We start from the raw sequence: 57,671 nt of genomic DNA, 5'->3' as shown, positions 1-57,671 counted from the left end.
AAGGCTGATATTGTCGTCAGCGTTGAAGCAATGACAGGTAAAGCAACTTCAGAGGTGCCGAAAATAACGGCTTGATCAAGGTCTCTGCCTTCTTGAATGTGACGATAAATATTTTCAGTGACGACAATAGCATCATCGACAATAATGCCGGTTACCAGTACAAATGCAAACAGTGTCATTTCATTGAGACTATTGCCTGTTAAGTACATAAGTAACATGGTAATCATAAAAGAAAAAGGGATACCAATAGTGATAAGCCCTGCATTCCTAATACCCATGAAATACCAGATAATGATTGAAACCAGCGTCATTCCTACCAGCATATTAAGCCCTAGGGTAGTGATTCCATCATTAATTTTTATTGTCGAGTCTTGTGTAAACGCAATACTTAATTGCTCTTGCTTTATTAGGGGCTTTAATTGCTCGAGTGTAGCAAGAATATCTTTTTTTATTGATAAAGCATCACCTGTATCGCTTTTAACTATTTTAAGTGCGATAACATTTTTCCCATTTACCGATGAAATAACAATAGGGTCACGATAGTCTAGTTGCGCGTTTGTTATTAGGTCCTTTAGTCTGAGAAAATTTGAGTCGCCATCTTTACGGATAATTGATCTGATGATTTGTTCGCGATTATTGAATGTTTCATCAACTTTGATCAGGTAGTTACCATAAGGGGTGTTGACACTACCAGCAGGAATCGAGATGTTGATTTCTTTGAGAGCTTGGGCAACTTCATTATAAGTAACGCCATACCGGCGTAATTTTTTTGGATCAAGGTTTATATGAAATTCCCTAATATACTCACCATCTATAGTAATTTTATTGATGCCTGGTAATTTTTCTAGGTGTGTTTTTATTTCTTTGGCAATAAGGGTTAAAGCACGATTATCTTGTGAGCCACTAATATTGACAGTGACGACAGGGTAAAAGTCATTAACAGTATAATTATCAATCAGTGGTGGATCTGTTTCTGCAGGAAGCTCATTTATAATATTGAGGATGTTTAGGCGTACTTCGTTAAAAAGAGATTTATAATCTGTATCATCAATAAATTTAAGATGGACATATGAGCGCTCAGGATAGGAGGTAGCTTTTAACCATTCTATATTTTCTATACTCTCGAGACTGTCTTCAATCTTTTGCGTAACTAATGCTTCTACATCACTTGGCGATGCTCCAGGGTAAACCGTGGTAATCACGACTTCGCCAAAATTCACATTAGGATAGCGTTCAATAGGCAGTTCATTGATAGCAAAAAAACCAGCAACAAACATCAAAACAAACAATAAGTTATAAAAGACCTTTTGTTTTAGTGAAAAACGTACTATTGAATCCATAACTTAAGGGTTTTGTCGTTTAAATTGGTCGCCGATTTTAATTTCAGCTGAAGAGATTTTTGCAGTATTACTATCTGCATAGCCTTGGAGCATGACGCGTATTCTTTCGCCATTTTTACGGGTTAACCAGACTTCTTCAAAGCGTGCATCGAGTGCGTCTTTAGGAATGAGGAAATTATTGAGTTTATCAGAAACATTTAAAGTGAGTTCTGCCCTGATACCGCCACGTTGATATTTAGAGGTATCTTTAATAACTAAATTGACGAGAATTTTGTGTGATTGTGGATCAAATTCTGGGGAAATATGTTCAATGCTAACCGGTATTTTCTGTTGGTATTCGGGTAAGTAAACGGATAGTTTAACTTGGGCTTGTAGCGCTGCGAGTTCTTCTGTTGTTAAGGTAATAGGGATTAATAGTTGGCTATAGTCGCTGGCTTGGGCAATGGTATTTCCTGCAGTAATCCATTGACCTGGCTCTATATTTCTTTGGGTAATTTTCCAGTTTTTAGGGGCTTTGATGCAGTGCCTGTTTTTTGTTTCTTGCTGTTTTTGTTTGCGTATTTTTTCGTTTTGTATGGCGCGGTAGGCGTTGCCTTTTTGGCGAGTTAGGTCATCAAGTAAGCTAATCGCAGCACTATTAGATTTAACTAATTTTTTATGTCTCCCAACTTGTTTACTTAGGAATTTTAAGTCGATGCCATGTTGGGCAATACTGTTTTCTGTCGAGGCGATATCAAGCTTAATAAAGGTATCATCTAAGCATGCAAAAATACCATTTTCAGGGATAGGCTGGCCAATATCAGCATAAATATGTGTAACTTTACCTGATATTTCACTGGCAATAGGCATACTACGTCTTGCTCTGGTAAATCCAGAGATGGTAATAGTTTGAAATGAAGGCTGTACTGTGACTAATAAATCTTCATTTGCATAACTGAGGCTTGTAGTTAGATAAAATAATAGGGAGAATAGAACATTGATAATAATTTGTTTAGTATGCATATTCTTCAATTTTTTAAAGTAATTATAAAATATAACGTTGCTTGAATGTATTATGGTAGAACATCATTTATAGTCAACTGAAATTGTGGATTTTTGTATACTCGAAGCGAAAGTGAGAGAAAAAACAAAAATTGGTGAAATTAGTAGAGCTGATTTATTAAATTTTTTCATTAAGTTAGGCAATAAGCATTTGTCCCCTTATCTTTTTAACGCTCCCCTTCTAAGCCAGAGCGAGAAGGGGACTTTAATAAGGGGGTAAACGGTTACGTTAGGAGTGATATGCAAAATTTTGCTTTTTATAGTTATCTAACAGGGATAATAGTTTTTATTATAGTATTACTGTTGGCTTGTTTGCGGATAAAGAAAAATCCCTTTGTGCCGCAATTTGTATTAGCGATAAGCGCCACTGTGCTTTGGATGGGAGATGTACTTTTTGTCTTACAGAATGATACTTTATATATTGCTGATACCTTTGCCTTTGAGACTTTACGTAATGCGGCGTGGTTTTTATTCTTAGGCGTTTTGCTTGCTAAACAATTATTTAATGATAAATATGCTTTTTTCAAAAAATCAAAGCTTTCTATTGTATTAATTATTTGGCTAGCTACAGTTTTTACCGCTGAATTATCACCCGATATATTAGACGGTTTGAAGCTAATTTTTGGGCAGGATATTCGTTTATTTGCTCATATTAGTTTTGCCATTATCGGTCTAATGTTAGTTGAGCAGCTGTATCGAAGCGTTGCAGTAGATCAGCGTTGGGCGATTAAATATTTGTGCTTAGGTCTATCGGCCATCTTTATTTTTGATTTTATTATTTATAGTAAATCTTTGTTATTTGGGCAGCTTGACTTCTTGCTTTGGGATGCGCGAGGGTTAATTAATGCTTTATGTGCTCCATTACTGGCTATTTCATTTAGCCGACTACAAGACACTGATGATAGAGTCACTATATCGCGTACCACAGTGGTGCATACTACAGTACTGTTTGGTGCTGGCTTGTATATGGTTTTAATGTCTTTAGCAGGCTATTATATTAAAAATTTTGGCGGGACTTGGGGGGCTGTATTTCAGACATTTTTTATATTTTTAGCCGCTCTTTTTTTGATTATTGTCTTTGCGTCGGGAACTATCCGGGCGTATTTTAAGGTTTATTTTAATAAGCATTTCTTCCAACATCAGTATGATTATAGACAGGAGTGGATTAACTTAAGTCGTGAAATTGCTGCATTACATAAATTAGAAGATTTATCACCGTTTGTTATTAAAACATTAGCAGATTTAGTTGGTAGTGGCGGCGGCGGGTTATGGTTGTCTAATGATCAAGGTGTATTTTATTTGGCTGAGGAGCAGTCTTTAGGTTGTGAAGCTACTGCTGCTATTGCTTTGGAATCCGATGATCAGTTTATTCAGTTTTTGAGTGTTAAGCAGTGGGTGATTGATTTTTGTGAATTTAATAATACTCCAGAAATGTATGATGATGTAAATTTGTCAGCGTGGCTGAAATGCGACAATATGTGGCTAATTGTTCCTTTATTACAGCAAAATAAGCTGGTTGCATTCGTGGCCTTAACTCAGCCATTAGTGATGCGTCAGTTAAATTATGAAGATCATGATTTATTAAAAACGGTAGGCATGCAATTGGCTAATGCTTTAACATTAGGTAATGTGACTGATGATTTGTCTCGCGCTAGACAGTTTGAAGCTTATAGTCGTTTTTCTGCTTTTTTAGTACATGATTTAAAAAACTTGGTTGCCCAAGTGTCAATGATTGTACGTAATGCAGAGCAGCATAAGCGTAATCCTGAGTTTATTGATGATGCTATTGATACTTTGGAAAATGTTGTTAATAAAATTGAGCGTTTGTTAACGCAATTAAAGAAAGGGGAGGTTAAAAGCACATCAAAAACAGCTATTAAAGTCGTTGATGTGCTTTCCGATATAGTGTTGCAACAGGCTGGCAATAAACCTGTAGTGAAAATTGATTATGTCATGCCGGAATGTCAGGTTTTGGCAGATAAAGAGCAATTAGTCGCAATATTAGGCCATTTAGTACAAAATTCTCAAGATGCAACGCCTGATGACGGAGAAGTTAGAATTCGCTTAGACTGTGACCAAGATAATGTTTTAATTGATGTTATTGATACGGGGTGTGGTATGGAACAAAAATTTATTGCCGAGCGTTTGTTCAGGCCATTTGATACCACGAAAGGTAATGCTGGCATGGGTATCGGCGTGTATGAGGCGCGTGAATATATTCTTAGTCAGGGCGGAGATATTTCAGTCCTCAGTGAAGTAGGCGTAGGTACGGTATTCAGTATTAAATTACCGCGTGTTATTCAACAAGATCAGGAGGAAATGTAATGGACGATAAAAAAGTATTATTAGTAGTAGAAGATGACCTTGGTTTGCAGAAGCAATTTAAGTGGAGTTTTCCTGCTTATCAAGTCGTCATTGCTGGTGATAGAGAGTCTGCGATTGATGCTTTAAGGCGTTATACACCAAGTGTTGTGACTTTAGATTTAGGGTTGCCTCCAGACCCAGCTAATGCTAGTGAAGGATTGGCAACATTAAAAGAAATTTTAGAACTAGCCCCAAAAACAAAAGTAATTGTCGTGACGGGTAATGATGATCGTGAAAATGCTATTAAAGCAGTAGCGATGGGCGCTTATGATTTTTATCAAAAACCCGCTGATATTGATGTTTTGAATTTAATTGTCTCGCGAGCCTTTCAATTAAACAGTTTAGAGCAGGAAAATATTAAATTACAACAGCAAACGAGTGAACCCTTATCGGGCATTATTGCTGTGAGTGAAAAAATGCAAAAACTTTCTCGTATGATTGAGAAAATTGCTCCTAGTTCAATTACTACCTTATTATTGGGTGAAAGCGGCACAGGAAAAGAAGTGCTTGCGCATGCTATCCATGAATTAAGCCCTAGAGCAGGAAAGCCATTTGTTGCTGTGAATTGTGCAGCTATCCCTGAAACTTTATTAGAAAGTGAATTATTTGGTTATGAAAAAGGCGCTTTTACAGGCGCAGCAAAGCAAACTATCGGCAAGATTGAATATGCGCAAGGTGGAACATTTTTTCTCGATGAGATAGGTGATTTACCTTTTTCTTTACAAGCTAAATTATTGCGTTTTATTCAGGAGCGTGTGATTGAGCGTTTGGGAGGGCGTGGTGAAATACCGGTTGATGTGCGTATCATTTGTGCAACTCATAAAAACATACAAGATTTAATCGATGCCGGCAGTTTTAGAGAAGATTTGTACTATCGAGTAAGTGAAATGGTGGTTAATATTCCGGCATTAAGAGAGCGTGATGGTGATGCTATTGTGATTGCAAAAGCTTTCTTAAATCGCTATAGCGAGCAAGAGAAACGAGATATTAAGGGTTTTACTGCCGAAGCAAAGCATGCGATAGAAGCATATTCTTGGCCTGGAAATATTCGTCAATTAGAGAATAAAATCAAGCGTGCTGTGGTTATGACGGATGATGTTTATATTAGTTTAGAAGATTTGGCAATGCAAACGCCAACAGACCTAGGGCTATCATCTTTGCCTTTGAATTTAAAGCAAGTGCGTGAGCATGCAGAAACAGTTGCGATTAAAAGGGCTTTAGCGCATGCTGATAACAATATTTCAAATGCAGCTAAGCTTTTGGGAATCACACGACCGACACTGTATACTCTGTTTAGTAAGTATGGCATTGAAGGGCATTAATAAACTGTCCTTACTAATAGATTTTTATAAACTATAACCTAAAAAAGGAATAGCATGATACCTGTAATACTCTCGGGTGGTTCTGGCACTCGATTATGGCCTTTATCACGAGGAATTTACCCTAAGCAGTTTTTGCCACTGGTTTCAGATAAAACGATGGTGCAAGAAACCGTGCTTAGATTAAAAGGTATAGAAGGCCTGCAGGCTCCTATTGCTATTTGTAATGAAGATCATCGTTTTATGATGGCTGAGCAGTTATGCAGGATTGATATTCATCCCGAATGCATCATATTAGAGCCTATAGGTAAGAACACTGCACCCGCAGTTACTATGGCAGCATTAGCTGCAAAAGATCCTGAAGATATTTTATTGGTGCTCCCTGCGGATCATGTTATAGGCAATGTAGCGGCTTTTCAAGCAGCAGTTATTAAAGCAGGGGAATTAGCGCAACAGGGGTTTCTTGTTACTTTTGGTATTGTGCCAACGGCGGCAGAAACCGGATATGGATATATCAAGCGATCTCACGAAAATATAGCAGAGGCTTTTAAAGTGGCTGAATTCGTCGAAAAACCGAATACAGAAATTGCTCAAGCTTATGTTGATAGTGGAGAGTATTATTGGAATAGCGGTATGTTTGCATTTAAAGCAGGGTGTTACTTGCAGGAATTAGAAAAATTTGCCCCAGAGATGCTGTCAGCTTGCCGATCATCTTTTGCGGCTGCTAAGGTTGATGCTGATTTTGTGCGTTTAGATAAAGAATTATTTGCACAATGTCCAGCGGATTCTATTGATTATGCCGTCATGGAAAAAACTGACAAAGCCGTGGTTATTCCTTTGGATGCTCATTGGAATGATGTTGGCTCATGGTCGGCACTTTGGGATGTAAGAGCTAAGGATTCGCGTGGCAATGCCTTATCTGGGGATGTTTTAGCCTTAGACACAGAAAATTCCTTTATCCATTCGGAAAATAAACTCGTTGCAGTTATTGGGGTTAAAGATCTTGTTATTGTAGAAACAGATGATGCTGTAATGGTTGCACCTAAAGATAGAGTACAAGAGGTTAAGGCAATTGTTAATACCTTAAAGCAACAACAGCGTTGTGAAGCAGATTTACACCGTAAAGTTTATCGTCCGTGGGGGCATTACGATTCGGTCGATCATGGTGAGCGCCATAAAACCAAGCGTATTGTTGTTAAGCCAGGTGCTAAATTGTCAGTACAAAAGCACCATCATCGCGCTGAGCACTGGGTTGTCGTGAAAGGTACGGCTTTAGTGACAAAAGGTGATGAAACTATGCTGTTATCAGAAAATGAATCTACTTATATTCCTTTGGGTGTTATTCACTGTTTAGAAAATCCCGGTGTCATTCCGTTAGAAATGGTGGAAGTGCAGTCTGGTAGTTATTTGGGCGAAGATGATATCGTGCGCTTTGAAGACAAATATGGCAGAACCTAACTGAAAGGCTGCATTCCGCTATCGGTCGTCCCTGTAAATCAATGCAGGCTAGTGTTGTAGAATATGTGTTGAGGAGCAAAGCGCACGCGTAAATGATGCGCTTTGCCCCTCAGCTCACCCTACATCTTTTAAAAATAAAAAGTGGTAACTTTAGTTGTAAGCTGTTGAAATGTATTTATACCTTTCGGTCTTATTACGCAGATTATCAGGTTTAATTACTATTTTTTAAGGCCGAGTTAAACATAAAAAAGCCCACATTTCAGCACGCTGAAATGTGGGCTTCTTGGGGGGGACTTTTAAAGAGCTAAATTTAGAATGTAACAATCATATCCATAGCAATAGCGATTTGATCTTGATCTCTATTATTGTTAAAGACATGTTTCGAGGCCCAGTCATAACGGATTTCTGGGCGAAATTTAAACCAGCTAACGGGTGAATAGTTTATGCCAATGGATGCTGCAAGATAGTCAGCTCCTTGACTGTTAACTCGTACACCATCGCCATCGTTAAACCATTCTCCACGTACGCCAATGGCTACTTTATCATTAATATCATAGGTGACATATTGGTTAATGCCATACCAGTTAACATTATTGCCAGGTGCAATTTCCTGGTTCGCATAATCATGCTGGAGTAAATAATGTAAGTTTTCAGTGAAATCATGGGTTGCAACAATGCTATACATGGTGGTGTTGCCTGATGTTGTATCGCTTTGATCTCCGCTAATGAGCTGTATGGTGACTGAAGAGGCTGCGTCATCACTAGTCCAACTACCACCTCCTAAAAAGCTCCATGCGCCTGCATTCTCGGTCATATTATCCCAGCCCATAACAGCTCCCCCATTAATAGAGAAGTTATCATCAATATCATAGCTAAATAAAGCACCTGTATGGGTGAACGGTTCACCGTATAGCATGGTATAGGCATGTGAATAGAAAAAGTTGTCGGGAGAGGTGACGACTTCATTACCGATAGTTGTGTAAAAATGTCCTAATTTTGCAGTAATACCATTGCCGATAGGCGCAAAAATTTCAACATATAACTGCGGCATGGCTATATCATAGTAGCCGCTAGAGCCAGCATTCCATTTATCATCCCAGCCTGATGCTTGAGTAAACCGCGCATCTGTACCGTACATAAAGTCCATACGTCCACCAATATCCCAGCTATCGCCTTCAGTGTTGACAGCTCGTTCAATGTAGAAGTTTAGTTGATTAAGAGTGAATTCATTAACGCGGTCGTTGAATGAAACGGGAGCATTGGTATTGCCATTAGAATTACCTGTCACACCACCTGAAGCCCACAGTCCTACTTCAATGCCTGCATCTTTTAAAAAAGAGGTTTCATTAATATTAAAATCGGTTAAAGATTCAACCATGCCGGCATCGGCAGAGGCTTGAAAACTGGCAGCAAGGATTGCAGCACTGAGTAGAGATCGTTTAAATAACATTTTTTTATGCATGATAGCCCTATATATTATTAGATTGTAAGGTCGTTGGTAAAGTGTACTTTTTTAGTTTATATGCGGGATATGTGCCAATTAATAAATTTTTCTTTTTATTTAATGGGTTATGCTTATTTTTTATTTTAATTATTGTTATTTTTAAACGTATTGCACCAATGTGGGGCGATTTTAGCGTGTCTTGTATTACCTTGAGTTAACCTGAAGCGTTTTTTCTTGATAAATAAGGAGAGAAAAAATTTATCGATAAGTCCTTAGTCTTTCCTTGTCTCTATAGGGTCGATGCTATCAGGCTACAGGGGGAATACTGATTCCGTTACGATTTAATATATAAAAGTGCATAATGCACCATACGCACCATTTTTGTGCGATTATAAGGGGCGTTTTCTTTTAACCCATAAAAATAAAGGTAAAAATTACTATAAAACAATATCTTATTGTTTTTGGCATGGCCTGTGCTTTATGCTGTGTGAACTTGTAAATTAATGGAGACTTAAATGAAACTAATTACTGCAATAGTAAAGCCATTTAAATTGGATGATGTGCGTGAAGCTTTATCTGATACTGGTATTTCAGGCGTTACGGTAACTGAGGTAAAGGGCTTTGGTCGTCAAAAAGGTCATACAGAGCTTTATCGTGGCGCAGAGTATGTTGTAGATTTTTTACCTAAAGCAAAAATTGAAGCAGCTGTCACTGATGAGTTAGTCGATCAAGCATTGGAAGCAATCACTAAAGCTGCGAATACAGGAAAAATTGGTGATGGTAAGATTTTTGTCACTAATTTAGAGCAAGTTATCCGTATTCGTACCGGCGAAACTGGAAATGAAGCTATATAATAACAACATTACAAAGAGGTATTAAGGTGGATAAATTAACAGAATTAAGTTATGCGTTAGATACGTTTTACTTTCTAATTAGTGGTGCGCTGGTTATGTGGATGGCAGCTGGTTTCGCCATGTTAGAAGCGGGCCTGGTGCGCTCAAAAAATACCGCAGAAATTTTAACTAAGAATGTCGCATTATTTGCTATTGCTTGTGTTATGTACCAGTTATGTGGTTATAACATTATGTACCCAGCAGAAGCAGTCAATAGTATTTGGCCTGGTATCAGTTTTTTATTAGGTGAAGACCATACGGCTACCGATGTATTGGCGAGTAACGGTGAAACGTATTACTCAGTAATGGCGGATTTTTTCTTTCAGGTTGTTTTCGTTGCAACTGCAATGTCAATTGTTTCAGGTGCGGTTGCTGAGCGTATGAAATTGTGGGCGTTTTTAGTTTTCTCAGTGGTTATGACAGGATTTATTTACCCTATTCAAGGTTTCTGGAAATGGGGTGGAGGTTTTCTTGATCAAATGGGCTTCTTGGATTTTGCTGGTTCAGGTGTTGTGCACCTATGTGGTGCAACAGCTGCATTAGCAGCCGTTTTATTATTAGGCGCTCGTAAAGGTAAATACGGTTCTAATGGTGAAATTCATCCCATTCCAGGCTGTAATATGCCGCTAGCAACTTTAGGTATGTTTATTTTATGGATGGGCTGGTTTGGTTTTAATGGTGGCTCTGAGTTGAAAATATCAGATATAGGCGAAGCTAATGCGGTGGCCATGGTATTTGTGAATACTAATGCTGCTGCTGCTGCAGGTGTTATTTCAGCTTTATTAACGGCACATCTTCTATTCGGTAAAGCAGATCTATCAATGACCTTAAATGGTGCGTTAGCAGGGTTAGTTGCGATTACGGCTGAACCATTAACACCAACACCCTTATTGGCCTCTGTGATTGGTGCAATAGCAGGCGTTATCGTAGTCTTTTCAGTCATTGGTTTGGATAAAATGAAAATTGATGATCCAGTAGGAGCTATTTCGGTGCATGGCGTTGTTGGTATCTGGGGATTATTAGCAGTTTGTATCTCTAACCCTGAAGCTACTTTAGTGGCGCAGCTTGCTGGAATTGGTTCAATTTTTGGTTTCGTATTTGTTGCAAGTTTTGCTACATGGTATGTTATTAAAATAGTGATGGGTATACGAGTCACAGAAGAAGAAGAGTATCAAGGTGTGGATTATTCAGAGTGTGGTATGGAGGCGTACCCTGAATTTACAGGTACTGGAAAGTAATAGAGGTTAGTTTTTTTAAGTTTAGGGCTTGATGTTTTAAACTATAATAATTTAAAAAATAACAAAGGGCGCAATTGAGTTAATCATTGCGCCCTTTTTTTTGTGTAGAATAGAGCTTTCTATTTCCTATTAAATTTTGGATGAGTGTTATGAAATTAATTACTGCGATTATTAAGCCGTTTAAACAAGATGATGTACGTGAAGCTTTATCTGATATCGGTATTGCTGGAGTTACCGCAACTGAAGTTAAAGGCTTTGGTAGGCAAAAAGGACATACTGAATTGTATCGCGGCGCTGAATATGTCGTAGATTTTTTGCCAAAAGTAAAATTAGAAATTGCTGTGCCAGCTACTTTAGTAGATCAAGCGATTGAGGCAATTGTTAAAGCAGCAAATACTGGCAAAATCGGTGATGGTAAGATTTTTGTGACAGCGCTTGAGCAAGTGATTCGTATTCGTACAGGAGAAACCGGCGAAGAGGCAATTTAATTGAGTTCTTATGATAAATTTTTTACAAAATAAAAAAATTGTTTTATTTGTTGGTTTGGCTTTATTGCCTAGTATTGCAATGGCTACAGAGCTTAATCAAGCCAATACGGCATGGATTTTGACATCTACAGCCTTAGTTTTGTTTATGACTTTGCCGGGGTTGTCGCTATTTTATGCAGGGTTAGTGCGTAGTAAAAACGTATTATCCGTATTGATGCAATGCTTTGCTATTACTTGCTTGATTTCTATTATGTGGTTAGCAGGCATGTATAGTCTTATTTTTACTGACGGTGGCGTAGCGCAGTCCTTTATTGGCGGCTTAGAAAAAGTTTTTATGCCTAATATCGGGGCAGGCAGTTTAACTGGAGATATTCCCGAGTCTGTCTTTTTTATGTTTCAGATGACTTTTGCTATTATTACCCCTGCTTTAATTGTGGGTGGTTTTGCTGAGCGAATGAAATTCTCGTCTATGTTGACCTTTAGTGGTTTTTGGGCATTATTGGTGTATGTACCGGTTTGTCATTGGGTTTGGGGGGATGGTTGGTTAGCTGAGTTAGGTGTTAAAGATTTTGCTGGTGGGATTGTGATCCATGTTACAGCAGGTATTTCTGCTTTAGTGACTGCGCTAGTCTTAGGTAGTAGAAAAGGTTTTCCTACTACCGCAATGCCGCCACATAATATGCCTATGGTTGTCACGGGTGCTGGAATGCTTTGGGTGGGTTGGTTTGGTTTTAATGCAGGTAGCGCCTTGGCTGCTGACGGCTCGGCAGGCATGGCTATGCTGGCAACTCATATTAGTGCATCTGCAGGGGCGTTAACCTGGATGGTTATTGAATGGTTACGTTTTGGTAAGCCAAGCGTATTAGGTATTGTCACTGGCATGGTTGCCGGTTTGGGTACGATTACGCCTGCATCAGGGTTTGTTGGTCCTGCAGGGGCTCTTGTTATTGGCGTAACATCAGGTATTGTATGTTTTTATGCAGTACAAATTATTAAGCGCCGTTTTAAAATAGATGATTCTTTAGATGTATTTCCTGTACATGGTGTTGGTGGTGTTGTAGGCTCAATTTTAACGGGTGTGTTTGCGGCAAAAAGTATGGGGGGAGTCGGTTTAGGTGAAGCAACGATGCTTTATCAAGTTGGCGTACAAACTTTAGCGGTTGTGGTTGTTGCTGTTTGGAGTGCTTTGTTTAGTTATGTTATTTTAAAGGTGCTGGATAAAGTTATGGGCTTACGTGTTTCTGAAGATGAAGAGGTGCAAGGTCTTGATATTATCTTGCATGAGGAAACGGGGTACCATAATTTATAAGTTAAGAAAATTGCAAGTAGTAGGGCGGGCTTCAGCCCACTATTGTTAAGAAATGCTTATGAAATAAGAATGACATAATGGAGCGCAGGCCTTTAGGCAGCTGGTAAAGTTAGGCTAAAGGTCTCTCGTGCACTCAGAGATATAGTTAAACCTGGTTTTAAGCCTAGACTGCTATCCCGTATTCATTATCTGCCTTTGCTAAATTCTTAAAATATTCGTATCACTTATAATACTAGTGCTTTTGGTGTAAGAAGCTTATATCTAAAAAGTAATTTGATGTGTTTTGGAGGGGGGGAACATTTAAGTTGCACCTAAATAAATCAAAAGGAATGTGTACTATGAAAATCAAGAAACATTTTTTATTTGATAATCAAAACAATCAAATACGTTATGCGCCAAGCCCGAATTGTGCAGGAAAAATAGTCATACCTGAATACCTTGTTATTCACTTTACTGCTGGGAGAAGTATGCAATCCAGTGAAAAATGGTTGACGGATCCAACTGCAAAAGCTTCAGCTCATTTGATTATTGGTAGAGATGGAAGTATTGTTCAGCTTGTTTCATTTAATAAAAAAGCATGGCATGCCGGATTAAGTCAATGGAATGGAAGAGCTGGACTTAATAGTTATTCGCTTGGGATTGAATTGGATAATGCGGGGAAGCTGAAACGTCAAGGTAATAAGTGGGTGACTTGGTTTGGCGAAGAAATTCCTGATGAAGATGTGATCGTTGCTCAGCATAAACATGAAATATCAGAATCAGGGTGGCATGCGTATACAAAGGAACAACTGGAAACAGCCTTAATGGTGTCGGCTACACTTGTGCAAAAATACAACCTTCTCGATATTGTTGGTCATGATGATATTGCACCTAAAAGAAAGACAGATCCTGGCCCCGCTTTCCCTATGGAGAATTTTCGGGCCCATATTTTAGGTCGTAGCGAAAATGAAGATGATATGAGTTTTATTACAACTGAAACGTTAAATATCAGATCTGGACCTAGCGCTCGTTATGAGAAACTTATACCCAATGGTTTACCTAAAGGCACAAAGGTAGTTATTTTAGAGGCTCAGGAAAGCTGGCGCTTTGTAGATGTTTTTGATTCGGTTGGTGAAGAAATGGACCTACAAGGATGGGTACATATGCGCTACTTAAAAAGAGCGTAATGCTTTTAGTTGTTAGCGCAGTAGCCAGTCATTTGACCAGAAAACATCAAGCTTTCATTCTGCACCTTTTAATCTCGGTCACTTTGATTTCCTGTTCACCCGTTTCTTTAGAAGTAACTAATCTGAGGTCAACTAGGGCGGAAATAGTAGGATTTGCCAATAAGCTTATCCTTTTGATTAGAGACCGAAAGCTTGATAAATTGGCTAAATATGTGCACCCTACAAAAGGACTGAGCTTTTCACCTTATGGGCATGTTTCGGTCAATCGCGTTATAGTGAAAGAAGGGGAGCTTGCCAAAATATGGCGCTCCAATCCTGTGATAATCTGGGGTAACTATGATGGTAGTGGACAACCAATCAAAATGAGTATTGTGGATTACTTTAAAACGTTTGTATATGCTGCCGACTATACTTCTGCACCACTGATCGCCATTAATAAGAGGTTAGGGCAAGGTAATAGCTATAGTAATATTCAAGAAGTGTTTCCTAACTCAATTTTTGTCGAATATCACTTTAAGGGGTTTGAACCTAAATTTCAGGGGATGGATTGGCGTAACCTGATTCTGGTGTTTGAAAAACGACAAGACAAGGGCTGGTGGCTTATTGCCATTATTAATGATCAATGGACAATTTGATAGAGTTAAGGAGCCGTTATAAGTTATGAATAGCAGTTCCAGAACTATGATTCTTCTAGCTCAGCTTGTTAAAGAACAGCCACAAAAAACATAAAAATTTTCTCTGTTGAAATTTTTTCTCTTTCTTGTGGCTAAAACTTTTATTTACTTATTTTTGAACACCTTGACTACTTAAATAGTCATCATAAGTACCGTGGAAATCAACAATACCATTTGGTGTTAATTCAATAATGCGCGTGGCTAATGAGGATACGAACTCACGGTCATGACTAACAAAAATTAAAGTGCCAGGGTAGTTTTCTAAGGCTAGGTTTAATGACTCAATTGATTCCATATCAAGATGGTTGGTAGGTTCGTCTAATAGCATGATATTGGTGCGTTGCAACATTAATTTACCAAAAATCATACGGCCTTTTTCTCCACCGGAAAGAACACTGACTTTTTTGCCTATATCGTCTTGTGTGAATAATAAACGCCCCAGAGTGCCACGAATCACTTGATCGTCATCGCTAGGTTGGCGCCATTGCTCCATCCAATCAAATAATAGTTTGTCATCTTTAAAGTCGGCTGCATGGTCCTGTGCGCAATAGCCTATTTCAGCATTTTCTGACCATTTTACAGTGCCTTGGGTCGGTTGAATATCACCTACTAAGCATTTTAATAAGGTGGTTTTACCAATACCATTTGGGCCGATAATGGCAATGCGTTCGCCTACTTCAACCATTAAATTGAAATTGTTAAATAACTCATTGTCATCATAGCTTTTGCATAAACCTTCTAATTCTAGTGCTAGGCGATGCAATTTTTTAGATTGATCAAAGCGAATAAATGGATTTTGACGACTAGAAGGTTTTATTTCCGCTAGGCTTATTTTATCTAACTGTTTTGCGCGTGATGTTGCTTGTTTAGATTTTGATGCATTAGCTGAGAAACGACTGACGAAGGCTTTAAGCTCAGAAATTTGTGCTTTCTTTTTAGCGTTTTCAGACTGAAGTTGTTCGGTTACTAAGGTTGCCGCTGTCATATAGTCGTCATAGTTACCAGGGTAAAGGCGAATTTCACCGTAGTCTAGGTCAGCCATGTGGGTGCATACGCTATTTAGAAAATGACGGTCATGAGAGATGATGACCATTGTGCATTTACGTGCATTTAATATCTCTTCTAACCAGCGAATAGCATTGATGTCGAGGTTATTGGTTGGTTCATCAAGTAGTAAAATATCAGGCTCAGAAAAGAGTGCTTGTGCTAGCAATACACGTAATTTCCATCCAGGAGCAACTTCACTCATAAGGCCGTAATGTTGTTCAGTTGGAATACCTACACCTTCTAATAATTCACCGGCACGAGCTTCGGCTGTATAACCATCCATTTCTGCAAATTCAGATTCCAGATCAGCAGCACGCATGCCATCAGCCTCAGTCATTTCAGGATTAGCGTAAATGGCATCACGTTCTGATTTTACTGACCATAATGCTTCGTGCCCCATAATGACCGTGTCTAATACTGTAAACTCTTCGTAGGCAAATTGATCTTGTTTTAATTTACCGAGGCGTTCATGTGGATCTTTAGAGACATTACCTGCAGACGGCTCTAAGTCTCCCCCTAAGATTTTCATAAAAGTTGATTTTCCGCAGCCATTAGCGCCAATGAGTCCATATCGGTTGCCGTTATTAAATTTAACAGAAACGTCTTCGAAAAGTGGTTTAGCACCAAATTGCATAGTGATGTTTGCGGTTGCGAGCATGTTTTATTCCAGATAGAAGCTGACCAATAGTTGCCTGCTCAAGAGAGCGAATGCATTGTCCTATTAGTTATATATTAAAGACTTTAGAGGGAGCGTATTCTACGCGATTTCTATGACAAAGGTTGTGAAAAATAAGAAAAATTACAGATTTGCAGGGAATTTGTATTGCAAGCTATCAGTTTACAATAGGTGGCAGAGAGGGGCGTTGAGTTAGCTTGGAGGTAATGACTTGTGTGCGCAGTTGAATAGCCTCTATTATGATGGCAAATGAACTAGCGTGATGCAGGCTAGTTCATTTGCCATATAAAATTGCATAGTTGTGGTGAATTTTTTATAAAACCTCTGAAATACTAGAGGCAGCACGTTTTACATCAAGAAAAATTAAGCCTAATTTAGCATTAGGTTTGGCCAAAACAGTCAGTACCGCTTCATCGCCAGCGTGAGTCATCAAAACATAGCCTCTATCGCCTTTAATCAACACTTGCTCCAATGTTCCGCGTGCTAGTTCTTGTGCTGTCCTATCACCTAAAGATAGCATAGCGGCACTCATTGCACCTACTCGATCTTCGTCTAAATTGGCAGGTAAAGCAGATGCCATCATTAAACCATCAGTAGAAATAATGCCTGTTGCTTCAATATCAGCAGAGGTTCCATTTAAGTCATTTAGAATTGAAGTTAGCATATCTGAACGCATAATTTTTCCTTTTATTAGTTGTTATAAGCTTTAGCAAGATTGGAGAATAACACTCGACTCATGCCTGATATTTTCAAAAATTTTTCTAATTCTTCCGCGATGCTCGCTTCTTGGTAAGACTGTTGCATTGTTAAGAGAGAAAAGCCTGTTGCAGAATTAATGGCGGATAAAATTTTTGCGCACTTATCTGTATCTTCACCAAATAGATTAATGATTAAAGGGATCAATTGGTCATTAATTAAGGTCATACCGCCTGACATAAATTCAACAGGTAGCTGTACTTGTACATGAACACTGCCCACTTTATACATATGCTCTGTATAACTGGCATTAAATTCTGTGGTAAATAAACTTTCTAACCACTGTGTATGCATTGCTTTTAGTGAATCCACTCGGCCCTCTAGGAAAGGTTGGGTTTCCGGAATAAGGCCTAGCTGTATATAAAAGCTTTCAGTAATTGATTTTAAATGGGGGGTGATGGTTGCCCCCACCTCCTTTAATAATGCCTCGTCTTCTGAGGTTAGGTGCGTGAACGACCTAGCATACTGTGTCAGTTGTTCAAAATCATGCGCCATAAATGAGACTCCTTGTTACTTTATTTATAGGGATAAGGGGTTAGATTTGTCTTCTTTTACCAAACATAGAGTTTACTGTAAGAGAAGCGTATAGATTATAAACCTACTAAAACACTAGGTATTTTAAAGTTATTAATTATGTGATGTAAGGCACATTATATTGTTTGGTTAAATAATGAGTGCACGAACGGAATTAGGATAGATAAGGTTGGTTTTCAATGCTACCTAGCTATTGCTGAAAATTTATATTGCATTATTAACTGTATTTCACATAGCGCTAAAAAGGTTTATGATAAATATGACAAAGCCCAAATTTTTACAGCCTTATATTATTAGGTCGGGCTTGTGTGACGCTGCTCCTATGCTAAGAGGTGAAAGTGTATAATACCCAAAAGATCGGTCAGGCTCTGCTCATTGAGAACCTATCCTTAATGAGTGGTCAGATAAGTAATAAAATAACCCATATAAGAAAAAATATGACACTCGATGTATATTTATCCATTTTTACCCTGATATTATTTTCTCTGGGAATCAACATACTTTCGCTGAAAACGCGTATTCCTTATACTGTCCTGCTTGTTATTGGCGGCTCTTTGCTGGTGCCGCTTGCTAATATAGAGGCATTTTCTTTTGTTACCAGTTTTCAACTAACACCGGAACTGTTGTTTTTCGTTTTTCTACCGATTCTAATTTTCGAGTCGGCCTACAATATGAAAATTCGTAATATCCAAGAAAATAAATTTGCTATCAGTATGTTAGCTATTGTTGGCTTGCTGATTTCAACTTTTTTTATTGGCTATGTTGGTCGTTGGGCATTTGGGCTACTGGGTTTTGATATTCCGCTGCTAGTTACCTTGCTCTTTGGTGCCATTATTTCTGCAACGGATCCCGTGGCCGTTTTGTCCTTATTTAAAGAGTATGGTGCTCCGCGTCGTTTAACTTTGATATTTGAAGGCGAAAGTCTATTTAACGACGGAACTGCCTTTGCTATCTTTCTGGTCTTCCTAGAAGTTATGCTACATGGTTTTCACGGTACAACGACTGTTTTACAAGGGATTTTTGCATTCTTTACCATGATTGTGGGAGGTGGGCTCTTTGGCTTATTGATGGGGTTTTTATTTTCTAAGCTTATTGAATGGGTGAAAGGCCATGAGCATCTTGAAATTACCTTGACTTTACTGGTCGCCCATTTTACCTTTCTTTTAGCGGAGCTTATTTCTGAGGAATTAGTCATAAATAGCTATCATATTCAGATTTCTTCTATTATTGCCACACTCGTTTCTTCCATTGTTATGGGGAATTTTGGGCGTTATAAAATGTCTGCTGGCGTTGAAGAGTACATGGAAAAATTCTGGTCTTATTTTGCTTTTCTCGCTAACTCTCTCGTTTTTATTCTAATGGGCTTGTTGTTTACCAGCCTTTCCATTGCTCTACATGTTGCGATCCTGCCAATTTTGATCACAATTATAGTTGTTGTCGTTGCTCGTGCAGTTTCTGTTTATTGTTCAATAGGCATGGCGAATCTCAATCAATCGGAAGAAGATATTCCTGTAAACTGGCAACATCTACTCTCTTGGGGCAGTTTACGGGGTGCTATTGCCGTTATTATGGTTATGCTTATCCCTGATGATTTGAGCCTCCCTAACTGGAATTACGAATTTACAATCAAAGAGTTTATTACTGCTATCACTATCGGTAGCATTTATTTTACTTTGATTATTAAAGCGACAACGATTGGCAAGGTAATACACTGGCTAAATATTGATACTTTGTTACCTCATGAAAGAATGAGCTACTTTAAAAGTAAGGCGCTCATTTATCAAAGTTTAAATGCTCGCACTAAAGAGCTTTTTGAGCATCAATATATTAATGAAGCACAGTACAAGTCTTTGACAGAAGAGCATCAAGCTTTATACCAAAATATTTGTCGGCAATGTAATGAAAAAAATAAAGACTCTAGCCATGTGGTTGAAAATATGTTGCGTATTTATACCTTGGCACTACAGAAAAGAGAACTGAAAGAAATTTTTAGGCGTGCCGAAATCAATGAGAATATATACAAAAAGAATTTGTTGATTTTAGAAACACAAACAGAGCGGATTGAACAGGATCGCCCTCAATTAGAATCACTCAATACATATTTAGATTCATGGGTAGGTAAAATAAATCTTATTATCAAGCGTTTTTTCTCGTCATCTAGTAATTTAAGTGAAACACAAGAGCTTTATCTTTATTATCGGACACAATACAAACTGGTTAGCAAAGTAATTGATGATCTGGCTTTAATAAAAAAATCGCCCTTAATCGAAATCTTCGATGACCCCAAAGCTTTTCAGAATGTCGAAAATATTTATCAATATCTGCAAAGTAAAACCGTGCAGCAAATGGCCGATGAAATCAAATCAAACAAAGACCTAGTGGATGAGATGAATGCACAATCCGCAAAAGCTTTGCTAAGTATTACTCAGGCAGATACCCTCAAAGATTTACATAAACATGAAATTATTTCCAGTAAATTATATGTTTTGCTTAAGAAGGAATTTAATGATGCGTAATTTTCAGGGTGTTAGCTAGATATTTGATGATAAGGAAGGTACATGAAGCAAACTCCCGATTTCTAACTTGTCTTTTTACTCCCGCTGAAATGATCTCATTCGTTAGGTAGCATAACAGTTGTTCAATGTTGCTTGTGCGGATAAAGGAATTACCAGCCTGGAATTCAAGTCAACCAAAAGATTGCTTTGCACATTAATAAAAAAAATATGGGTAGGCTTTTTTTGAGTTTTTATTTTTGTAATAAGTAAATTGTGGCATCATAATTCCCTAAATAAATCAGAAAATAGTCCATTATTTTCAACAAGCTCATTTAGGGGGATTATTGTTTTATTAAAATTTATAGCTAATATCTGCTTGTATATTGTGCGTAAATAAATTACTGCCTGAAATAGTGTCTACATACTGCCCCATATAGCCTAATTTCAATCCTACCTTCTGATTTGCTTGATAGCTTAAACCTGTAAAAATACGATTTTCAGAAAAACCTTGTTTACCAAAATGGTTTTTATTTAGGTAAAACAACACCTCATCCCCAATGTAAGCACTCAAGCCATCGGCAAAGGGTAAGGCATGACTGATTTTTAACAATTGTCGTGGTCGGTAAGCGTTAGGTCCCCCCGTACGTAAATGCATGCGCTCATCCATACGGGTGCGACTAGTGAAATTAAATTCCCCGAAACTCTGTTTCCAGACAAAATCCTGATAGATACGGTTTTCATTAAGCGTTGTTTTATTTAAAGGTGCAATCCAGTCATGTACATAACCCAGCCAAATCGAAGCATGTTTATTTAGTTGATAACCGATTTGAGTGAATAATAAATTTTCTGTAAATCGTGTACCTTGGTCTGAATCATCTCGGGTACGCGTTTGATTCATAATTTGCCAATGAAATTTGTCTAGGGAAGGGGATACCGCTTTGAAATCACCTTTTAATGTGACAGAGCCCCATACACCAAAGACATTATTTGTGCTCGCAGGCGCATTCGATCCGGGGGGTATGATGACTTCAGCAGAAAAGCCTGAGATTGGTAAGCTTAATAAGCCGCTTAATAGGATTGTATGTCTGATTTTATTCATGTATTTACCTTAATCATGTTAATTAATAAGCCCATCAATGATTGGTTTCTTCCGTTAAATTTTGGGCCCTACTATTATTACGTAGGGCATACAACGCATATTTAATGCGCATTCTACTGTCATACTTCGCTTTTCAAATGGGGTGTGAGCTGGGTGCTTTGGTGTAAGTTATGGTTATCATCAGCTAACTAACAGGACGATATAAGCAGTATTAATGCCAAGTACGTTTTAGCTGAAATTAATTTTGATAACGCTGTGTTTTTACAACAAACTTGTATTGATCAAGGGGTTTTTAAAGACGGTTGATAGAGAGAGCTATGATCTTTTTATGGTTCATATAAACCATCTAGCCTGGTTTATATGAACCACTTTATTTTATTTTTGGGCCCTTAAAGGAAGGGTTTAATTAACTTATCTATATAATCAATAAGTTAAAGTCGTCAATGTGTGTGGCACAAGGATTGCTTTAGGTATTCTAATCTTTCTTCTTTAATATTGGAGGTCTCTCTTGAATGATTCTACTTTACAGGGCGTACCGGAAACGGGGATTGCTGGTTTAAAAAAATACTGGCATCAAGATTTAATTTCTGGTTTTCTTGTTTTTTTGATTGCCTTACCTCTCAGCTTAGGTATTGCAATGGCTTCAGGTTTACCGCCTATGGCAGGTATTCTCAGTGCTATTGTGGGTGGGATGTTTGTTTCGCGTATAAATGGCTCTTTTGTTACGATTGCAGGGCCTGCTGCGGGGCTAATAGTCGTGATATTAGATGCTGTCCAAACGATGGGGGCCGGTGACCCAATGGCGGGTTATCGATACACTCTAGCTGCTATTGTCGTTGCCGGTATATTACAGATTGTTATCGGCTTTTTAAAATTAGGTAGCCTAAGTTCATTTTTTCCTACTTCGGTCGTTCACGGTATGTTGGCGGCAATTGGTATTATTATCATTACCAAACAAATTCATGTCATGTTAGGAGCTACGCCAGAACCCGGCAGCCTGTTTTCCTCTATGGCACAAGTACCGCATAGTATTATGAACATGAATAGTGAAATTGCCTTTATTGGTATTGTTGGTTTACTGATCATGATTTTGTGGAGTAGGCTACAGCAGCCCTTACTGAAAAAAATACCCGCCCCTATTATCGTTGTACTTTTAGGTATTGGTTTAGGGATGTACTTTGATCTAAATCATACCCATATTTATCATGTGCCACATCAGCTCGATATGCTAACGGGGCATTTAGTGCATGAAGGTCAGGTAGGCCCTAATTATCTGGTTTCAATTTCAGATCATTTTATATCTAGCTTTTATTTTCCCGACTTTTCTAAAATTACCGAAGTGGAATTTTGGGTGGCTGTGATAAGTATTTGTCTCGTGGGCAGCTTGGAAAGCCTGTTGACAACGATTGCTGTGGATAAACTTGATCCTTATAAGCGCCGTTCAAATTTAGATAAAGATATTATAGGCATTGGTGCAGGTAATACGCTTTCTGGTCTAATTGGTGGTACTGCGATGATTTCTGAGGTGGTACGGAGTTCAGCGAATATTAATAATGGTGCAAAAACGGGTTGGGCTAATTTCTTTCATGGCGCAATCATGTTGTTATTTGTGGTGTTATTTCCTGGGGTGATCCATAGCATTCCTTTATCAGCATTGGCCGCATTACTGGTATTTACTGGTTTTAAACTGGCTGCACCAACTGAATTTAGCAAAGTATTAAAAGTCGGTAGCGAACAGTTTTTTATGTTTATTGTCACTATTATTGGCGTGTTAGCGACTGATTTATTGATCGGTGTGGCGATTGGTATTGTGGTTAAACTTTTAGTACATATCTTGCGTGGTGTCTGGTGGAGTAATTTATTCAAAATTTATTTCACTATTAAAGAAGAGGCGGGTGAACAAGTTACTCTGAAATTGAATGGCTCGGCTTTATTTGCTAATTTTTTACCAATGAAAAAAGCACTGGATAATTTACCGAAAGGTAAAAATATCACATTAGACTTAACAAATGCGTATTTAATTGATCATACAGTTATGGAGTATATGCATGATTTTATCCATGATTATGAATCACATGGGGGGCATTGTCAGCAAATCGGTGATGCTATTCATACTTTTTCTGATCATGATTTAGCGGCCCGACTTATGACGGCTGATGATCGTAAACATTAAGCTAATTATTCTTTTTTAGTGCATGCTGTGTCAGTGTTTATTTTGTTGAGCACTGGCATAGTATATTCATATTTTGTGATATGACACTTCAAAAAAATAATTATGGGGCATGCACTTGCATCTCCAATTCCTTTTAATTTGAGAGAGCTCTTATGATTCTATTCTTAGCTTATGCAGCGGTGCTACTCAGTTTTTTGTCAGGTATACTGGCATTGCTGATGCGGCAACATTGTAGCGTGATAAAGTGGGTGCATTATTGTTGTACCAAGCGGCCTGATTGGCAACAGTGCTTAAATAACTGGCTAGAACAATCTGTCTATCCGCAGCGCATACAGCAACTTAGCTTTATATGTTTGGGCATGGCAGGGGTGTTTGCCATGATTGCAGGAGTAGGTGGCTTAATTAGTGAACAAGCCATGACAGCACAATTACCCTTAGGACTGCCTTGGCTTCCTTGGCATGTACGCTTTGATAGTTTATCTGGCCTATTTTTCCTCATTATCGGTATCGCTATTTTTGCCGTCAGTTGCTATGGCCCTGGCTATGTTAAAGGTAATAATGAGCAGGAACACCCTTTTGCAGTATTAGGTTTATTCAGCGGCTTATTTATTGCTGGTATGTTATTGGTATTATTGGCTGATGATGCTTTCTTCTTTATGATTTCATGGGAATTAATGTCGGTCGCTAGTTATTTCCTGGTGGCTTTCCAACATGAAAATTCTGCTAATCGTCATGCTGCTTTTATCTATTTAATTATGGCTGAGGTGGGGGCGATAGCCATTATTTTGGCATTTGGGGTATTAGCTAGCTTTTCTGACGGCGGTGCATTTACCTTTGATGCTTTACGTAATGCGTCACTATCTGATACATGGGCGAGTGTCGCCTTTGTTTTGGCGTTAGTGGGTTTTGGTATGAAGGCTGGCTTGGTACCGTTACATGTTTGGTTGCCTGAAGCGCACCCCGTTGCCCCTTCGCATATTTCCGCGCTAATGAGCGGTGTTATGTTAAAAGTCGCTGTCTACGGTTTAATTCGTTTTAGCTTTGATTTACTCGGTGACATTCAATGGCAATGGGGGGTTGCACTAATGATTATTGGTGCTATTTCCGCCTTAGGTGGGATTTTATATGCCATGATGCAACCAAATTTGAAACGTTTATTGGCTTACAGTTCGGTAGAAAATATCGGTATTATTTTTATGGTGCTGGGTTTATCAATGATTTTTCTCGCCAAAGGACATCCTACTCTTGCGGCTTTAGGCTTTGTTGCCGCGTTGTTTCATGCCTTTAATCACGCTTTATTTAAAAATTTATTATTTCTTGGTGCAGGCATTATCCAGCATCAGGTACATAGTTTAAATATAGATGATATGGGGGGTTTAATTAAACGTATGCCACACACCAGTAAATTATTTTTGATCGCTTGTATGAGTATTTCTTCATTGCCTTTATTAAATGGTTTTGTTTCTGAATGGCTGGCGTTTCAAGCTGCCTTGCAAGTGGGAGTACTGGATGATGCGGTATTACGCAGCTTGGTTCCGGTAATGGCCGCAGCTTTAGCTTTAACAGCCGCCTTGGCAGCCGCTTGTTTTGTTAAATTATTTGGTATGATGTTTTTAGGTTTGCCACGTACACGCCATGCGGCGAAAGCAGAAGAGACACAAGACAAAGGGATGCTATTTAGTTTGAGTCTATTGGCTGGATTATGCTTTTTATTCGGTATATTTCCGGGCTTAATGATTAACCTGCTAGATAATGTCGCTTTGCAATTATTAGGGCATAGCCTGCCGAATGCAACAGCCGCAGGCTGGTTATGGTTAACACCTGTTTCCGCAGAAAAAGCATCCTATTCCGCGCCTATCGTTCTGTTCTTAGCGGCTATTGCTGGTGGCATTAGTTATCGCTATCTACGCCGTGATCCGGCAATGGCATTACGCGAATCAGAGACTTGGGATTGCGGGTTTGGTGGGCTTACCCCTCGTATGCAATATACCTCTAGTGCTTTTACTATGCCGTTTAGACGTATCTTTTCTAAAGTTTGGATAATTGATGAAACGATTACAAAACAGCCTGGAACTATGCCTTTGCAAGTCACTGACATCCATTATGAGTTGCATGTTAATGACCATAGTTGGCCGAAACTATATCAGCCGATAGAAAAGTCTGTAAACCGTATTGCTCGGCTGGTTAGTCGCATGCAAACTGGGAATATCCGCGTTTATTTAAGCTATTCTTTTTTTACATTAATTTTCTTATTATGGGTGATTAGCTAATGAATGTCTTATTCGCCATTATTCAAACATTATTATTTATCGCCTTAGCGCCGTTATTAGCGGGCTGGGTAAAGTGGTGTAAATGTCATTTACAAAATCGTAGAGCACCCTCATTGCTCCAACCTTATCGTGATTTGATTAAATTGACACATAAACAACCGGTGGTCTCTAAAGATGCTTCTTGGTTGTTTATTATTGCACCGTATATTATTTTTTCTACTACGGCTTTAGCCGTCAGTGTGGTGCCACTGCTTGCGGTAGATTTACCTACGGCAAGCAGTGCTGATGTGATTGTACTCGTTGGTTTTTTAGCCTTTGCACGGTTTTTTCTGGTATTGGCTGGCTTAGATGTCGGTACTGCCTTTGGCGGTATGGGTTCTTCACGAGAAATGACGATTTCTGCTATGGCAGAGCCCGCGATGTTAATGGCAGTCTTTACTTTAACGATGACAGCCTCAACCACTAATTTATCTTTTGCGATAGACCATGTTTTGCAAGAAGGCTTAGTCTTGCGGCCCTCATTTATTTTTTCCTTATCAGCCTTAATGTTGGTAGCTGTGGCAGAGACGGGGCGTATTCCGGTGGATAATCCTGCGACTCATTTGGAATTAACCATGATTCATGAAGCCATGATTTTAGAATACAGTGGTCGTCATTTAGCTTTGATTGAATGGGCTAGTCAGTTAAAACTGATGCTTTATGGCGTGTTAATTGCCAATATTTTCTTTCCTTGGGGCATTGCAGAAACTTTGTCACTTTCAGTTTTAGGCTATGGCCTTTTGGCGATTATGGGTAAGCTCGCGCTATTGGTAGTGGTGCTAGCGATCTCTGAAACTTTACTAGCGAAAATGCGCTTATTTCGTGTACAGGAATTTTTGAGTTTTGCTTATTTATTGGGCTTACTTGGTATGCTCAGTCATATTATTTTGGAGGCAGCACGCTAATGGAAATTGAAAATTTAGATCATTATTCTCAAATTATTTTGTCATTGGCTGCTTTGGTGATGCTGAGCTCTTTTATCATGCTAGCGCAAGGGCGTTTGCTACGCTTGGTATTTGTGTTTGCAGTACAAGGCTTTATGTTGGTATCGGCCACTGCTATCGCGGCCTATAGTTTTAATAACCCACACCTGTATATTTCTGCTGCCATTACTTTGGCATTGAAAGTGATATTTATCCCTTGGATGCTCAGGCGGCATATTTTGAAACTCAATATGCACCGTGATGTTGAAGCATTAAATAATAAAACAGCCATTATGATGGGCGGTGCAAGCCTTGTGGTCTTTAGTTACTACGTATTGCACCCCATTATGCAAAACTCCTCGATGGTTTTATTGAATGCGTTGTCTTTGAGTCTTGCGGTTATTTTATTAGGTATGTTACTGATGATTTCCCATCATCAAGCTATTGCTCATGTGGTTGGCTTTATGTCGATTGAAAATGGTTTGTTTTTTGCGGCAACTGTTTCAACGAATGGCATGCCCATGGTGGTGGAATTAGGGGTTGCCTTTGATGTGCTAGTAGCAGCCGTATTATTTGGTATTTTCTTTCTACATATCAATAGCAGTATTGATTCTTTGGATGTGGATAAAATGAATCGTTTAAATGAGGTGGATCAATGATTCCAGCCTATTTGTTATTATTATTACCCTTGCTTGGTATTCTTTATTTTGGTTTATTAGGGCATAAGGAAGACGTCGGTAAGCAAAATATTCGCTTTAATGGCGTGACTTTACTCCTGTCTTTATGGCTTGCGGTGAATGTCTTTCTGTCAGGTACGATACTCTCAACTGATCAGTATTTTATTGTCGATTCCTTTAATGTCTACTTGATCGTCTTAACGGCTTTTGTCGGCTTTACCACGTCTATTTTTTCGGCACCTTATATGGCGCATGAACAAGAGATTGGTAAATTGACTGCCAATCGATTAAGACTATATTACTCGATGTATCAAGGTTTTATGTTTGCCATGTATCTGGTATTGACCACGAATAATATGGGCATTATGTGGGTTGCTATGGAAGCAGCTACTTTGGCTACAGTATTGTTAGTTAGTTTATATCGTACCCCCGAGTCTATTGAAGCTGCGTGGAAATATTTTATCCTTTGCGGTGTCGGGATTGCGCAGGCCCTGTTCGGTACAATTTTATTATACTACGCAGCGATACAAATTAGTGATGTTGACAATGCCTTAACGTGGTCGGTGTTATATGAAAATGCCAAGTTGTTAGACCCTGAGATTTTGGAAATTGCCTTTGTCTTTATGCTAATAGGTTACGGAACTAAGATTGGTCTTGTTCCTTTGCATAATTGGCTGCCAGATGCACACTCAGAAGGGCCAACGCCCATGTCAGCGGTTTTATCTGGGTTATTATTGAATGATGCCTTGTATGCCGTAGTACGTAATAAAATGTTGGTTGATGGGGCTACCGATAGTCATATTGCGGGGTATTTAATGATGGGGTTTGGCATGTTGTCATTTCTAGTCGCGGCATTTTTTCTGCATCGGCAAAAAGATATTAAACGCTTGTTTAGCTATTCTTCTATTGAACACATGGGCTTAATGACCTTTGCCTTTGGTATCGGAACCCCATTTGCTACCTTTGCCGCGTTATTGCATATGACTGTGCATTCGCTGACTAAATCCGCTATCTTTGTGACCGTGGGCCATGCCGCACAAATATCCGGCACGCAAAGTATTGAAAAAATTCGTGGTTTAATTAAAACGCAACCTCAAGTCGGTTGGGGCTTACTGATTGGTACTTTAGCCATTGCAGGTTTTCCTCCGTTTGGCGTATTTGCCAGTGAGTTTTTAGTGTTACTGGCAACTATGCAAAGTTACCCATGGCTGGCTCCTTTTCTATTATTAGGAATTGGTATTGCTTGTGCAGGTTTATTTAGAAATATTCAACCTATGGTTTATGGTGAAAAACCTGAAGGCCAGCAAGCTGTTCAAGCCAATTTATGGCCGGTAATGATTCATTTAGCGATTGTTTTATGGCTGGGTCTTGCGATGCCAGATTTTTTAGCTGACTGGTTTACCCAGGCGACTATTTTAATTTCAGGGAGTGCTCCGTTATGAGTGAAGTCCATTCTAATTGGCAGTTAGCCTTACAGTTAGCACTGGAAGCTGAAGTCATTCCACACAATAGTACTGTTGTTAATAATTTAGCACGGTGGACAATTAGCGCTGATGACTGGCTACGTTTTGCCACGATTGCTCAGCAACACCACTTACGCTGGGTAGCCGGTTGGGCAGAACAAAGGGAGGATACTTTTGTTGTTAACGCCTGTTTTGCAAGTCAAACAGGATATTTATGGTTACAGACTGAGTTGCATATTGAGAAACCTCAACTGCCTTCACAAGCCACTATATACCCAGTAGCAAGTCGTAGTGAGCGTCATACGCAGGATATGTTTGGTATTCATTTTGTTGATCGCCCTGATTCCAGAAAGTGGACGCGGCATTGTGCTTGGAAAAAGCATGATTATCCTTTGCGCAAAGATTTTCCTCTTCAGGGGATGCCTGAAGTCATTACCCCAGCGAATATGGATTATCAGTTTGTTAAAGCCCGAGGTGCAGGTGTTTATGAAGTGCCAGTGGGGCCAATACATGCTGGCATTATTGAGCCAGGACATTTTCGTTTTCAAGCGGTTGGTGAAACGATTTTAAATCTTGAAGAGCGACTTGCCTATGTACATAAAGGCATAGAGAAACTGGCTGAAGGTCGAACGCCTGAAAAACTAGTGCGTTTAGCGGGACGAATTTCTGGAGATAGCACCGTGGCACATAGTTGGGCCGCTTGTCGCGCAATGGAGCAAGCGGCTGGTATTACTATTCCAGAACGCGCGGCTTTTATTCGCGGGATCTTATGTGAACGTGAGCGTATTGCTAATCATCTAGGTGATATAGGTGCTATTTGTAATGATGTTGGTTTTGCTTTTGCACAAATGCAATTCAGTCGTTTACGTGAGCAATGGCAACGTAATTCGGCTAGTGTGTTTGGCCATCGTTTATTAATGGATAGGCTTATTCCGGGGGGCGTTAAGGTTGATTTATCTGTAGCAGATTGCACCTTACTAACGCAAGAACTAAAAGTTTTACGTAAAGAGCTAGATGAGACTATCCCTGCGCTAGACTTAAACTCTTCTTTAGAAGATCGTTTATTTACTACGGGTTATTTATCGCCCAGTACCGCTGCGACTTACGGAGTAGTGGGCTATGTGGCTAGGGCGAGTGGTCAAGATTTTGATGTACGCCGTGATGTATCTTATGCGCCCTATAATCAATTAAATATTAAAGTGGCTGTAGAAGAACAAGGCGATGTAGCCTCTCGAGTCTGGGTGCGTATAAAAGAAGTGTTTGCCTCAATTAAGCTATTAAGCCAAATGTTAACTCAATTACCGGAAGGCGAGTTAGTGACGGCATGGCAAAAACCTAAGGAATATAGCGAAGGCTTGGCCATGGTTGAAGGCTGGCGAGGTGAGATTATGACTTATGTGCGCTTTAGCAGTGATGATAAAATCAGTCGTTTTTATGCGCGAGATCCTAGCCATTTTGGTTTTCTAGCTCTGGAAAAAATTGTACTGAATAATATCGTACCGGATTTTCCCGTCTGTAATAAATCAGTTAACCCTTCTTATTCTGGAAATGACCTATAGGACATCACAATGTTAAGACTTTTTGCGAAAACTTTAAAAACTGGCATTGTTACTGAAAAAATAAAACGCCCTGATGCTTCTGAGTTAGACGCCTTGGGTATAGAAGTAAAGCGCCAGGTAGATAAATATTTTTCGGGCAGTATTGCTATTCGTGCGGTCGATGCGGGCTCTTGTAATGGCTGTGAATTAGAAATTCATGCGTTAAATAATCCTATTTATGATGTTGAACGCTATGGTATTCATTTCGTTGCTTCACCTCGGCATGCGGATGTTTTATTAGTCACTGGCCCTGTTGCACGACACATGCAAACCGCATTGCTGCGTACTTATGAAGCAACGCCGAACCCTAAGTGGGTGATTGCGGTGGGGGATTGTGCCGCCTGTGGTGGTGAGTTTGGTGTTTCTTATGCCAGTTGTGGTGCTGTTGCTAATGTCATTCCTGTTGATATTGTGATTCCTGGTTGCCCACCCACACCGGAAACTTTGGTTAAAGGGTTACTCAGTTTGATGAAAAAATAGTGCCCTGATGAGAAAGTGGTGACTCTTTTGCCTAGATGCCACTATTAAAGTATGAGTCTTAATAACTTTGATTATGAGAGAATTTGTGAGAGGTGCTTTTAACTGCTATTGCCTGTAAGTTGCGGTTAAAAGTGCCCACTCACATTAGGCATTAATTTATGGCAATATCAGTATTCTCGTTAGTCATACCTGGGTATTTAATTCGGAAAATAAAAATCTAATGCAATGGCTAAAAAGAAAAAAACAGCAGTAATACAAGAAAAGACAGAAAGTTCAAATTTTAATAGCAAAAGAATGAAATCTTTTTATGCTTGGGATGGGGATATTTTAGTCTTGAATGTTTTAGGTACTCCGAGTGCTAAGCGCGATATTATTGGTAAACCTAAAGGTAATCAATTGAAAATTAGCGTTACGGCTAAACCCGTTGCTGGCAAAGCAACAGACTATATGGTGCGTTTTTTGGCTAAAGAGTTCGGGGTTAATATTAAAGATATTGAAGTCGTTTTTGGACGGATGAATATTAATAAGCAATTACGTATTAAAGCACCGAAGGTTTTGCCTCGTAGTATTGCTAAATATGCAAACTGAGATGCACCGATCCACTTAAAAAGAAGATAAACCTATGCGCAAGCTATTATTTAAACCCGTTATTTTTGTTAGTATTCTTTTAGGTTTATTTATTATTGGTGAGTTTATTGCCATTGGTGGGCTGACCTGGCGCAATCATCAACGCTTAAATGCATTGCAAAATGATATTCGTAATGGCCATCGACTCAATGAAGTTATTTTTGTTTTACTCCATAACCAATTACAGCCCAGCAAGCAGGAGGGCGCACAAGTACAATTACAAAATAGCTTACTTGCTGGTTATATAGATAACCCTGAGATTGCAAGTGAAATACAGCGCTTAGAGACTTCATTTGATAAAGCATTGCAAGGTGATGCAGATAGGTTGGTACAAGCAATCAATACCACACATCAGTTATTTTTGCGGCAAGCTGATGAGGAAGAAGAGTTATTACAGAGAATTGCTGAAGATAGTCAATTAGAGCTACAACTTTCAATCATTTTGCCATTATTGTCTTTTGTTGTTATTTTTATCATTGCGCGATATTTTTTCAAACGAAATATTCTATCCCCGCTTGATTCCTTAAAAGACTTTTTACAAATGTTAGCGGCAGGTGATCGTCAACCGATTCGACAGAAAGCTGCCGATCCAGCGATGCAAGGTTTATTTGATAATTATAATCAATTAGTGATGCGGCTGACAGAGCTAGAGAAAGAGCACCTGAATTATACCGGCGAATTAGAGCAAGAGGTACGTCGAATCACTTCAACTTTGTTGGAGCAAAGCCAAGCCATTGCTCATAGCGAGCGTTTATCAGTAGTCGCCGAATTGTCCGCTAGCACGGCACATGAATTACGTAACCCACTTGCCGGCATTCAGGTGGCACTGGAAAATATTTTACAAGATTGTACGGATGATGATTTATCTGAACGAATTCAAGCCGTTAATACTGAAGTCAAACGCTTAACCTGTCATTTGAATGATTTATTAGCATTAACGAGAAGCTCATCAAATACTGCGACACAGGTCGATATGCAAGCACTTTGTTATGAATTACGCCAATTTCTTAAATATCAGGTTCCCGAAGATGTTAGTTTGAATTTTGCTATAGAAACGGGTTTAAATACTTTTCTTCCTGCGACTGAATTTCGTTTAGCCTTATTAAACTTACTTCTTAATGCTCAGCAAGCCATTGGTAATAACCCCGGTCAAATTCAACTCACGGCTCAGCAAGATAAACAGCAGATTATCATCAGAGTGGAAGACACGGGTTCTGGTTTTGCTCCAGACTTTCTCAAGCATGGCATCAGACCTTTTATTAGTTTAAAGGCAAAGGGTACAGGTCTAGGTTTGGCTATGGTACAACGCTTTGTTAAGTCTCAGCAGGGAACCATCAAGCTGAGTAATACCCGTGATGGGCATGCCTGTGTTACCTTAACTTTACCCATATTAAAGTCATGAAAGATTGTTTATTGATTATTGAAGATGAAAAATTATTAGGTCTAGAGTTACAGCGTTTTTTTAGGAAACAAGACTGGGAAGTTGAGTGGGTTGAGTCTCTTAGCAAAGCAAGGCATATTTTATTAGCACAAAAAATTGATCCTATAGTGATCTTATCGGATATGAATTTACCTGATGGTAATGCACTGGATTTCTTAGAAGACATGCGGGACAAGCCCATTGAATGTAGTGAATGGCTATTTTTGACAGGCTATGGCAGTATCTCAGATTCGGTAAGAGCCTTACGTTTAGGTGCTTTTGATTTTATTGAAAAGCCTTGCGATTTAAACCGCTTAAATTTACAAATTGAAGGGGCTGCTCGCAGTGCTAAAGCTCAGCGCCGTTTATTACAAGAAGCAAAAAGTAGTCATACAAAATATTCAGTTAGCTCTTTTCTAGGGAGTAGCGAAAGCAATAAAACCTTGAAGTCGATGTTAAGCAGAATTGCTCAAGTGCCTTTTTCTAGTTTAGTCATTAGCGGTGAAACTGGTGCAGGTAAAGGCTTATTAGCAAAAGTTTTACATTACAGTGGTAACAGAAGCACAAAACCGCTGGTGGAGATTAACTGTGCTGCTTTGCCGCATGATTTATTAGAATCGGAATTATTTGGTTTTGAAGCCGGCGCTTTTACCAATGCCAAAAAAAGACACAGGGGATTATTTGAGCAAGCCCATCAAGGCACTTTGTTTTTGGATGAAATCGGTGAGATGGAATTAGGTTTACAAAGTAAACTCCTTAAAGCCGTTGAAGAATTGAAAATTCGCCGCTTAGGTAGTGAAACTGAAATTGACGTGGATGTGCAGATTATAGCTGCGACTAACCGTGATTTATCGCAACAGGTAGCAGAGGGGAAGTTTAGAGAAGATTTGTATCATCGTCTCAGTGTACTCTCGGTTAATATTCCACCTTTAAGGGAGCGTTTGGAAGATATGAAAGAACTTGTCCCGGCATTTATTGCTGAATTTAATGCTAAATCAGGCAAGAAAGTGAGCGCTAATTTATCGCCAGAAACATGGGCTCAATTACAGGCTTATCATTGGCCTGGAAATACGCGTGAGTTACGTAACGTTATCGAACGTTGTGTGTTACTAGCTGAAGATCAAGAGTTCCCATTGCAATGGTTACAATTACCGAGCAAAAAACAAGCGGGTGAAATGTCTGTGTCAGCTGAAAATTCTCAGCAGTTACATATCCCACTGGATGGTAGTTTGACTTTACAAGATATGGAAAAATATATCTTACAGCAAGTGCTAGAATTGACCGATTATAATGTGGCAGCTGCGGCAAGAATGTTAGGGTCAACCCGTGAAACTTTGCGTTATCGTGTGCAGAAGTATCACTTGAAATGTGATTAATAGCTGCGCTGAAAGTATTGGTTATTTTAAGTTCAAGAGCTTTGTGAACGACAAAATAAGGGGGGTGTAATAAAGCGCCTGTCATATTATGAGTTCCTTAGTCGGGTAGATGTCATAAAACTATGATAATGTAACGGTGTCCGACATTTTATTACAGATATGCCATCAAAACAGGTCGGAGCTTGCGCTCAAAGAGCCATGTGGCGCTTTTCTTTAGGAAATTGTTTTTTAAGAACCGCCAAGCTTGTTTGGTAATCTTAGATAGTTTTCTAAAAAAAGCACGATTATAATTGCCTTCCCAGTCAATACAGTATGCGGTTTCTTTTGCTTCATGGCGTTTTTGTTGTGTTTGATGGTCTTCTTCCAAGCCCATCTCCTGTCCCTTTTTATTTAGAAATAAGCGCATGAGTATATGTGTAACCAATGCCAATAAAGCTTGTTGCTCAATAGCAATAGGTGATTTCCCCCATGCTTTGGCATTAGCCATATCTGTTTTGTAATTATCAAAATATTTTTCTTCATCCCAGCGTCGGTGATAAAGAAAAGCAATCATACCAGGTGACAATGTAAAATCATTACTGAGATATTCATAAACTTTGCCGTCAGGCGATACGAATTGTATTAATCGCCAAACTTGTTTTGAGCTATTAAGTTGAATTTTCCTATCAGACACAATATTCTCATTAACTGCCGACTGTTCAACATGACTTTCCTCAAGAATTTGATATTTGAAAGTCGATTTCATTCGTGTAATCACTGTCACATCGTATTTTGTTTTACGTAAATCCCAATAACGCGCTTCAATAAAGGCGCGGTCAACCACAAAAAGTGCATTTTTTTTGCAAGTCCAGTGAGAACCTTCCCAGCTTTCTTTGATAAAGCGCATTTCATCAATAGAGCGAGTTTCTGTCTGACTATCAATGGCAATCCCTGCTCGCATATCATAGGTCGTCATATTCATGTGCCCTTTCTTATTATCAGTCCCACCCTGGCCTGGATAAATCGGTTGATAATGACTTGATTCATTTTGATAACTCGCATCTATGGCAAAAATAGAGCGCATCCCCAACTCTTCTTTTCCCGAAAACCTGTCGGGCAGTTCATTTCTTGCAGAAGTCACCAAGACTTGGACAGCCTGTTTCAATATTTTGCTGCGTGATGAATTGGCTAATGCATCTGACCATGTTGAGCGGGCTAAGGGGGCTTTTTCAGCGGTGTCATCAATGTCGAATAAAGATTGAATTTGTTCTCGTAGTATCTTTGTTCCCTGAAATTGACGTAAGCAGCCTAATAAAATAAAAAACTCAGCAGAGAGTACAGAATATTTTTGGCGTGAAAAGCGAACTTTATCTAGGGCTTTTTGCATGGGCAAGAACCATTCTCCCAAAACGGTGTTATCCATCAGTGTGGATTGCAAGCTATCTAATCTTTTTGACATTATTTAAGCGTAAGTGACTGATTATAAATGGTAATACGCAAACAAATCCTATTCGACCTGTCAAGCCTTTTTTTGCATTATTTTCAATCAATTAGAACGCCTGTCCTTCCCTCTGAGCGCCACTTTTTCGTGCAATTGAATTCCGTAAAAGTTGGTTTTTACACCTTAGGAAACTTATTATCACCCATAGATTTGATGTATGTCTACCATCTTATGTATTGTTGCGGACACCGTTAATGATAATGTGAGTTAATAGCATCTATTTAAAGAGTTGCCATTTCAATTTAGCTATGGACAAACAGTCAACGTATTTAACTTAACTACCAGGAGCTTAATATATGAATTCTATTGAAGACCAGCCGTTATCCGCTGATGAACTTAAAAAAATCAATGCCTACTGGCGAGCTGCCAATTATTTATCGGTGGGACAGATCTATTTATTAGATAACCCATTATTAAGTGAACCGTTAGCCATTGACCATGTTAAACCAAGATTATTGGGGCACTGGGGGACGACACCTGGGCTAAATTTTATTTATGCACACATGAACCGAGTGATTAAACAACAGGATTTGAATATGCTGTATATCGCCGGCCCAGGACATGGTGGCCCAGGCGTGGTAGCAAATACTTGGTTGGAAGGTACTTACAGTGAATATTATCCTAATATTTCTGAAGATAAAGAAGGGATGCAGAGGTTATTCAAACAGTTCAGTTTTCCTGGTGGAATACCAAGTCATGTTGCACCGGAAACTCCCGGCTCCATTCATGAAGGGGGGGAATTAGGCTACTCTGTCTCACATGCTAATGGTGCGGTTTTTGATAATCCAGATTTGATTGCCTGCTGTGTGGTGGGAGATGGAGAGGCAGAAACTGGGCCGTTAGCGACATCTTGGCATTCTAATAAATTTATCAACCCTAAACGTGATGGTGCAGTATTACCTATACTGCATCTAAATGGTTACAAAATTGCCAATCCAACGATTTTGGGGCGTATACCAAGCGAAGAACTGGAAAGTTTGTTTGTCGGTTACGGTTATAAGCCTTATTTTGTCGAAGGCTCAGATCCAGAGCTAATGCACCAGAAAATGGCAGCAACTGTCGATGTCGTTATTGCTGAGATTAAGCAAATTCAGCAACAGGCGCGTAGCGGAGGGGGTCTTACCCGACCTCGATGGCCATTAATTATTTTGCGCTCGCCGAAAGGTTGGACTGGGCCAAAAGAAGTAGATGGACTGAAGGCTGAAGGTTTTTGGCGTTCGCATCAGGTACCATTTTCTGGGGTACGGGAAAACCCAGAGCATTTAAAGCTACTGGAATCATGGTTGAAAAGCTATAGAGCCGAAGAGTTGTTTGATGATAATGGTACTTTTTTACCTGAGTTAAAGGCGTTGGCACCTGAAGGGAAAAAGCGTATGAGTGACAATAGTCACACTAATGGAGGGTTGTTACTAAAGGATTTGCGCATTCCTGAATTTACTGAATATGCAATTGATGTACCTTCCCCGGGTTCTGTTACTGCTGAGGCAACACGGGTTCAAGGGGCCTTTTTGCGTGATGTAATGAAGCTGAATATGCAAGCGCAAAACTTCCGTTTGTTTGGACCGGATGAAACAGCTTCCAATCGCTGGTCACCAGCCTTTGAAGTGACAGATCGGACTTGGATGGAATCGACAATACCTGAAGATGATCATCTGTCTCCGGATGGCAGAGTGATGGAAATTCTATCTGAACATACTTGCCAAGGCTGGCTAGAAGGCTACTTGCTAACGGGAAGGCACGGTTTTTTCAATTGCTATGAAGCCTTTATCCATATCATTGACTCGATGTTCAACCAGCATGCAAAATGGTTGAAGAATACTAGTGAAGAGATTGAGTGGCGGCGACCGATTGCTTCGCTGAACTATCTGCTGACATCCCATGTCTGGCGGCAGGATCACAATGGTTTTTCACATCAAGATCCTGGCTTTATAGATCATGTAGTGAACAAAAAATCTTCGGTGATTCGTGTCTACCTTCCTGCTGATGCTAATACATTACTCTCAGTTACCGATCACTGCCTGCGTAGCCGTAACTATATTAATGTGATTGTTGCAGGTAAACAGCCAGCTGAGCAGTGGTTGACCATGGATGAAGCAATTAAACACTGTACCAGCGGCATTGGCATATGGGACTGGGCGAGTAATGACCAAGAAGATGGAGAGCCGGATGTCGTTATGGCCTGTGCGGGTGATGTGCCTACCCTGGAAACTCTAGCGGCGGTGACTATCTTAAGAGAGTTACTGCCTGAACTCAAAATCAGAGTCGTTAATGTGGTGGATTTAATGAAATTATTACCTAGTGAAGAGCACCCACATGGTTTAACAGGTCGCCGTTTTGATGATATTTTTACCACCGACAAGCCTGTTATTTTTGCTTATCATGGCTATCCATGGCTGATTCATCGTTTAACCTATCGACGCAATAATCATAATAATTTACATGTTCGTGGTTACAAGGAAGAAGGCACTACTTCAACACCGTTTGATATGGTGGTTATGAATGATATGGATCGTTTTCATCTAGTGAGTGATGTCGTGGATCGCGTCCCCAGTCTTTGCCATCGCGCCGTCTATATCAAGCAACAAATGCATGATAAGCTGATTGACCATAAACGCTATGTTCGTGAATATGGTGAAGACATGCCGGAAATACGTGATTGGCAATGGGCAAACGTAAAATAAGAAAAATAGGGCTTAGGAACGTGCATGAAACAAGCTCTCGATTTCTAAATAATTTCGGGATGTTATCTCATGTACTTTCCTTAGCTCAGCTTTCGAATTTAAATTTGTAAGCAATTGCAATATATTTACAACTAGATGTTATGGCATGACTTAGGCTCTTGTGGAATGATTTTTAATTCTTGTTTTTCAATTTGTTACGAATAACACCTGGCTTGATCGTTATTTTCGAAGGTTGGAGTAATAATGCCCAAAAGTATGACGTAAAAAGACAGGTTAGACTCGATATTTTAAGGGAATTATTATGACTAAAAAACAACAGCAGTTACAAAAAATAAGTTCAGCAACGGGGTTTATAGCAGCACTGGATCAGAGTGGTGGTAGCACACCGAAAGCATTGAAGAGTTATGGTATCGATGAAGATGCATGGTCGACCGAGGAAGAAATGTTCGAACTTGAGCATCAGATGCGGACAAGGGTTATGACTAGCTCGGTATTCAATGGTCAACGTATACTTGGTGCGATTTTATTTGAGGATACCATAGAGCGTACGATTGAAGGGCAAGCTACGGCAAATTACCTTTGGGATGTCAAAAATATTGTGCCATTTCTGAAGGTCGACAAAGGTCTAGCAAATGAACAGAATGGTGTGCAGCTGATGAAGCCGATACCTGATCTTGATGTATTGCTGACTAAAGCAAAAGCAAAAGATATTTTTGGTACTAAAATGCGCTCTGTCATCAAGCTCGCTAATGTAGAGGGTATAAGTGCTGTGATCAGACAGCAGTTTGCTATTGCTCGGCAGATTATTGCTGCGGGCCTAGTGCCGATTATTGAACCTGAAATAGATATTCATTGCCCAGATAAGGCCGAAGCTGAAAACCTGTTAAAAGCAGCGATATGTGATGAACTCAAAGCACTCGCCCCTGGTCATTTAGTGATGTTGAAGCTTACATTGCCTGAGGTGGATAACCTATATGCTGATTTTCTCTCTCATTCGAACGTAGTCAGAGTCGTGGCATTGTCCGGTGGTTATTCGCGGGAAGAAGCTAATGCTAGACTAACAAGAAATAACGGTATTATCGCCAGTTTCTCACGTGTCTTATTGCAGGGCTTGAAAGTACAGCAGTCGGATGAAGAGTTCGATAGGGTTCTGGAGGACTCAATCGATAGTATTTTTCAGGCTTCATTGACCTAGGAGTAGAGTCCCTATGAAGAAATATAAACAGAAAGTTGTACTAATCCGGCATGGCGAAACAGAATGGGCGCTTGCCGGTCGTCATACATCATTCACTGATTTATCGTTGACCGAAAAAGGTAGAGAGGAAGCTAGCTTGCTACAGGGGGCGCTGAATAACTGGCAATTTAAACAGGTATTTAGCAGCCCACTTAAGCGCGCATTCGAGACTTGTGAGTTGGCTGGCGTTGCGGATGGCGTGGTTGTGGAGCCAGATCTTTCCGAATGGAACTATGGCCGCTATGAAGGTTTAACTACTGCACAGATTCAAAAAGAAGTGCCTGGCTGGAATTTATTTGAACAAGGGTGTCCTGAAGGAGATTCTCCTGAAGAAGTTTGCATACGTGTTGACCGCATCATAAAAAAGGTTCAAGCAATTGACGGAGATGTCGCCGTTTTTTCTCATGGACACCTGTCACGAGTGTTTGCTACACGCTGGCTTAATCGACCGATCGAGGAAAGTGGTATGTTTGTCTTAGATACCGCAACACTCAACGTGCTCGGCGCTTACCATAATACCCCTGCAATCGTCACTTGGAATGCAAAAATCAATGGTTATTTATAGTGGAATAACCAAACGGTCTCTGTGAGCAGCTTAAATCAACCTAAATTCGCCGTATGTGAATAAATGTTTGGCAACAGAAGTCCTCTGTATTTCATGAGCTAGTAGGGTTATTCGCTTAAATCATCCATTAAAAGTGTTTTGCTTTCAAACCATTGTAGGCTGTATAAAAATTTGTATCTGATAGTGAGCTATTGTAGTGAGAATAGTTCTTTTTGTTATGCTATGATTTTCAGTCAACTTAAGTACCTGCGTGACTGACTAAGTACACTATGAAAAATTGGGCCGATAAAATCAAAAAAAAAATTGCATTTCGTCGCCAGTCTGACTTGACTGATGAATGTGTGATTGATTTGGATGCGATTGCCGAGCAGTTAGCAATAAAAACAAAAGCTGAAGCTTCAGCGGATAACAATCTGCCGCAGAAAAATGCGACAAGCCCTGATAGTGCTGAGCGGGAAATTCAGGCTTATTTTAGTAGCAGAATGACCAATATTAACCGTATTGTTAATGAAGGGCTTTGTTTTCGAAATACCTCGATTACAGATACAAACCTACAAGATGAACGTGCGTTAATTAATAATCATACCGAGCACTCTAAATTAGCGGTAAAAAGTTTAATGGCACGTGAATTTCGCGCCTTAAAGCAATTAAAGAAAGAGTTAGGTGACATAGAGCAGGAATTTCAAACATTCCAAAAAAATAATAAACTACAGCGCACAGCACATTACCCTGATTCTCAATTATTATATTTTGCTATTATTTTATTATTTTGGCTTTTAGAATCAGCGGGTAATGGCTATTTTTTTGCCGAAGGCTCTGAACTAGGCTTGTTAGGTGGTGTAGGGCAGGCGGTGATTATTGCGGCAATTAATATATCCATTGCCTTTTTCTTAATGGGGTGGATTTTTAGGTATAAAAATCATGTTTCCTTATGGAAAAAATGGTTGGCTTATATAAGTCTTATGGTTTATCTTCCTTGTGTCTTTGGGTTTAATTTATTGGTTGCGCATTATCGTGAATATTTTGCTGTTCAACCTGAAGATGCAGGGAGTTTAGCGGTACAACGATTTATTGAAGCACCTCTGCATTTGTCTGAGTTTAATTCTTGGATATTGTTTTTTATGGGGCTTTTATTTGCAGTTTTTGCCTTTATTGATGGTTATAAACGAGATGATGCTTACCCCGGGTACGGAAAGCTGCATCGACGTTTACTCGCTTTAAATGAAGAATATGATGAGCGCCGTGATGATGTTGTTATGCAAATTGAAGAGGTACGCCATGACTTCTTACGTAAACTAGAAGAGATGAAGCAAGCCGTTTTACTAAAGCATACTCGACTTGTGCATTTAGTGGAGGATAAGCAAGTGTTTGTGGCTGAATATGAACATGCAATGACTAATTTTCATGCCGCCGCTAATGCCCTAATTTACCGTTACCGAGATATTAATAGAAGTCGGCGAAAAGATGCTGCTCCTGCTTATTTTGAGCAGGATTGGCGGCCTAATAATGAATTTACAGTTCGGGGTGCGCAGGACGATATTGCTGTGGTCGAAGAGCAAAAGCAATTGTTTCAAGATTTTCCGCATTATTGCCAGCAAAGAGCGAATGAAATTGAAAAGCTCTATGTGTTATTTTTTCAGCAATTACAAAGCATTGATCCTGATTTTAAATTGAATAAAACAGGTGCTAGCTCGGTATTAAATAATGCCTAGATATCGCAAAAGAAAACAAGCGACACAGCGTAAAAACCTTATAGGTTCGTTGCTTATTTTTGCAGTGCTTGGGCTCGTTGCGTTTTTGGCTTTTTTTCGATATGAATTACAGAATAAGCAGCTTGCATACGATACTGAAACCTTGTGTCCTAGCAATATCACTAGTCCTAAATATGTCGCGTTAGTGTTTGATAAGAGCGACGCGTATAACAAAATTCAGCAACAATTTTTACGCCGTTTTTTTGACGACTTTAAAGCGAATCTCTTACCAGGTACGCGTATTTCCATCTATGTAATTGATGCGCACAATAATAAAGAAATTGCGCCTGATTTTGTCGTCTGCGTACCCAGAACAGGCGATGATGCTAACGCTTTATATGAAAATCCTAAATTGATTAGACAGCGCTGGCATGAGCGGTTTGAGCAGCCGCTGGATCTCGCTATTAATGGTTTTATGCAACCTGCCCAAGCAGATTTTTCACCGATTATGGAAGTGTTTCAAACTATTTCCTTAAGCGCTTTTCCACTGGGCTCTGAAACAGTGCCAAAACAAATTATTCTTATCTCGGATATGTTGCAGCATACGCCCGAATGGTCGCATTATCGTGGTCAAATGGACTTTTCTAAGCTACAAAAAACATTGTACTATCAGCGTATTAATACTGATTTACAACAAGCAGAGGTGAATATTTTATATGTACGACGTGAAGGAATGGAAAAACTACAAAATAAGCGCCATGCTTTTTTCTGGTCTGATTTTATTCAGTCTATTGGTGGGCGAGTCACTTTGATTGAAAAAATTGACGGATAACTTTAATGACTTATGAAAAATTACAGCAAGGACTGATACACGATGTGCGCCAAATGTTTATTTTTGCATTGGCAGGTGGAGTTTTAAGTATTTGCTTACCACAGTATTTTAATCTTCCGCTACTGGCTGTTGCATTGCCTCTGTTATGTATGATCATCTATACGTGGGTCGGCTATTTACACAGTGTTGATAGCGCTTTTATAGAGCAATTTGCAGATAGTGTTTATTATTTGGGCTTTCTATTAACACTCGTTGCTTTAGTGGTTTCTTTGTATTTTTACCAAAGCGATAGCTTAGAAGCCAGCTTATTAACCGCTAACTTTAGTTTGGCTTTAATTACGACAATATTCGGGCTTGCGGTGAGGATTTTTATTAATAATTTTCAGCTTGATTTGAATAGTATTGAGCGGCAAGTTATGACTGAAGTTGAGCAAGCCGCAAATGAGTTAGTCAGAAAAGCAAAGTTGATTTCTATGCAGTTAGATGTTTCGCACCAAGAAACTCAGGCAGCCATTCAGCAGTCTATAGAGCAAGCTGCAGAAGGCATGCAAGAAATGGCAGTACTTATGGAAAAAAATACGCAAGCAAGTACAACTGCATTACTAAATAATATTCAGACAACTAATCAAACTATCACTGGCGTGGTCGATGTTTTTGCTACAAATATACAAAATATAAAGCTACCTGAGGAAATATTTGCGGAAAAATTAAGTGTGCCTTTAGAGCGTTTAATCAATCGTTTGGATGAAACTCAAATATTGCTGAAAGAAGTGAATATGGGGCAGGGAAAAATATCGCAAGGTACGCAAAATATTGTTGCTAGTCTGAGTAGTACAGTGGCTGAAGTTGATGTTTTAGCGCAAACAATCAGTGTATTTAATGATAAGTTACACACCAATACGAAAGTGAACGATGATTTTGCCCGAGTCGTTAAAGAGATTGCTAGTTTATCAGAGAGAACAATGGGTATTTCTGCCAACCTTGAACAGCAGGCTGAACAATCAACTTTAGCTATGCAGAATTTTACTAAGTTAGTAGGAGCAGTGAATACTTTACCGGATGATTTAGATATTATGTCATCTAAATTAAAGCAATCTTCAGAGCATGTTTTTACTGCTTTTCAAGCAATTGCCGATAATACTCACTCAGGGGCTAAGATTGGTGCTGATTTACAAGAAATTGCACTCGCTTTAACGAATACGCGAGAAACTGTAAAACAGATTTCTGATTTTGGCATGCATGTGACATCTACCTTTAAGCGTTTAGAAACTTTTAATCAATTAATGGAGCAACATACGCAATTAATGGCTGATATGGGTGGTGTCGCTCAGGTCGATATTGATTTAGCCAAACAGCATCAGCAAGAAATGGCTGATATTTTGCAGCAGTCAAGAGAATCTCTAGGCTTTATGCAACGAGACCTTATTGCAAGTGTTAAGCAGAATAATGACCGTTTAGCGGGCTGATTATGGCGACACAAGAAGGGCGGCGTTCTTTTTTATTGGGTATCACGCTAAATGAGCTAGGTTTTATCATGTTTTTTTTGTTGATGATTATTAGTGCGGCAAGCTTACAAAATACAAAACTAAAACTAGTGGATGAAATTCAGCAAAAGGCCAAATTGCAAGCTGAAGTTGATGCATTACAGGCAAGCGAAGAAAATTTTAAGCGCTTACAATTATTAGAAAGTCGATTGTTGCAAGCGGCAGGTTTTATTGCTAAGCCCAGTGAGCAACAGTTAGATGAGCTTTTCACAAGATTACAGGAAGCACAAGCTGGAATTGAATTACAACAGCTTAATACCCAATTAAAACGTGAATTAGTGGCTTTGCAAGATTATAAAAAGTTGGTTGATGTTTTGGCTAGAAATGGTCTTGCTAATGGCACGCCGCAAGCCGTTGAAACATTACTAAATAAAGCGGAGCTTGCAATGCAGGAGCAGAAAACGCTTAAAGGTCGTTTGGCTTATATGCAGAAAAAACTGCAAGAAAATGGTCTAGATCACCCGCCTTGTTGGGCGGATACGCAAAGTGGCGCGGTGGAGTATTTATACAATATTACCTTGTACGAAAATAAAATGAGGATTGTTGCCGCTTGGCCAGAGCATCGAAAAGCTGATTTACGTTTAATTCCTGATGCAGAAAAGTTAGCAGGAGCAACCGTGACAGTGGCACAATTGAATCGGCAAGTTGCCCCTCTATTTGCTTGGAGTAAAGCGCATAATTGCCGGCATTTTGTGCGTATTAAAGATGATAGTATGACCTCTAAAGAGGCGTTTAAACGACAGATGTTAGCGATTGAGGCCTATTTTTATAAGTATTTGCAGCGTTAGGGTGGTGTTTGTGTGGATATTATTTAAAGGCGTAGGTTGTGAAGAGCTATTAAGTTCTTGATCGTATGATTCATTCTAAGGAATGAGCACAAATTAATTTAGGCAAGTTCAATTTAAGAATTAATCCGCCGACATTACAAAAAGGCAGTGTTGATATTGCTCGTGATTATCCAAAAATATTACGCCGCCTTGATCAATTTATGGCTACGAATGCAACTCTGATGTTGTGTTTAAATGCACCCGAATTAAAACGTGATTTCCTACTTAGCCATATGGCTGAGCTAGCCCCCACTTACCAGTATATTGAAGAAATTAAGCCGCCAGCAGTTTATGCTGAAGCAGAGGATAAAGGCTTAAAAGTATTATGCTTTAAGAAATGAAACCTGTTGGGTGTTTTTATTCTTAGCAGGAGTCTGTTGCTGAACTATGCTTGAAACGGGTATTGAACTGAAGAAAATAAAACCTCACCACAGCAAAATCCGCAGGCTGAGTACCCGAATATTTACTTCGCTGCTTTATAAGCCAGTAAAGCCTTAGCAACACTTTCTGATGAAGCGGGATTTTGCCCAGTTATTAAATGTCCATCTGCAATAATATAAGGCTGCCAATCATCAGATTTGGAATAATTTGCACCTTTTGCAATTAATTCATTTTCTAATAAAAAAGGAACAATGTCTGTGAGTTGTACCGCCTCCTCTTCACTATTGCTGAAACCTGTGACAGATTTACCTTTGACTAAACTAGATCCATTAACGGCTTTAGCTTTAAGTAAGACACTCGGGGCATGACAAACAGCCGCTACCGCTTTCCTAGAAGCATACATAGTCTCAATTAAAGCAATTGAGTCAACATCATCAACTAAATCCCATAAAGGCCCATGGCCTCCTGGGTAAAATAAGGCATCATAATCTTCGGCTACAATATCTGATAACTTCAAAGTATTGGCTAATAATTCTTGCCCAGCGGTATCTTTATTAAAGCGTTGAGTTGCCTCCGTTTGAAAATCAGCTGCTTCACTTTTAGGGTCTATTGGTGGCTTGCCGCCTAACGGAGAAGCTAGAGTAATATCCGCTAGTGCATCTTTAAATACATAATAAGGGCTGGCAAACTCTTCCAACCAAAAACCTGTTTTCTGACTGGTATCGCCCAATTGATCATGCGATGTCAGCACCATAAGGATTTTCATAACTATGCCTCTTTGACTAGTGATTTAAATTTTAACAATACCTGAAATGATATAGTACCGTATGAAGTAGGCGGGTAAAGAGAAGTGAATACACTACTTTTTCTGTATTACACAAGCTTCATACAGGCTACAGGTTTTTCGAAAAATAGGAGGCATTGTGTTAGCTATTTGCATTCACCCAGCGAATAATATCTGCTTTAGCCATTGCACCCGCTTGACGAGCTACTTCCTTACCATTTTTAAATAGTGCTAAAGTAGGGATGCTACGAATATTGTATTGTCCAGCTAATGCTTGTTCTATTTCTGTATTCACTTTGGCGAGCCGAACCTGTGGTTCAAGCTGTTCAGCTGCTTGAGCAAAAGCAGGTGCCATCATTTTACAAGGGCCACACCAAGGTGCCCAAAAATCAACCAATATCGGAATATCATTACGACTAATATGTCGCGCAAAAGTAGTAGCCGTCAATTCTATGGGGTGCTGAGTAAATAAAGGCTTTTTACAGCGGCCACATAAAGGATGATCATTCATACGTGGGATAAGAATACGATTGATAGACTGACAATGCGGACAAACAATATGATATGAATCTGACATAACTTTTACTCCAACTTCCATTGCCGCACTACTCGATACTGAACACCTTCTGTCGTACGACAAGACTCAACTAAACAAAAAGAATGCGCATACCACTCAATACCAAGAACATTAGTGTTGATAAGTTCTTGTGCTTTTCTAGCTAGAGTAATATGCGGCTGATAAGGCCGGTCTTCTACTTTAATAGCACATTGCTCGGCTACCTGCGTTAAAGCATCGACTAGGGATAACAATTGCGGCTCAATAGTCTGACTTAATAAACACAAAATACGCGGCTTATGCCAAAATGCGAGTTGATTAAAATTCAGCATAAATTGCTGAGCACTAATACCACTGACCTTCCGTTTGATCAATCGCTCAGTTTGTCTATCTACATTACCTAAAAAGACCAAAGTAACATGTAAGTTATCAGCCTTAACTGTTTTTAATCCTGGTACTTTAAGTGTTTGATTAAATTTATCCACTGCCTTTCTAGTCGCTACACTAGGCCAGAGTGCAAAAAATAAACGCTTCACAAATTTACTTTAATTACATTTTCATGCTTTTTTTATTCATCATTTTTTGGTGGTGTTTTTTCATCATCTTCTTTTTCATAGCACGCTTGCTCTCTTCATGTTTTTTAATCAATTTTAGCTGTTCAGCCATCAATGCTTGCTTTTTTGCTGAATTTTTCTCATCGCGTATTTGATCTGATAGCTCATCACGCTGTAATATGTATTTCTGAATGGCCTGTGCTTGCCGGTCTTTCATTTCTTCAGACATGCCCATATTCATCGATTTAGAAGTGCTTTTACTGGTATTAATATTCATCGGTTTATATTGAGCATAAACAGACATACTCGCAGTCGCAGATAAAAGTAAAACAATAATTGATTTGTATACGTGTTGCATAATTTTCACCTCAGTTTGAATAAAATATAGGGTATTGGCACAGAAAACGCATATTTATTGTTTTCCGCGCTACGTCAATCATAAACTATCTATACCTTGGTTTGCTAATTGATCAGCTTTTTCATTGCCTATATTACCAGAATGACCTTTAACCCAAGTCCAATTGATAGTGTGTTTTTGCATCACTTCATCTAAACGACGCCATAAATCTTCATTTTTAACGGGTTTCTTTGCTGCTGTTTTCCAACCACGTTTTTTCCAATTAGCCATCCACTCGGTGATCCCTTGCAAAACATATTTGGAATCACTATATAATTTAATACGACAAGGATATTTTAAAATTTCTAAAGCTTGAATGGCTGCCATAAGCTCCATACGGTTATTAGTGGTTTCTTGCTCTCCACCATATAAAAATTTTTCAGCATCAGCATATTTCAACCAAACGCCCCAGCCACCTGGTCCAGGGTTACCACGACACGCGCCATCGGTATAAATCTCAACTATTTTTGTCATATTCTTTTTGTCTATAAGGTATATCAATAAGCCTTGCCATTACTAATTTAGATTGATACTTTTTGACTGGAGTTAAAGGAATTAAATGATAACGACGCTTAATTGCTTTAATTGCATAAGCGGTTATTCTTATGTCATTTTTTCGCTGTTCCGCATCTGCAGTGCTAGTTCTGGAACTATCAAAATCAAAACCTGCTGCTATTTCAACTTCAAAATTTAATAAACGCAACCAATCTTCCATTTTAGTGCGGCTCACAAGGTTAGGCCACCAAGGAGCACTTTTTTCTTTATGGCAAAGATATTGTAGATTAATATAGATATTCCAAGGATTAAAGCTAAGAATTATCAGTTTACCTTCTGGCTTTAAAACACGCTCAACCTCGCGTAATACTTGGTGTTTATTGGTATCAAATTCTAATAAATGCGGCAAAATAACCAGATCCACTGAATCCGACTGCAATGGCAAAGCAGAACTCTCCCCTCTTAATAACTTGCTTTCAGGCCATGCAAATTGCTCGTTATCTAGTACATAAAATTGCTCGTATAAGGAGCAATCAATAAACTTATTTTCCCAACCTAAAGCACCGACTTGTAAGACAACTTGTTTACAACTTGCAGTAATAGAGCGCCTTAAATAAGCCGCCTCTTGCTTTTGTAATACTTGACCCTTCGCTGTAGTAAACCAATTGATTAGGACTTTGCGCTGCATATTCTTCACTCAAATAATCATGAGTACTTACAATACCAGATCGCTAACGTAAATAAAAAAATAATACACAGCATTCAAATACATTTCTAGTGCTTTTTTCGATACAGCATATTCAGAAAACACCTATTCATTAGGCAGAAATTTTGCGTTTTTTGCAAAGTCGAGTAGCCCGAAGTACTTCCCCCTCAGGCTCTCACAGAACCGTACGTGAAACTCTCGCTTCATACGGCTCCTATCACCCAACCGTTTCATTAAGTAAAGCTCCAGTGTACAAACAATTTGGGTTAATAAAGTTTATGAGTTGCATCATTATAATTCTTAAATTGAACTTGCCTAAATTAATTTGTGCTCATTCCTTAGCATTATTAATAACTTTGGAGTTCCGCATGATTCAACAAATGGTCAGGCATCATAATATCCTTTCCATCGTTGGCAATATTATTACTGTCAGTGTTGCTCAGAAAGAAGGAAGTAGCGGTGCAGTAACGCGGTTTGGTGATTTAGCGATAGTCGAAGATGAATTTAGTACTTCGATTGCTCAGGTTATTAAAATTGACCGGAATGAAATTGCTTTACAAGTATTCTCCGGTACCCAAGGCGTGTCTAATGCGGCCTCGATTCGATTTTTAGGAACGGCCATGAAGGTCACTTATTCAGCTGATATTTTAGGCCGAATATTTAATAGTATGGGCGAGCCGATGGATGGTGGTTCCAAATTAGAACATGACCCAAAAGTTAGTATTGATGGCCCTTCTGTTAATCCAGTCAAACGCATTCTTGCTTCTAAAATGATTCGTACGAATGTACCGATGATTGATGTTTTCAATTGTTTGGTTGAGAGTCAGAAAATCCCTATTTTTTCTGTATCGGGCGAACCTTATAATGCTTTTTTGGCGCGTATTGGCATTCAGGCTGATGCCGATATTGTAGTCTTTGCGGGGCTAGGATTGATCTTTGATGATTTTCATTATTTTCAGACCCAGTTTGAAGAAGCCGGTGTGTTTGCGCGTACGGTTATGTTCTGTAATCTCGCGTCAGACCCAATTGTTGAACGATTGCTAGTGTTAGATATGGCTTTGGCTGTTGCTGAGCGTTTTGCTGTAGAAGAGGGCAAGCGTGTTTTAGTTTTAGCGACTGATATGACCGCTTATGCTGATGCGATGAAAGAAGTGGGGATTTCTATGGAGCGCGTTCCTGCTAACCGAGGTTATATGGGCGATTTGTACTCGCAATTGGCACGCCGTTATGAAAAAGCTTGTGATTATAATGGCGCTGGTTCGGTCACTATACTGTCTGTCACGACTATGCCTGGCGATGATGTAACACACCCAGTCCCTGATAATACCGGTTATATTACTGAAGGGCAGTTTTATTTGCATGATCATATGCTGGACCCTTTTGGTTCTTTATCTCGGTTAAAACAACATGTGATTGGCTCAAGTACTCGTGAGGATCATGCACAAATTATGAATACTATGATTCGTTTTTATTCGGGTGCGGTGGAAGCAGAACAAAAACAAGCGATGGCGTTTGATTTATCCGTATTTGATGAGAAGCAAATTAAATTTGGCAGCTTGTTTAGGGAGCGATTTATACGCCTTGATGTCTCTATTCCTCTGGAAGAAGCTTTGGATTTATGTTGGCAAACTTTGGCTGAATGCTTTGATGAAAGCGAATTGTTAATGAAACAAGCCTTAGTTGATAAATACTTTCCGAAAATAATGAATTCAAATGGCTAGGTTAGCGTACAGTAAGGCATCTTTAAGCAAAATAGGCGCAAAACTTAAGCGTTATAAAAAGTTTTTGCCTTCTTTAGATTTAAAGCGCCAACAATTAGCAGCTGAACGTAAGAAAGCCCAGTTACGCTTACGGCAGACAGAAGTAGAAATAGAGCAATGTTATAAGCAAACAGCAGCCATGCTGCCAATGTTAGCGGATAAAACAATTCATGTCACAGACTTGGTTAAGTTGGCGCAAGTTGTTATAGGTGAAGAAAATGTGGTCGGGGTACATGTGCCGATATTGGATAAAATGGTAGTCGATGTACGGCCATACTCACTTTTTACTGAGCCACACTGGGTAGACCAGCTGGTTGTTCAGTTAAAAGTTATGATGGAGCTAAAAATTCGCCAGAAAATTGATATGCAACGCGTTGATATTTTAGGCCAAGCGCTGAAAAAGGTAACACAACGGGTTAATTTATTCGATAAAGTGCTGATACCACAAGCCCAACAGGATATTCGTAAAATTCGTATTTATTTATCAGATATGGATACGGCAGGGGTTGTGCGTGCTAAAAGTACTAAACAAAAACGTCTTAGAGAGGCAGGTTAATGGCCATTGTAACGCTTAAAAAGATTACTCTCTGCGGGCTAATCATGGATAAAACATGGGTTTTAGATGAGTTGCAAAGTTTAGGTGGAACGCACCTTATTCCCTTGGCGGGTAAGGGGAAAAAACTTGATAATGCTACCCCTGTGCATAATATTGAAGATGCATTAACCGCTTTAAAGTATTTGCAGCAATGCTCTAAAAAGCGCCATCAAGTGAGGCACTCAGAGAGTTTTGAGTTTGCAAGCGTTGTTCAAGAGGTTTTAGAACTAAAAAATCATTTACTTGATTTGTTGGATCAACGTGAATTTTTGCAGCAACGAATTAAAGAGGTCTCTTTATGGGGTGACTTTACATTAGCGGCTGATGGACAACTGCAAGACTATAAACTTTGGTTTTATATTGTACCAAGACGTTTAATGAAACTTGTACATCAATCGGATCAAGTTTGGCAAATGGTTAACCAAACAAATACGGATGCCTATGTTGTTGTGATTGCTAAAGATGAACCAGCAAGTAAAGCGATGCCTGTGCCTAGAACACATGTGGGGAGTTTATCTTTATCTCAATTGCATAAAAAATTAGATAACACAGAATTAGCAATAGAAGATGCCTATGCTAAACGTGAATATTTAACGCGTTGGATGTCATTAATTATGCTTAATTTGGCTGCTTATAAGAATCAGTCAGATTTAGATAACGCCCATTTATTAACCCGTGATGAGCCAGATGTTTTTGTTGTCCAATCTTGGGTTGCTGAAGAAGATATACCACGAGTTGAAAAATTTTCTCAAGCTCATCAATTAGCCATGTTAATTGAAGATCCTGATGGGGTTGAGCAGCCGCCAACCTTGTTAAAAAATACGACGACCTTTGCTGGCGGCGAAGAGGTGGTGAAATTCTATCAAATACCAAATTATTATAGTTGGGACCCTTCGATCATCGTGTTCTTTTCTTTTGCTTTATTTTTTGCCATGATCCTTTCTGATGCGGGCTATGCTGCATTATTTATGGGGATTTTAGCGCTTAAATGGCAGCGTATGGGGAGTACCACTCAGGGCATTCGATTTAGGATGTTACTGCTAATTACTTTAATTTTTTCTGCCGTGTGGGGAATCATGGTGGGCAGTTATTTCGGTTTTACACCAGCACCTGAACAATTGGCAGGAAGGTTACATATCTTAGATATGAATGATTCTGATACGATGATGCGTATTTCTATTTTTGTGGGTGTGCTGCATATTGCTTTGTCAAACTTGGTAAAAGCATATCAACTTAGACACAGTACAAGAAGTTTGTCGGCATTAGGTTGGGCGTTATTTGTTGTGGCTGGTTTTATGCTTTGGTTAGCACAATCTAGTGAGCAAATTATTTTAAAGCAAGTAGCTTATGGGCTTTTCGTCATAGCGGGATGCTGTTTAATATTATTTACCAGTGATCGAAAAATACAGAAACCATTGGATTTAGTGTTACGCTTATTTGATGGCTTGAAAAGTTTAACGGGTATTACCAAAATATTTGGTGATGTTTTAAGTTATATGCGACTATTTGCTTTAGGGCTGGCGAGTGCCTCTTTAGCGATTACCTTTAATCAGTTGGCTGTGCAGGTTTATCATGCTATGCCGGGAACGGGACTATTGTTTAGCATTCTTGTTTTATTGATGGGACATGCGTTAAATATTATTTTAGGCATTATGAGCGGTGTCGTGCATGGTTTGCGTTTAAATTTTATTGAATTTTATAACTGGAGTGTCTCTGATGAAGGTTACCCGTTTAAAGCATTTTCTAAAAAAGAGGGTTATTAATGAATGATTTTATTATTATATTAGGTTGGATAGGCTTATTTGCCCCGATGGCTTTAGCGGCGATAGGTAGTGTTATTGGCTGCGCGATTGCTGGCCAGGCTGCTATTGGTGCTATGTTAGATACCGATAGTGGCTATGGTAAGTATTTAGGCTTGTCGGCAATGCCTTCATCACAGGTTATTTTCGGTATTGTATTGATGTTTACCCTGCAAAGAACTGTTACTGTTGAAGTCGCCCCCGGTTTGTTTGCTATTGGCATTTTATCTGGAGTTTCACTATTGTTCAGTGCTATTTATCAAGGACAATGCTGTGCATCTGCAATACATGCTTCTAAAGCAAAGCCTGAGATTTTCGGTTTATCGGTGGCGCCAGCAGCGATTGTAGAAGGTTTTTCGGTTTTTACCTTTATCTTTGCTTTAGTGCTTAGTGGTAGCCTTCCTCAGTCGGTAGCGTAAGGATAATCTGGTATGAGTGAACAAAATACAGAAGTCACCTCATCAGGTGTTGAAAGTTTAATTGAACGATTGCGTGAGCAAGGTGTGTCTGCGGGGCAAGAACGGGCGGAAAATATTGTTTTAGATGCTCAGAAACGTGCTGAATGGATTATTGAAGAGGCTGAGTTAGAGGCGCAACAATTAATCGTTGAAGCTAAAAAACAAAGTGATGCTTTACGTATGTCAGGTGAGGATGCTTTAAAATTAGCAACGAGAGATGCTTTATTGAAATTACGTGACACGTTATTGGGTAGCTTTAGCAAAGAAGTAAAGCGTGTTGTTGGGCAAAAAATGGAACAAGATGCTTTTTTGGAGCGCCTTATTTTACAACTAGCAAGTAAAGTTCGTGAACAATTAGATTTAGACTCACAAGAAAATATCAGTATTTTCTTACCTAATAGCCCTGTTGGTGTCGATGAATTAAAAAATAATCCTGAAGAAATGAAGGTCGGCACTTTAACACATTATACGGCTTCTATTGCAGCTGATATGCTGCGCAAAGGTGTATCGATACAAGTTTCTGAAGATATTGCTAAAGGCTTATCCGTGCGTTTAGAGGCAGATGATATGGTCATTGATTTTACCGATGAAATGATTTCTGCCTTATTACTTGAGCATTTGCAGCCTAGATTTAGAACGCTTTTACAAGGTATTGTCAAGTGACACAAAAAACGGCTTATACGATGTTAATGGCAAGTTTGCCACCGCATCCTATGTCTTTGTGGGATGTTAAATATAAGCCAGTGACGCGGTTGCGCCTGGAACGTCAGTTAAAATTACTCTCTGAGCAGGATAGTCAACAATTAGCCGCCATAGAAAGTATTTTACACTGGGCAAAAATGCAAGAAGCGATTAGTGATGCCGAGATTGCTACTGAAGCAGAACGGGTTATTAAATCTATTAATAACCCCTTATTGCAAGAAGCTATTATTTGGCGCTTAGAGTTACGTATTATTGTCACAGCAATTAGAAGACGCAAATTAAATCGCCCACCGCCAACTAAACAAGAGCACTGGGGTTATGGTCAAGTTCTGCCTCTGATTCGTAATAACTGGCAGTTAGATGATTTTGGTTTAAGTCACCGTTTTCCTTGGGTCGCTAAAGCACAAGATTTATTTGTTAAAAATGAAAGTATGGAGCTGGAAAAACTATTGTTAAATCTGAGCTGGCAGCATTATGAACAGATAGGCCAAACCCATTATTTTGATTTTGAGGCGGTTGTACTTTATGTATTACGCTGGGATATAGTCAATAGATGGAGTCAGTGTGACGAGCAAATGGCAATGCTTCAATTTGAAGCATTAGTCAATCGCGGCTTAGGCGATTTTTTACAAACAGCCTAATTGATTAGAGGTTTTGAGAGTTAAATGAAGAACATAACTAACGCAAGTGCAAGGGTTGTCTCTGTCCAAGATAGCTTGGTATCAATAGAAACATTACCTGAAAGTAAACAGCCTTTAACTAAAAATGAAGTCGTGTATATTTTACCTACAAATAGTGAGGTAAAGCATCAGGAGCGATTAAAAGCAGAGATTTTACGTATTAATGGTTCAGTTGCTGATGCGCAGGTTTATGAAAGTACCGCGGGCGTTGCTATTGGTGATCTAGTTGAGCAAAGTGCGGAAATGCTTTCAGTCGAACTAGGGCCAGGATTATTAGGTCAGGTTTATGACGGTCTACAAAACCCACTGGATAAATTAGCAGATGAGTTTGGTTATTTTTTGCCTAGAGGTGTCGAATTTTCAGCCTTAGACAATAAAACCAAATGGGCTTTTACACCTATCGTGCAAGTAGGGACTGTATTACGTGCGAGTTCAGTGATTGGTACCGTACCAGAAAGAGGGTATACGCATAAAATAATGGTGCCTTTTGATATTCAGGAAGAGGTTACTGTTACCTGGATTCAGGAAGGTAGTGTGACTGTTGATGAGCCGGTAGCAAGCATAAAACTGGCTTCAGGGGAAGAAAGAAAACTGACATTGAAACAGCGTTGGCCAGTACGTAAAGCCCTGCCAAAGATGTTATTAAAGCAAAATATTGCTAAACGTATCTACCCTCATGAACCGTTAGTCACGCACTTACGCCTTATTGATAGCTTTTTTCCTATTGCCAAGGGAGGCATGGGCTGTATTCCTGGGCCTTTTGGTGCAGGGAAAACCGTATTGCAAAATTTAATTTCACGTAATTCAGATGTCGATATCGTCATTGTGGTTGCCTGTGGTGAGCGTGCTGGAGAAGTCGTAGAAACGATTACCGAATTCCCTAAGCTAAAAGATGCCAAGGGTGATACGTTAATGGATAGAACGATTATTATTTGCAATACTTCATCTATGCCTGTTGCTGCGCGTGAAGCATCCATTTATACAGGGATTACCCTAGGCGAATACTACCGTCAAATGGGGTTGAATGTGTTACTTATTGCTGACTCAACATCACGTTGGGCGCAGGCGATGCGTGAAACCTCAGGTCGATTAGAAGAAATTCCAGGTGAAGAGGCCTTTCCAGCCTATTTAGACTCTTCAATAAAAGGCATTTATGAACGTGCCGGGGTCATTAGAACAGCTGATCAAAGAGAGGGTACCTTAACTATGATTGGTACCGTATCCCCTGCGGGTGGAAATTTTGAAGAACCCGTAACACAAGCAACACTAGGCACAGTAAAGACATTTTTAGGCTTGAGTGCAGCGCGTGCTTATAAACGTTTTTACCCTGCCGTTGACCCGCTATTATCATGGTCTCGTTATTTAGAGCAGTTACAGCCGTGGTTTACGGAGAATTTATCGCAGTCATGGGTAGATAATGTACAGCAATTACTAAAGTTGCTACGCAAAGGCGATGAAATATCGCAAATGATTCAGGTGACAGGTGAAGAAGGTGTCACTAATGAGGATTATATTACCTTTCAACAAGCTTTATTTCTGGATATGGTCTATTTGCAGCAAGATGCTTTTGACCCAGTCGATTTAGCCGTACCCTTAGAGAGGCAGCAAGAAAGTTTAAATATGATAGTTAAGTTAGTGAATACAGATTACTACTTTACTGATAAAGATGCGACGCGCGATTATTTTACCAAATTAACAGGTCTATTTAAGAATCTTAATTATTCACCTAGAAAATCCAATGAATATAATGAGTATAGTGAAAAAATAGAAGCATTAAGAAAGTCTGTTATGCAAGATAAGACCTAAAGTGGAACAAAATGTGAAAATTTAAAACCAGTTTTTTAACTGACCGGTATAAGAGTAAACATAAATATTATATTTTAAAAGCATGAACCGATGGCATCTAGTTTCTCTGGCATGTGGCTTCATACCGCTCTGTGTTGGAATATTTATATTTCTTGCTTGGTTGACTACTCGCGCTCATTGGCTTGAAGTAGCCGGGATAATAAACCTATATGCAGGGCTAATGTTATTTTGTATAGGTATAATTAGCCTTATTGTTTACTTCTACAAAGCACAAAAAAATACTGTTGGAGGGTATTGGAAAAATAGTATTGTAGCCTTAATGATTCTGTTGGCAAACATTCCTGTAGCCGTAACAATAGTCAGCACAGTACGCTATGTGGTAAGTGCTAGCACCGTGGTGTTCGAGAATCAATCAAGCACTAAAGTTGAAGATATATACTTGTCAGAGCGAGAGCATGTATACGAAATAGGTTCGGTATTACCCAATCAAACACTTGAAAAAGGGTTTCACTTTCAGTCTGAAGGGGCCGTTAGTTATTCTTTCACAAGGAATGGAAATAAATACAGAGGTATTATGTTCGGTTATGTTACTGGCGGAATGGGGAGTTCAGCGAAAATGATAATTACAAAATCAGGTAAGGTTGAAATAAATGAAAAAGTGTAACAATTGCTTCCAGTTGACTCTCTGTACACGACAAAAAATCTAAAAAGGTGGCATAGTTCGTTGAAATGTAATCAAATATCCTATTTTTGTTTT

Annotated in this window: 50 protein-coding genes (1 of these 50 running past the window's edge); 36 read left to right on the top strand and 14 right to left on the bottom strand. The window is 39.2% G+C overall.

Features of this window, described 5'->3' with window-relative positions:
• Nucleotides 1-1,340: the 5' portion of an efflux RND transporter permease subunit gene (locus BQ7314_RS07810; RefSeq protein WP_174483138.1), read on the bottom strand. Its footprint begins 1,795 nt before the window's first position; 1,340 of the gene's 3,135 nt are visible here — the first part of the coding sequence; its start codon is at nt 1,338-1,340; the stop codon falls past the left edge of the window.
• A 3-nt stretch (nt 1,341-1,343) separates the two neighbouring features.
• Nucleotides 1,344-2,342, bottom strand: a complete 999-nt coding sequence (locus BQ7314_RS07805) for an efflux RND transporter periplasmic adaptor subunit (RefSeq protein WP_174483137.1) — start codon at nt 2,340-2,342, stop codon at nt 1,344-1,346.
• A 279-nt stretch (nt 2,343-2,621) separates the two neighbouring features.
• Between BQ7314_RS07805 and prsK the strand changes: the two genes are divergently transcribed.
• Genes prsK through BQ7314_RS07790 form a run of 3 tightly spaced genes read left to right on the top strand, consistent with a single transcriptional unit; the run spans nt 2,622 to nt 7,522 of the window.
• Nucleotides 2,622-4,706: an XrtA/PEP-CTERM system histidine kinase PrsK gene (gene prsK, locus BQ7314_RS07800; protein WP_174483136.1), complete on the top strand. Its 2,085-nt coding sequence runs from the start codon at nt 2,622-2,624 to the stop codon at nt 4,704-4,706.
• Nucleotides 4,706-6,067 (top strand): PEP-CTERM-box response regulator transcription factor, encoded by a 1,362-nt coding sequence (prsR, locus tag BQ7314_RS07795; RefSeq protein WP_174483135.1) that lies wholly within the window; start codon nt 4,706-4,708, stop codon nt 6,065-6,067. The genes prsK and prsR overlap by 1 nt, the downstream gene beginning before the upstream one ends.
• A 54-nt stretch (nt 6,068-6,121) precedes the next feature.
• Complete coding sequence (locus BQ7314_RS07790; RefSeq protein ID WP_174483134.1) at nt 6,122-7,522, top strand: mannose-1-phosphate guanylyltransferase/mannose-6-phosphate isomerase; 1,401 nt, start codon at nt 6,122-6,124, stop codon at nt 7,520-7,522.
• Nucleotides 7,523-7,832: 310 nt separating this feature from the next.
• Here the strand turns inward: BQ7314_RS07790 and BQ7314_RS07785 are convergent, their stop codons facing one another.
• Nucleotides 7,833-8,984: a porin gene (locus BQ7314_RS07785; RefSeq protein ID WP_245394944.1), complete on the bottom strand. Its 1,152-nt coding sequence runs from the start codon at nt 8,982-8,984 to the stop codon at nt 7,833-7,835.
• Nucleotides 8,985-9,481: 497 nt separating this feature from the next.
• Here BQ7314_RS07785 and BQ7314_RS07780 point away from each other — a divergent pair, with 497 nt between their 5' ends.
• The 6 genes from BQ7314_RS07780 (at nt 9,482) to BQ7314_RS07755 (ending at nt 14,695) form a co-directional block, all read left to right on the top strand.
• Nucleotides 9,482-9,820: a P-II family nitrogen regulator gene (locus BQ7314_RS07780; protein WP_174483133.1), complete on the top strand. Its 339-nt coding sequence runs from the start codon at nt 9,482-9,484 to the stop codon at nt 9,818-9,820.
• 26 nt (nt 9,821-9,846) lie between these two features.
• Nucleotides 9,847-11,097: an ammonium transporter gene (locus BQ7314_RS07775; RefSeq protein ID WP_174483132.1), complete on the top strand. Its 1,251-nt coding sequence runs from the start codon at nt 9,847-9,849 to the stop codon at nt 11,095-11,097.
• A 149-nt stretch (nt 11,098-11,246) separates the two neighbouring features.
• Nucleotides 11,247-11,585: a P-II family nitrogen regulator gene (locus BQ7314_RS07770; RefSeq protein WP_174483131.1), complete on the top strand. Its 339-nt coding sequence runs from the start codon at nt 11,247-11,249 to the stop codon at nt 11,583-11,585.
• A gap of 10 nt (nt 11,586-11,595) precedes the next feature.
• Nucleotides 11,596-12,894 carry an ammonium transporter gene (locus BQ7314_RS07765; protein WP_174483130.1) on the top strand — a complete coding sequence of 433 codons (1,299 nt, stop codon included), beginning with the start codon at nt 11,596-11,598 and terminating at the stop codon, nt 12,892-12,894.
• 338 nt (nt 12,895-13,232) lie between these two features.
• Nucleotides 13,233-14,060 (top strand): N-acetylmuramoyl-L-alanine amidase, encoded by an 828-nt coding sequence (locus tag BQ7314_RS07760; RefSeq protein ID WP_174483129.1) that lies wholly within the window; start codon nt 13,233-13,235, stop codon nt 14,058-14,060.
• Nucleotides 14,060-14,695, top strand: coding sequence for a hypothetical protein (locus BQ7314_RS07755; RefSeq protein ID WP_174483128.1), 636 nt, complete (start codon nt 14,060-14,062; stop codon nt 14,693-14,695). The genes BQ7314_RS07760 and BQ7314_RS07755 overlap by 1 nt, the downstream gene beginning before the upstream one ends.
• A 148-nt stretch (nt 14,696-14,843) precedes the next feature.
• Here BQ7314_RS07755 and BQ7314_RS07750 read toward each other — a convergent pair whose 3' ends face one another.
• The 3 genes from BQ7314_RS07750 to BQ7314_RS07740 all read right to left on the bottom strand — a co-directional run bounded on the left by BQ7314_RS07750 (nt 14,844) and on the right by BQ7314_RS07740 (nt 17,708).
• Nucleotides 14,844-16,439: an ABC-F family ATPase gene (locus tag BQ7314_RS07750; protein WP_174483127.1), complete on the bottom strand. Its 1,596-nt coding sequence runs from the start codon at nt 16,437-16,439 to the stop codon at nt 14,844-14,846.
• A 331-nt stretch (nt 16,440-16,770) separates the two neighbouring features.
• Complete coding sequence (locus BQ7314_RS07745; RefSeq protein ID WP_174483126.1) at nt 16,771-17,133, bottom strand: roadblock/LC7 domain-containing protein; 363 nt, start codon at nt 17,131-17,133, stop codon at nt 16,771-16,773.
• A gap of 14 nt (nt 17,134-17,147) precedes the next feature.
• A complete protein-coding gene (locus BQ7314_RS07740) occupies nt 17,148-17,708 on the bottom strand; it encodes a protoglobin domain-containing protein (protein WP_174483125.1) in 561 nt (186 codons plus the stop codon).
• 476 nt (nt 17,709-18,184) lie between these two features.
• On the opposite strand from BQ7314_RS07740, the gene BQ7314_RS07735 reads away from it, so the two are divergent.
• Nucleotides 18,185-20,263, top strand: coding sequence for a cation:proton antiporter (locus BQ7314_RS07735; protein ID WP_174483124.1), 2,079 nt, complete (start codon nt 18,185-18,187; stop codon nt 20,261-20,263).
• A 331-nt stretch (nt 20,264-20,594) separates the two neighbouring features.
• On the opposite strand, the gene BQ7314_RS07730 is transcribed toward BQ7314_RS07735, so the two are convergent.
• Nucleotides 20,595-21,341: a DUF2490 domain-containing protein gene (locus BQ7314_RS07730; protein WP_174483123.1), complete on the bottom strand. Its 747-nt coding sequence runs from the start codon at nt 21,339-21,341 to the stop codon at nt 20,595-20,597.
• A 508-nt stretch (nt 21,342-21,849) separates the two neighbouring features.
• On the opposite strand from BQ7314_RS07730, the gene BQ7314_RS07725 reads away from it, so the two are divergent.
• The 10 genes from BQ7314_RS07725 (at nt 21,850) to BQ7314_RS07680 (ending at nt 34,387) form a co-directional block, all read left to right on the top strand.
• Complete coding sequence (locus BQ7314_RS07725; RefSeq protein ID WP_174483122.1) at nt 21,850-23,514, top strand: SulP family inorganic anion transporter; 1,665 nt, start codon at nt 21,850-21,852, stop codon at nt 23,512-23,514.
• A 152-nt stretch (nt 23,515-23,666) separates the two neighbouring features.
• Complete coding sequence (hyfB, locus tag BQ7314_RS07720; RefSeq protein WP_174483121.1) at nt 23,667-25,784, top strand: hydrogenase 4 subunit B; 2,118 nt, start codon at nt 23,667-23,669, stop codon at nt 25,782-25,784.
• Nucleotides 25,784-26,728, top strand: a complete 945-nt coding sequence (locus tag BQ7314_RS07715; protein WP_174483120.1) for a respiratory chain complex I subunit 1 family protein — start codon at nt 25,784-25,786, stop codon at nt 26,726-26,728. Before hyfB ends, BQ7314_RS07715 begins: the two co-directional genes overlap by 1 nt.
• Nucleotides 26,728-27,405: a formate hydrogenlyase gene (locus tag BQ7314_RS07710; protein WP_174483119.1), complete on the top strand. Its 678-nt coding sequence runs from the start codon at nt 26,728-26,730 to the stop codon at nt 27,403-27,405. Before BQ7314_RS07715 ends, BQ7314_RS07710 begins: the two co-directional genes overlap by 1 nt.
• A complete protein-coding gene (locus BQ7314_RS07705) occupies nt 27,402-28,865 on the top strand; it encodes a hydrogenase 4 subunit F (protein ID WP_174483118.1) in 1,464 nt (487 codons plus the stop codon). Before BQ7314_RS07710 ends, BQ7314_RS07705 begins: the two co-directional genes overlap by 4 nt.
• Entirely contained in the window at nt 28,862-30,445 is a 1,584-nt protein-coding gene (locus BQ7314_RS07700; protein WP_174483117.1) for a hydrogenase large subunit, read from the top strand. The genes BQ7314_RS07705 and BQ7314_RS07700 overlap by 4 nt, the downstream gene beginning before the upstream one ends.
• Nucleotides 30,446-30,454: 9 nt before the next feature.
• Complete coding sequence (locus BQ7314_RS07695; protein WP_174483116.1) at nt 30,455-30,964, top strand: NADH-quinone oxidoreductase subunit B family protein; 510 nt, start codon at nt 30,455-30,457, stop codon at nt 30,962-30,964.
• A gap of 294 nt (nt 30,965-31,258) precedes the next feature.
• Nucleotides 31,259-31,552, top strand: coding sequence for a DUF167 domain-containing protein (locus BQ7314_RS07690; protein WP_174483145.1), 294 nt, complete (start codon nt 31,259-31,261; stop codon nt 31,550-31,552).
• 34 nt (nt 31,553-31,586) lie between these two features.
• Entirely contained in the window at nt 31,587-32,993 is a 1,407-nt protein-coding gene (locus BQ7314_RS07685; RefSeq protein ID WP_174483115.1) for a sensor histidine kinase, read from the top strand.
• A complete protein-coding gene (locus BQ7314_RS07680) occupies nt 32,990-34,387 on the top strand; it encodes a sigma-54-dependent transcriptional regulator (RefSeq protein ID WP_174483114.1) in 1,398 nt (465 codons plus the stop codon). The genes BQ7314_RS07685 and BQ7314_RS07680 overlap by 4 nt, the downstream gene beginning before the upstream one ends.
• Nucleotides 34,388-34,538: 151 nt before the next feature.
• Here BQ7314_RS07680 and BQ7314_RS07675 read toward each other — a convergent pair whose 3' ends face one another.
• Entirely contained in the window at nt 34,539-35,825 is a 1,287-nt protein-coding gene (locus tag BQ7314_RS07675) for a transposase (protein ID WP_174482200.1), read from the bottom strand.
• 338 nt (nt 35,826-36,163) lie between these two features.
• Between BQ7314_RS07675 and BQ7314_RS07670 the strand changes: the two genes are divergently transcribed.
• The 8 genes from BQ7314_RS07670 (at nt 36,164) to BQ7314_RS07635 (ending at nt 45,582) form a co-directional block, all read left to right on the top strand.
• Nucleotides 36,164-38,548: a phosphoketolase family protein gene (locus BQ7314_RS07670; RefSeq protein ID WP_174483113.1), complete on the top strand. Its 2,385-nt coding sequence runs from the start codon at nt 36,164-36,166 to the stop codon at nt 38,546-38,548.
• A 298-nt stretch (nt 38,549-38,846) separates the two neighbouring features.
• Nucleotides 38,847-39,743, top strand: a complete 897-nt coding sequence (locus BQ7314_RS07665) for a fructose bisphosphate aldolase (RefSeq protein ID WP_425356634.1) — start codon at nt 38,847-38,849, stop codon at nt 39,741-39,743.
• A gap of 13 nt (nt 39,744-39,756) precedes the next feature.
• A complete protein-coding gene (locus tag BQ7314_RS07660; RefSeq protein ID WP_174483111.1) occupies nt 39,757-40,347 on the top strand; it encodes a histidine phosphatase family protein in 591 nt (196 codons plus the stop codon).
• Nucleotides 40,348-40,616: 269 nt separating this feature from the next.
• Nucleotides 40,617-42,059 carry a hypothetical protein gene (locus BQ7314_RS07655; protein WP_174483110.1) on the top strand — a complete coding sequence of 481 codons (1,443 nt, stop codon included), beginning with the start codon at nt 40,617-40,619 and terminating at the stop codon, nt 42,057-42,059.
• Nucleotides 42,052-42,870, top strand: a complete 819-nt coding sequence (locus BQ7314_RS07650; protein ID WP_174483109.1) for a hypothetical protein — start codon at nt 42,052-42,054, stop codon at nt 42,868-42,870. The genes BQ7314_RS07655 and BQ7314_RS07650 overlap by 8 nt, the downstream gene beginning before the upstream one ends.
• Before the next feature lie 5 nt (nt 42,871-42,875).
• Entirely contained in the window at nt 42,876-44,336 is a 1,461-nt protein-coding gene (locus tag BQ7314_RS07645; protein ID WP_174483108.1) for a hypothetical protein, read from the top strand.
• A gap of 2 nt (nt 44,337-44,338) precedes the next feature.
• Nucleotides 44,339-45,202 (top strand): hypothetical protein, encoded by an 864-nt coding sequence (locus BQ7314_RS07640; protein ID WP_174483107.1) that lies wholly within the window; start codon nt 44,339-44,341, stop codon nt 45,200-45,202.
• A gap of 92 nt (nt 45,203-45,294) precedes the next feature.
• Entirely contained in the window at nt 45,295-45,582 is a 288-nt protein-coding gene (locus BQ7314_RS07635; RefSeq protein ID WP_174483144.1) for a class I SAM-dependent methyltransferase, read from the top strand.
• Nucleotides 45,583-45,704: 122 nt separating this feature from the next.
• Here the strand turns inward: BQ7314_RS07635 and BQ7314_RS07630 are convergent, their stop codons facing one another.
• The 6 genes from BQ7314_RS07630 to BQ7314_RS07605 all read right to left on the bottom strand — a co-directional run bounded on the left by BQ7314_RS07630 (nt 45,705) and on the right by BQ7314_RS07605 (nt 49,096).
• The gene (locus BQ7314_RS07630; protein ID WP_174483106.1) at nt 45,705-46,388 is read right to left on the bottom strand and encodes a type 1 glutamine amidotransferase domain-containing protein; all 684 of its coding nucleotides are present in this window, start codon (nt 46,386-46,388) and stop codon (nt 45,705-45,707) included.
• A gap of 160 nt (nt 46,389-46,548) precedes the next feature.
• Nucleotides 46,549-46,983, bottom strand: a complete 435-nt coding sequence (trxC, locus tag BQ7314_RS07625) for a thioredoxin TrxC (protein ID WP_174483105.1) — start codon at nt 46,981-46,983, stop codon at nt 46,549-46,551.
• Nucleotides 46,984-46,988: 5 nt separating this feature from the next.
• Entirely contained in the window at nt 46,989-47,498 is a 510-nt protein-coding gene (gene thpR, locus BQ7314_RS07620; protein WP_174483104.1) for an RNA 2',3'-cyclic phosphodiesterase, read from the bottom strand.
• Nucleotides 47,499-47,511: 13 nt separating this feature from the next.
• On the bottom strand, nt 47,512-47,874 hold the full coding sequence (locus BQ7314_RS07615; RefSeq protein ID WP_174483103.1) for a hypothetical protein: 363 nt from the start codon (nt 47,872-47,874) through the stop codon (nt 47,512-47,514).
• 78 nt (nt 47,875-47,952) lie between these two features.
• Nucleotides 47,953-48,387 carry a ribonuclease HI gene (rnhA, locus tag BQ7314_RS07610; RefSeq protein WP_174483102.1) on the bottom strand — a complete coding sequence of 145 codons (435 nt, stop codon included), beginning with the start codon at nt 48,385-48,387 and terminating at the stop codon, nt 47,953-47,955.
• Nucleotides 48,371-49,096 (bottom strand): class I SAM-dependent methyltransferase, encoded by a 726-nt coding sequence (locus BQ7314_RS07605; RefSeq protein WP_174483101.1) that lies wholly within the window; start codon nt 49,094-49,096, stop codon nt 48,371-48,373. Before BQ7314_RS07605 ends, rnhA begins: the two co-directional genes overlap by 17 nt.
• 386 nt (nt 49,097-49,482) lie before the next feature.
• On the opposite strand from BQ7314_RS07605, the gene BQ7314_RS07600 reads away from it, so the two are divergent.
• The 8 genes from BQ7314_RS07600 (at nt 49,483) to BQ7314_RS07565 (ending at nt 57,578) form a co-directional block, all read left to right on the top strand.
• On the top strand, nt 49,483-50,835 hold the full coding sequence (locus BQ7314_RS07600; protein ID WP_174483143.1) for a V-type ATP synthase subunit B: 1,353 nt from the start codon (nt 49,483-49,485) through the stop codon (nt 50,833-50,835).
• On the top strand, nt 50,828-51,430 hold the full coding sequence (locus tag BQ7314_RS07595; RefSeq protein ID WP_174483100.1) for a V-type ATP synthase subunit D: 603 nt from the start codon (nt 50,828-50,830) through the stop codon (nt 51,428-51,430). The genes BQ7314_RS07600 and BQ7314_RS07595 overlap by 8 nt, the downstream gene beginning before the upstream one ends.
• Nucleotides 51,430-53,232 carry a V-type ATP synthase subunit I gene (locus BQ7314_RS07590; RefSeq protein ID WP_174483099.1) on the top strand — a complete coding sequence of 601 codons (1,803 nt, stop codon included), beginning with the start codon at nt 51,430-51,432 and terminating at the stop codon, nt 53,230-53,232. Before BQ7314_RS07595 ends, BQ7314_RS07590 begins: the two co-directional genes overlap by 1 nt.
• Nucleotides 53,232-53,687 carry an ATP synthase subunit C gene (locus BQ7314_RS07585; protein ID WP_174483098.1) on the top strand — a complete coding sequence of 152 codons (456 nt, stop codon included), beginning with the start codon at nt 53,232-53,234 and terminating at the stop codon, nt 53,685-53,687. The genes BQ7314_RS07590 and BQ7314_RS07585 overlap by 1 nt, the downstream gene beginning before the upstream one ends.
• A gap of 12 nt (nt 53,688-53,699) precedes the next feature.
• Nucleotides 53,700-54,389: a hypothetical protein gene (locus BQ7314_RS07580; RefSeq protein ID WP_174483097.1), complete on the top strand. Its 690-nt coding sequence runs from the start codon at nt 53,700-53,702 to the stop codon at nt 54,387-54,389.
• Complete coding sequence (locus BQ7314_RS07575) at nt 54,386-55,069, top strand: DUF2764 family protein (RefSeq protein WP_174483096.1); 684 nt, start codon at nt 54,386-54,388, stop codon at nt 55,067-55,069. Before BQ7314_RS07580 ends, BQ7314_RS07575 begins: the two co-directional genes overlap by 4 nt.
• 24 nt (nt 55,070-55,093) lie before the next feature.
• Nucleotides 55,094-56,914: a V-type ATP synthase subunit A gene (locus tag BQ7314_RS07570; RefSeq protein WP_174483095.1), complete on the top strand. Its 1,821-nt coding sequence runs from the start codon at nt 55,094-55,096 to the stop codon at nt 56,912-56,914.
• An 82-nt stretch (nt 56,915-56,996) separates the two neighbouring features.
• Nucleotides 56,997-57,578, top strand: coding sequence for a hypothetical protein (locus tag BQ7314_RS07565; protein WP_174483094.1), 582 nt, complete (start codon nt 56,997-56,999; stop codon nt 57,576-57,578).
• The last annotated feature ends 93 nt before the right edge of the window (nt 57,579-57,671 follow it).

The sequence above is a fragment of the methanotrophic endosymbiont of Bathymodiolus puteoserpentis (Logatchev) genome (assembly GCF_900128525.1).
Lineage (GTDB): Bacteria > Pseudomonadota > Gammaproteobacteria > Methylococcales > Methylomonadaceae > Methyloprofundus.
Note: the sequence above shows the minus strand (reverse complement) of the source record. Positions and strands in the feature narration are given on the sequence as shown.

Coding starts and splice junctions, on each gene's coding strand:
- BQ7314_RS07805 (WP_174483137.1), bottom strand. CDS start 2,342: ATGCATACTAAACAAATTATTATCAATGTTCTATTCTCCCTATTATTT.
- prsK (WP_174483136.1), top strand. CDS start 2,622: ATGCAAAATTTTGCTTTTTATAGTTATCTAACAGGGATAATAGTTTTT.
- prsR (WP_174483135.1), top strand. CDS start 4,706: ATGGACGATAAAAAAGTATTATTAGTAGTAGAAGATGACCTTGGTTTG.
- BQ7314_RS07790 (WP_174483134.1), top strand. CDS start 6,122: ATGATACCTGTAATACTCTCGGGTGGTTCTGGCACTCGATTATGGCCT.
- BQ7314_RS07785 (WP_245394944.1), bottom strand. CDS start 8,984: ATGCATAAAAAAATGTTATTTAAACGATCTCTACTCAGTGCTGCAATC.
- BQ7314_RS07780 (WP_174483133.1), top strand. CDS start 9,482: ATGAAACTAATTACTGCAATAGTAAAGCCATTTAAATTGGATGATGTG.
- BQ7314_RS07770 (WP_174483131.1), top strand. CDS start 11,247: ATGAAATTAATTACTGCGATTATTAAGCCGTTTAAACAAGATGATGTA.
- BQ7314_RS07765 (WP_174483130.1), top strand. CDS start 11,596: ATGATAAATTTTTTACAAAATAAAAAAATTGTTTTATTTGTTGGTTTG.
- BQ7314_RS07760 (WP_174483129.1), top strand. CDS start 13,233: ATGAAAATCAAGAAACATTTTTTATTTGATAATCAAAACAATCAAATA.
- BQ7314_RS07755 (WP_174483128.1), top strand. CDS start 14,060: ATGCTTTTAGTTGTTAGCGCAGTAGCCAGTCATTTGACCAGAAAACAT.
- BQ7314_RS07750 (WP_174483127.1), bottom strand. CDS start 16,439: ATGCTCGCAACCGCAAACATCACTATGCAATTTGGTGCTAAACCACTT.
- BQ7314_RS07745 (WP_174483126.1), bottom strand. CDS start 17,133: ATGCGTTCAGATATGCTAACTTCAATTCTAAATGACTTAAATGGAACC.
- BQ7314_RS07740 (WP_174483125.1), bottom strand. CDS start 17,708: ATGGCGCATGATTTTGAACAACTGACACAGTATGCTAGGTCGTTCACG.
- BQ7314_RS07735 (WP_174483124.1), top strand. CDS start 18,185: ATGACACTCGATGTATATTTATCCATTTTTACCCTGATATTATTTTCT.
- BQ7314_RS07730 (WP_174483123.1), bottom strand. CDS start 21,341: ATGAATAAAATCAGACATACAATCCTATTAAGCGGCTTATTAAGCTTA.
- hyfB (WP_174483121.1), top strand. CDS start 23,667: ATGATTCTATTCTTAGCTTATGCAGCGGTGCTACTCAGTTTTTTGTCA.
- BQ7314_RS07715 (WP_174483120.1), top strand. CDS start 25,784: ATGAATGTCTTATTCGCCATTATTCAAACATTATTATTTATCGCCTTA.
- BQ7314_RS07710 (WP_174483119.1), top strand. CDS start 26,728: ATGGAAATTGAAAATTTAGATCATTATTCTCAAATTATTTTGTCATTG.
- BQ7314_RS07705 (WP_174483118.1), top strand. CDS start 27,402: ATGATTCCAGCCTATTTGTTATTATTATTACCCTTGCTTGGTATTCTT.
- BQ7314_RS07700 (WP_174483117.1), top strand. CDS start 28,862: ATGAGTGAAGTCCATTCTAATTGGCAGTTAGCCTTACAGTTAGCACTG.
- BQ7314_RS07695 (WP_174483116.1), top strand. CDS start 30,455: ATGTTAAGACTTTTTGCGAAAACTTTAAAAACTGGCATTGTTACTGAA.
- BQ7314_RS07690 (WP_174483145.1), top strand. CDS start 31,259: ATGAAATCTTTTTATGCTTGGGATGGGGATATTTTAGTCTTGAATGTT.
- BQ7314_RS07685 (WP_174483115.1), top strand. CDS start 31,587: ATGCGCAAGCTATTATTTAAACCCGTTATTTTTGTTAGTATTCTTTTA.
- BQ7314_RS07680 (WP_174483114.1), top strand. CDS start 32,990: ATGAAAGATTGTTTATTGATTATTGAAGATGAAAAATTATTAGGTCTA.
- BQ7314_RS07675 (WP_174482200.1), bottom strand. CDS start 35,825: ATGTCAAAAAGATTAGATAGCTTGCAATCCACACTGATGGATAACACC.
- BQ7314_RS07670 (WP_174483113.1), top strand. CDS start 36,164: ATGAATTCTATTGAAGACCAGCCGTTATCCGCTGATGAACTTAAAAAA.
- BQ7314_RS07660 (WP_174483111.1), top strand. CDS start 39,757: ATGAAGAAATATAAACAGAAAGTTGTACTAATCCGGCATGGCGAAACA.
- BQ7314_RS07655 (WP_174483110.1), top strand. CDS start 40,617: ATGAAAAATTGGGCCGATAAAATCAAAAAAAAAATTGCATTTCGTCGC.
- BQ7314_RS07650 (WP_174483109.1), top strand. CDS start 42,052: ATGCCTAGATATCGCAAAAGAAAACAAGCGACACAGCGTAAAAACCTT.
- BQ7314_RS07645 (WP_174483108.1), top strand. CDS start 42,876: ATGACTTATGAAAAATTACAGCAAGGACTGATACACGATGTGCGCCAA.
- BQ7314_RS07640 (WP_174483107.1), top strand. CDS start 44,339: ATGGCGACACAAGAAGGGCGGCGTTCTTTTTTATTGGGTATCACGCTA.
- BQ7314_RS07630 (WP_174483106.1), bottom strand. CDS start 46,388: ATGAAAATCCTTATGGTGCTGACATCGCATGATCAATTGGGCGATACC.
- trxC (WP_174483105.1), bottom strand. CDS start 46,983: ATGTCAGATTCATATCATATTGTTTGTCCGCATTGTCAGTCTATCAAT.
- BQ7314_RS07615 (WP_174483103.1), bottom strand. CDS start 47,874: ATGCAACACGTATACAAATCAATTATTGTTTTACTTTTATCTGCGACT.
- rnhA (WP_174483102.1), bottom strand. CDS start 48,387: ATGACAAAAATAGTTGAGATTTATACCGATGGCGCGTGTCGTGGTAAC.
- BQ7314_RS07605 (WP_174483101.1), bottom strand. CDS start 49,096: ATGCAGCGCAAAGTCCTAATCAATTGGTTTACTACAGCGAAGGGTCAA.
- BQ7314_RS07600 (WP_174483143.1), top strand. CDS start 49,483: ATGATTCAACAAATGGTCAGGCATCATAATATCCTTTCCATCGTTGGC.
- BQ7314_RS07595 (WP_174483100.1), top strand. CDS start 50,828: ATGGCTAGGTTAGCGTACAGTAAGGCATCTTTAAGCAAAATAGGCGCA.
- BQ7314_RS07590 (WP_174483099.1), top strand. CDS start 51,430: ATGGCCATTGTAACGCTTAAAAAGATTACTCTCTGCGGGCTAATCATG.
- BQ7314_RS07585 (WP_174483098.1), top strand. CDS start 53,232: ATGAATGATTTTATTATTATATTAGGTTGGATAGGCTTATTTGCCCCG.
- BQ7314_RS07580 (WP_174483097.1), top strand. CDS start 53,700: ATGAGTGAACAAAATACAGAAGTCACCTCATCAGGTGTTGAAAGTTTA.
- BQ7314_RS07570 (WP_174483095.1), top strand. CDS start 55,094: ATGAAGAACATAACTAACGCAAGTGCAAGGGTTGTCTCTGTCCAAGAT.
- BQ7314_RS07565 (WP_174483094.1), top strand. CDS start 56,997: ATGAACCGATGGCATCTAGTTTCTCTGGCATGTGGCTTCATACCGCTC.